This window comes from Tenacibaculum ascidiaceicola, assembly GCF_047470925.1.
GTDB lineage: Bacteria > Bacteroidota > Bacteroidia > Flavobacteriales > Flavobacteriaceae > Polaribacter > Polaribacter discolor.
This window is the reverse complement of the sequence record NZ_JAZKJP010000002.1, coordinates 230,686-288,356: the sequence shown is the minus strand read 5'-3', so window position 1 is coordinate 288,356 and position 57,671 is coordinate 230,686. Positions and strand designations below refer to the sequence as shown.

Here is a 57,671-nt window from a genome sequence, read left to right as displayed (position 1 = left end):
TTTATGATATGCTTCACCTACAAAAAGTATGACTAAATAGTTATTTTAATAAAAGCTGCCTATTTTCATAGACAGCTTTGTTATTTTGTTTTCAATGATTAATCTCCGTCGGCATCAACATAGTCTACGCTAACATTAAAAGCCTGTAGCATATCTACTTTTAAATACACTACTACTTTTTGTAGCTCATCAAATGATTTTGTCATTTGAGTATTATCGGTATTTATTTGTTGATAGAAATCATCGTTTAAAGTACTAACTTGTGTTTCAGCTGTATTAAACTGTGTGTTTATTAAGTTTACTAAATCACCTCTTTTTAAATACTCTAAATAACTTTTAAAACTAATTCCAGAGCCAGCTGTGTTAAAGTTATTTCCGTTGAAAAAATCTTGAACAGCAATTAATGCTTCTAATGCTAATGCTTTTGATACTACTCGATTGTAATATGCTTCAACTTTTTCTGGTAATGGTGTTGATGAAAAGTTTCCTGCTGGAATTCCAAACTTATTAGCTCTTAATCCTTTTTCATAATAAAAAATAAAATCGTTTACCAATTTATTTAATGATGAGCTAGCTGTATTAGCTGTAGAAGCTACAAACTCATCTCTATAACTTCCTTTCCAGTCGTTAAGAATTGTTGTTGTTAATCCACTCATTTGAGCAATCACATCAGTTATATACTTTTTGTAATTAGCTGCATTTGCATCCGTTGTGTATTTTTCTAAAATAGCAATATCATTTGCTGCTACACCGTACAATAAATAATCTAACGCTGGAAAACCTTGTGCGTCATGGTTGTTAGAACTATTTAAATCGTATGTTCCGTTACTTATATTACTTTCTACATCTGCAACTGTAAGCGGATAAATATTAAAAAAGTTTACAAAACCTAATTCTTCGGCCTTACCTATATTAAACATTTCTACATGTTGCCATGCTTTGTAAGCATTTAACCAAGCGGTACGTACCTCTGTTAAAGTTGTTGCATTAGGAGCATCTGTAAAAGAAGTGGCTTTTGTTCCTAACGTAGTTAACTGGCTATCAAACGCTTCAAAAGAAGGTATAATTATATTATCTGCTAAATGTGTTAGCATTGCTCCTCTATCAAAGCCATCTGATGGTGTTGGGTTATCTGAACTATCTGAACTACAAGCATAAACTACAACTGCAAGTAATAGGAAAGGTAAAAATTTTTTAATCATTTTTATTTCTATTTATTCTAAATAAAACTTTTGCAAATATAAAAAGTAGCCATGAAATCATAACTACTTTTTATAAGAATTCTTAAATTATTTGCTTCTTAGCTCCCTGCTTCTGTTACAGTGAAGTTAAATTTAGCAGCGATAGTTTCAGAAACAGTATCTAATGTTGCTGGTGTAGTATCTTCCCATAAACCATTTCCTGTTCCTAATAGGTCTTCTAATAAACCTTCTACCTCTGTTTTGGTAAAGTATGCTTCATTAGCATTATTTTTACGAGTAAATTGTAAACTGTAAATAAACCCTAAACCTTCTGAAATAGCATGAAATGCTGCCGCCTTATCAGTCGTCCATAAATTTTTACCTTGTTGTAAGTAATATACTCCTCTAATTGCAATTACATTTGAAATTTTTTCACGAATAATTTCTGCTTGCTCATTACGAACGTCATAATTTTTAGCAACAATAGCAGCTCTTCCTAACTTGAATGCATTGTAAATATCATCTGCTATACCAGCAAAATCATTATCTCCATTTACTTTTGCTAAATATTCGTTTAAGAACTTATCTGCTTCTAATACTGGTTCAGATGGGTTAGCTTCGTTACCATATAAGTAACCATAAGCCTCATCCCACTTATGCTCCATTGTTGTATAACTTTTTCCTTCCTCAACAACATCATTATCGTTATTAGTAACATTACTTCCTGCATCTAATACAGCTGTACCTAAGTAGTTATTTAACATTTGATCAACCATTAAACCTCCGATTAATGATTTTGCAAAAATTTGATTTAGCTCAACTCCTTTTCCGTTTATGTATCTAGTAGAACCTCCTCCATTTTGTTGAAGTTTACCTGCTGTTCCTGCTACTGCGTCAACATCCCAGTTTGGAAATACATCATCTACTTGCTCTTTTATCCAAGCATCAAATTGAGCTTTAATTGCATTAGCTTCTGTTGTATTTGCAGAAAAGAAATCGGTTGAAGCTGCTGTTTTACTACGTACACTTTTACCTGAGGCGTTTAATGTTGCATCGGTAAAATCTGCATCTCCTTCAGCATGTGCAAACATGTTATCTAAATCAGCTTCTGTTTTTGCCGTATTTTTTAATGCTGCAATTAATTCAGTAGCCATTTTAATTCGAGTCGTTTGACCTGAAAAACTTACTGTAGATTCATTATTTCTTTCAAACTTGTAAGTTGCTGGTGCTTTTACTGAATTTACTGGCTCGTCATCACTCGAACAAGAAGTAAACACTAAAGCTGATACAGCTATCATAGAAAGGATTACTCTTTTCATTTTATTTAGATTAAGTTTTAATTAATTTTGTTTGGCAAATTTATATAAGAAATTCAACCTCACAAATCTTATTAAGACTTATTTTAAATAATTTTTAGCTTTTATAAATATCTAACTAATAATCAATATTTTATAATTATATACTATTTGTTTTTAAGAAAATTAACAACTGCTTTACGTATATCATATGCTAATTCTTCTTTTTTTGGTGTGTAAATACTTAAAATCCCTTCACTTTTACTTGAAAGCATCGGAATATCAAGTCCTCTTAATAAATAATCTGAAAAAGCAACTGTATAAGTTTGGTTTTCTTGTAGTTTTCCATTTTTAAGCTCCCATACTCCATTTACTTTTTCAGCATTAAATCTTTGTAAATAGGCTCCTGTTCCTGAAGATTCTACACCAAAATCTAACACCTTTTTTAATAAGCTTCCTTTAATCTCAACTTTTAAAATTTCTCCTCCATATGGTAATACTCTAAAAATATCAACAGCATTTATGTCTCCTGATAATACATCATCTATTCGTACAGATCCTCCATTTACCAAAGCACAGTCTACATCATTATTATACGCTAAGCTCATTGATTCTGCAATAATTTTCCCCATATTGGTTTGTACAACTCTAATTGTACTTTCTCTTGCATCTAAAGGTTCAGCTGCCTTGTATATTATTTCATAAGGATTCGATACTACTTCTTGAATTTTATCTTCTAAGACTGCTTGCCATTTATCTACAACTTCTTTTACACTCGCATCAAAAGGAATTGATTTATTAATTTCTTTTAACTCAGATTTAAAGCTGACTTCTTTTGTTTTTGGGTTATATTCAAACCTATGGATATAGGCTGTTTTTGCGTTAGCATCTGCTTTTGCAATTGTTACCTCTCCTACTTTTGTGTAACTATTGGTGTGTTCGTGACCTCCCATAATTAATGGCACGTTTGGTAATAGTTTTGCTATTTCTTTATCCTGTGTAAGTGATGCATGAGTTAACCCTAATACGATGTCTACTTTATCTTTTATTTCGTTATAAGAGCGTTGTATTTCTTTATACATATCTCCATAATACACGTAACTTTTTGGGTTTGATGGAATACAAACACTTATAAACCCTACTTTTAAAGTAGTTCCATTTAAATTCTTAAATTCTTTTATGAAAAAATCTTTTAAAGTTTCTTTTTTACCATCAACGATTTTATGAAAATAAGAGTGTTTACCATCAACATTATGCAATACATTGGCTGATATCCAATCAAACTTACTCTCATTCAAACGATCTTGTAAATGTGTAAAACTTAAATCGAATTCGTGGTTTCCAAATGCAACAAGATCAAAGTTCATAGCATTCATAACCTCTACCATTTGTTTCCCTCTTACTCGCTCACCATTATACTTCATTGTTCCTAGTAAAGAAGGTGATAAAAAATCTCCTGCTAATACTAGCATGGTGTTTTTATCTTCTTTTAAAAGTTGTTTGTGAACTGTTTCTACTCTTGCCATTCCTCCATACATTCCTCCTTGAATTGGGGCAATTTCATACACATCGTTTAATTGTAGTAATGTAAAATAGGTTTTATCATTATCTTTTTTAAACTGATACGTTGTCTCTGGTGTAGTTGTATTGATTTTCTTTTTTGGAGAACCACAACTAACTAAAGTGCAAGTTATTAAAAGTAGTAATAGGGTTTTAAATTGCTTCATTTGGCTTTTTTTATAAGAAAACCAAATTTACGAATTCTAGTGAAGATATTGACGTGTGTTTTGTCTTATCATTTTTCGATATTCTACCAATTCTGGAAATTGATAAAAGAAGTTTATTTTTTTATGTGCTATAGTTCTAGGCTTCTTTATTTTAGGTCTTAACACAAAAGCTGTCCAGCTTTCAACAATATCTTCTTCTGGACTTTCAGCAGCGTAATCTGTAAGGAACTCTGTTCTATTATTTAAGTATAAATCATATAGTTTTTCTACACAGTTTGCTTCTGTATAACAATATTTTCGTTGAATAACATCCCAACGATTTAATAATGCCCCTTTCCAAAATATGTTAACAAACCTATTGATGTAACTATCTTTATAAGCTTCTCCTTCAAGAGTTAAATATAACTCTCCTTCTTCTTGTTGCCTTTTGTTTGTTGGCCTTATCTGAGTTCTATTTAATGTTAATAAATGCCCAAACTCGTGTACTAAAGTATATACTGACTCATGAAGTCTTCTCTTATCCTTAGTTTCAAAATTAACATCTCTAATATCAATTTCTAACTGCCATTTATCATTTTTTGAACTCAATGCTACTAAAGCTCCTGTTTTTTCATCTACCCCATCCGTCATTAAAACAATCCGCTTAATATATTTTTGGGTGAGCTCTTTCGGGAAAATCCTATTAAATTCACCCCAATAATAAGCAGCTAAATCATCACTTACCGACTGATTTTTAACTATTTTACTACCATTCACATTCCACACCCCTATTCTTTCACTATTTGTAGATTGAGAAAAGGCTGAAAAAAAGAAAAATAGAAAAATAATATTTAATTTCATCATCTTTTAAAAAACTTCTAGTGCTTTATTATAAGCACTTTCAAAACTCATTGGTTTAATATTAGTTGCTACTTTATTTGCTGTAAAATAAGACAATAACTTTTCAGTTGGCATATTACCTGTTAACTCATCTTTAGCCATTGGACAACCTCCATATCCTTTAATAGCTCCATCAAAACGTCGGCAACCTGCTTTAAAAGCACTGTCAACTTTTTCATGCCATTTAGTTGGTGTTGTATGTAAATGAGCTCCAAATTCTATTTGAGGATAACTAGGTATTAAATTTGAAAACAAGTAGTCTATATCTTCAGGTGTTGAGCTCCCAATTGTGTCTGACAAAGATAAGATTTTAACACCAAACGACGAAAGTTTTTCTGTCCATTCTCCTACTATTTCAACACTCCATGGATCTCCATAAGGATTTCCAAACCCCATTGATAAATAAGCTACTACCTCTTTATTGGTTCGATTTGCAATGGCTAATACCTCTTTTAAAGTATCAATAGATTGGTCTATTGTTTTGTGTGTATTACGCATTTGAAAATTCTCTGATATCGAAAAGGGATATCCTAAATAATCAATTTCTTCAAATTGTGACGCATCATTTGCTCCTCGCACATTTGCTACAATTGCTAATAGTTTACTTTTAGTAGTAGATAAATCTAACTTCGATAAAACTTCAGCTGTATCTTTCATTTGGGGAATTGCCTTTGGCGACACAAAACTTCCAAAATCAATTGTATCAAATCCCACTTTCAACAGTGAATTGATGTATTTTGCCTTTGTCTCTGTGGGAATAAAATGGCTTTTAATTCCTTGCATTGCATCCCTTGGACATTCAATAATTTTAACACTGTTAACCATTGTGTCAAATATACATATTTTGATTCATTTTTTCACCTAGCTTTACCTGTCTCTATTCGCCCTTTATAAAACACTATCCAATTAATTAATTATCAACAAAATACAAAGAAACAGAAATAAAAACTTGAAAGTTTTTTTTATTTTTTTTATTTTTTTTTCTGCAAACTGTCACAATTTAAAAGTTAATTTGTCTCTAGTATAGAATGATTTCATTGGAGTCGCAACAAACACATATCAACCAACTAATCGAACGCTGTAAAAAGAACGATAATTCTGCACAAATGCAGGTTTATCAGAGCTATTACAAAGCTATGTATAACACGTCGTATCGTATTTTAAAAGACGAGTTCGAAGCAGAAGATTTAATTCAAGAAGCATTTTTAACTGCTTTTACGAAATTAGATACTTTTAAAGGTGAAGTTACTTTTGGTGCGTGGTTAAAAAGAATTGTAATTAATAAAAGTTTAACCCAGTTAAAAAAAGTTACTAGATATGATGAAGTAAGGATGGATGTGATTCCTAGCTATGAAGTTGAAGATATAGAAATAGATTATAGCTCACTTGAAGTTAAAAGAGTTATAAACTGTTTACAGAGCTTAAAGGATAATTACAGAATTGTATTGACTTTAAACCTAATTGAAGGCTATGATTATGAAGAAATCGCTCAAATACTAAACTATACTAATGAAAATGTACGTACAACGGTATCTAGAGCAAAAAAGAAGTTAAAACAAGTATTAGCAAGTAATACTAATAAAACAGAAGTATATGGAGGATAAACTGCATCAATTTTTCAAAGAAAATGACTTTGATGTTTTTGAGCCTCATCAAGGGCATTTAAATCGCTTTCAACGAAAACTAGAAACACCGAAAAGATCTAAAAAACCATCTTATTTTTGGATGAGTATTGCAGCATCTGTGGTATTAGTTTTAGGCTTTTATCTAGGTAGTTACCAGCAAAAAAGCACCTACGATTTAGCTGATATTTCGCCTAAAATGGCTGAAGCTCAAAACTTTTTTGTAACAACTATAAATCAAGAATTAAAAGAGGTTGAACAATATAGAAATTTAGAAACTGAAACGGTTATTGAAGATTCTTTAAACGAAATTGAAGAACTAGAGGACCAATATAAAACCCTTGTAAAAGAATTATCTAAAAGAGAAAACAAGCATCAAATTATCAGAGAAATGATACAAAATTATCAACAAAGATTAGATGTATTAGAAAAGCTTCTTTTACGATTAGAATTACAACAAAACCCCGCTAAAATAGAAATATTAGAAGATGAAATTATATAAATTATTTTTCCTACTACTATTCATTCCTACTCTTTTAGTAGCCAATGATAAAAAACACGAAAAAAGCAAAAACATACGTAAAACTTTTGCTGTTAACAAAAACGCTACCTTATATATTAACAATAAATATGGTAATGTAAACGTGACTACTTGGAACGAAAACAGAATAGAGATTAATGTAAAAATAACTGTAAAAGGTAATGATTTGTCTAACGTTGAACGTAAATTAAAGGCGATTGATGTTCGATTTGAGTCTACTCCTAGTTTAGTAGAAGCTAGAACTATTATTGAAAAAACAAAATCTAGCTGGTCTTGGTGGGGTAGCAATAACACAAACTATAAGATTAATTACTTTGTTAAAATGCCAGTTACCAATAATGCCGATTTAAACAATAAGTACGGAAATATTGAATTAGACAAACTAGAAGGTAAATCCAATATTAATTGTGATTATGGTAAAATACAAATTGACCAATTACTAAATGAAACTAATAACATTAATTTAGATTACTGTGGTACTTCTGAAATTAATTTTATGAAATCAGGAAACCTAAGTGTTGATTACTCTAAACTAACTATTATAAAGTCAGAGAACTTAAAAGTAAATGCCGACTATTCTACCATGAAAATAGGTACAGCAAACAATGTTGACTTTAATAGTGATTACGGAAGTATTTCTGTAGATGATGCCTCAAATATTAATGGTAATTCTGATTATGCTAGTATAAAAATTGGAACTCTTAGAAAAAACTTAAAAATTGATACTGATTATGGTGGTGTCAGAGTTAGAAATATTGAAAAAGGTTTTGAAAGCATTGTTATTGATGGAAGTTATGCAGGTATTAAACTTGGTACTAGTAGCAACAACAACTTTAATTTTACTATTGATCTAGGTTATGCTGGGTTTGGATATCCTGATAACCATGTAAAAATGTTTAAAAGCATTAGTAAATCTTCTAAAAAGTATTACGAAGGAACTTTTGGTAAAGACAACTCTAACTCTTCTATTACTATAAAATCTAGATACGGAGGCGTTTCTTTAAAATTAAATGATTAACCAACAACTTACAAATTATACTACAATGAAAAAATTAGCGATCTTATTATTAACACTTTCTTTTAGCTTTCAAACACAAGCACAAAGCTGGTGGAGTTCTAAAAAAGTTAAAGGTAACGGAAAAATTATCACAGAAACTAGAAAGATTAGTTCTTTTAATAAAGTGAACGTTGGAGGTTCCTTTGATGTTTATTTAATAGACGGAACTGAAGGTAAAATAACTTTAGAAGGAGAAGAAAACATTTTAAAATATATTGAAACAGAGGTAAAAAAAGGAAAGTTAAATATTAACTTTAAAGAAAATACCAATATTAAAACCACTAAAAAGTTAATAGTTACTGTTCCTTTTGAAAATATTGAATCGGTTGCTTTAGGAGGTTCAGGAAATGTAATTGCAAAAAAACGTATTAAAGCTGATGAGGCATCTTTTGCTTTAGGAGGTTCAGGAAATATTGTTGCTAGTGTTGACGCTAATACTGTTAAAGCATCTATAGGTGGTTCTGGAAATATTAGACTTAAAGGAAAAACTGATAACTTAAAATGTGCTATTGGTGGTTCTGGAAACGTAAAAGGCTACGATTTAAAAACCAATTCTTTAAAAGCTAGCATTGCTGGTTCTGGTGATGTGTTAGCTACTGTTAGTAATAAAATAAAAGCTACAGTAGTGGGTTCTGGAAGTGTATATTACAAAGGAAATCCTTCACAAATAGACAGCAATTCTTTAGGTTCTGGAGACGTTATTGACAGAAACTAAACTTAAATAACAAAATAAAAAAAACCGCTGTATGTTTACAGCGGTTTTTATTTAAATTTATTTTCTTTATTGTAACGAAGCTAAACTCGCTTTAATTGTTTCAATTTTGGCTAATGTATCTGATTCTTTTTTACGTTCTAAAGTAATTACTTTTTCTGGTGCATTACTTACAAAACGCTCGTTAGATAACTTCTTTTGAATCCCTGTTAAGAATCCTTCTGCTCTTTTTAACTCTGCATTTAGCTTAGTTATTTCTGCTTCAACATCAATGGTATCTAACGAAATTGGAACAAAATATTCATTTGATTTCACACGGAAAGATGCTGCTCCATCTACTTTATCAGTAACGTAGTTTATTTCTGAAGCATTGGTTAACTTTTGAATTACTACATCAAACTCTTTAGTAAAGTTTTCATTATTTACCACTGATAGTTCAATAGCATCTTTAAACGAAATATTTTTATTTTTTCTAATCGTTCTTATTCCTGAAACTACGCCCGTAGCAAACTCAAAATTTGCAATTAATTCTTCATTTGTTTCTCCAACCGTTGGGTATTTAGCAATAATTAAAGCATCATCTGGAGTTCTTTCAGTAATATGTTGCCAAATTTCCTCTGTTAAGAAAGGCATAAATGGATGCAATATTTTTAAGTTATTCTCTAATACTTCTATTACAGCTTTATATGTTTTTGCATCAATCGGTTGTTGGTATCCTGGTTTTACAATTTCTAATAACCATGATGAAAAATCATCAGTAATTAACTTATAAATTGCCATTAACGCATCTGATAAACGATACTTACTAAAGTGATCTTCTATTTCTAACAACACTTTATTAAACTTAGCTTCATACCATGCTAATCCTATTTTAGCTGTCTCTGGTTGCGCTAAACTTTCATCTATCTCCCAACCTTTAATTAAACGGAAGGTATTCCAAATTTTATTTGCAAACCCTTTTCCTTGTTGACATAAATCTTCATCAAACAATAAATCGTTTCCAGCCGCTGCACTTAATAACAGCCCTACACGAACTCCGTCAGCTCCAAAATCTTCAATTAGCTTTAAAGCATCTGGTGAGTTCCCTAAGGATTTACTCATTTTTCTACGTTGTTTGTCACGCACTAACCCTGTTAGATATACGTTTTCAAACGGACGTTCATTTTTATACTCATATCCAGCAATAATCATACGTGCTACCCAGAAGAATAAAATATCTGGTCCGGTAACTAAATCGTTGGTTGGGTAATAATACTTGATTTCTTCATTCTCAGGATTACGGATTCCGTCGAAAACTGACATTGGCCATAACCAAGAAGAGAACCATGTATCTAATGCATCTGGATCTTGTTTTAAGTCAGAAGCAGTTAATGATGTATTTCCTGTTTTTTCTTGAGCTAGTTTTACAGCATCTTCAATATTTTCAGCTACTACAAAGTCTTCTTTTCCGTCTCCAAAATAGAAAGCAGGAATTTGTTGCCCCCACCATAACTGACGAGAAATATTCCAATCACGAATGTTTTCCATCCAGTGACGATATGTATTTTCAAACTTTTTAGGGAATAACTTCACCTCTCTATCTTCACCTAAAACAGCTTCAATAGCTGGCTTTACTAGCTCTTCCATTTTTAAGAACCATTGATCTGACAATCTTGGTTCAATCACTGCTTTAGTTCTCTCAGAAGTACCTACTTTATTGGTATGAACTTCAGTTTTTACTAAAAACCCATTTTCTTCTAATTCTTTGGTAATTTCTTTACGAACTACAAAACGATCTTTCCCTTCATAATGTAAACCAAAAGAATTTAAACTAGCATCTTCATTAAAGATATCTATTACCTCTAAGTTGTGCTTATCTCCTAAAGCTTTATCATTTTCATCGTGTGCAGGAGTTACTTTTAAACACCCTGTACCAAATTCAACATCTACATATTCATCTTCAATAATTGGGATTTCTCTATTACATAGAGGAACAATAGCTTTCTTACCTTTTAAATGAGTAAAACGTTCATCATTTGGGTTGATACAGATAGCAGTATCCCCTAAAATAGTTTCAGGACGTGTTGTTGCTATAATTACTTTTTCATCAGAATCAACGATATCATATTGTAAGTAATATAAGTTCCCTTGGCGCTCTTCATAAATAACTTCTTCATCAGAAAGTGTAGTTTTAGCCTCTGGATCCCAGTTTACCATACGATATCCTCGATAGATGTAACCTTTATTATATAAGTCAACAAATACTTTTATTACTGATTCTGACAAAGCAGGATCCATGGTAAAAGCAGTGCGTTCCCAATCACAAGAAGCTCCTAACTTTTTTAATTGATCTAAGATAATACCACCGTATTCGTTTTTCCATTCCCAAGCATGTGCTAAAAACTCTTCACGTGTTAAATCATTTTTATCAATACCTTGTTCTTTTAACTTCGCTACTACTTTCGCTTCTGTAGCAATTGAAGCATGATCGGTACCTGGAACCCAACATGCATTTTTTCCTTGCAAACGGGCACGACGAATTAACACATCTTGAATAGTATTATTTAACATATGCCCCATATGCAATACTCCTGTAACGTTTGGCGGCGGTATAACAATTGTATAGGGTTCGCGTTCATCTACTTCTGAATGAAAGTAATTGTGCTTCATCCAGTAATCGTACCATTTTCCTTCTACTTCTTTAGAATTATATTTTGATGGAATATTCATATGTTATGTGTATCTTTATGGTTAATAATTTAACATTTTTTAACCTTTGGCATTGTTTTTGAAATTCGATTAGCAAAAATACAACTATCTATGAGGTACAGAAAATTAGAGGTTGTTTTTTTAGAACTTAAAGAAATAATACTAAATTTGTAGCGGTTAATACCCTAAAAAATTAATTTTTAACATTATGAGAACAATTTTATCATTTATCGCTGTTTGCTTTATCACCCTAACAGTAAGCGCTCAAGAATTTAAATTTGAAACTGAAACTATTGACTATGGAAAGATAGCTCATGGGTCTGAAGGAAAACGCGTATTTGAATTCACAAACATTGGAGATGCTCCTATTATTATAAAGGATATCGTTTCTCCTTGTGGATGTACAGTACCTACTAAACCTGAAGAGCCAATTATGCCTGGTAAAAAAGGACAAATTGAAGTTTCTTATGACACTAAAAGATTAGGAGGTTTCTCTAAAACTTTAACTGTTATTTCAAATGCTAAAAACAAAAGAAAAAGAGTTAAAATTAAAGGATTCATTGTAAAAGATGCTACACCTGCTAAAGAGAAAAGTACAGTAAGCGATAGCTAAGAACTTATTACACATATAAAAAAATCTCAACCTAGGTTGAGATTTTTTTATATCCTTTGTTCAAGCTTAAACATAAACTTAAGCCTAACTCCTACCCTTTCTACCTCTATTCTTATTTTTTTTCCTGGTTTTGTATGAAACATATCTATGATTTCATTTAAATGATATTCATGAGCTGCCTTTCCATTAATTCTCTTTATTACATCCCCTACCTGTAGACCAGCTTTAAAAGCTGGTGAATTTTCTACTACTTTATCTATTTTATACTTAGGCTTAAAGCGATAAAAATAAGTGCTTACTAAAGAAATTACATTACTCTTTGGGGTTTGATTATCTGAACTATATGTATCTTTAATTTTAGTCAAGGCTTTTTCTTTTATTAACTCTTGTCCATCATATACTATATGTAAACCACTCATATTGTAATAAAATCCTTTATTTAATGAAGCACTTTTTTTAAGAACAACTCTTTTATTCGGATAATCAAGCCATACCTTAAAACGCTTTAAAATCCCTCCGCCAATACTACCATTTCTTTCTTTAAACTGCCTAGCATTAAAAGTTGATGAAGAATCTAAAAAAGAAACAGTTGGTTCTACTATATTAAACTTCCCTATAGAAATTTTTGGAACTCTACTTCTGTTCCCATAAATAGTGCCACTAAAACCTTCTCCAATTATATCTTTAAAAAACTTTTTAGGCGTTTTTAATTCTTCTTTTGTTCCTTCAAACAACCAAGCTGCATCACTCCCCCCTGTATCAATCAATAGTTTTACTGGTAACATTGTATTAGCTACAGTATCAACCTGTACATTAACATCTATATAAGGCTTATTTCTGTAAAATTGTAAAGGGAAACTTTCGCACCTATTACATACATTTAGATCATACGTTTTAGGGTTGTAAAAATCAATTCGTTTATTAACATAGTTAATCTTAACTATAACATCTTTCAATAAATCATACCCTATAATTCCATGGATGGTTGTCCCCATTTTAGCAGAAATATCAAATGCATCTTTCAAAATAACATATAACCCTTGGTTAGAACTAGCAATGTTTTTAATTCTAAATTTATTACCTCTAGAGAATAAGGCTTCTACTGGTTCCCCACTCCCCAAACCTCTTACAAACACTTTCTTTACATTATTTAAGCCAACACTATCCTTAGAAGTTAGATTAAATAAGATTGTTTTATTTACACCAGTATCTAAAATAAATGATAACTGATGTCCATTAATTTCTAAGGGAATGACTACTAAATTATTAATTAATTGAAATCTTAAAGACTGTCTATCAGTTTCTTCCCCTAAAAACTGAAAATTTTGTTGAGTAAAGGCAGACACGCTAAAAAAAAGCGCAAAAAAGTATAGTAATAATCTATTCAAAAGAACTTATTTTATGGTTATACTCTTAAAGATACAATCTTCATTTTAGAAATTCTGATTTTTATGATTTTTTTAACCGTTTTTTTTCCAATAAACATTCTGATACTCTCAAATATATTTCGCAATTTTGCTTTTCAAACAACTAATTTATATTAAAATGCCATCAATTTCTAGTAAAGGAAATGCTATGCCTCAATCACCAATTCGTAAATTGGTTCCTTTTGCTGAGGCTGCTAAAAAAAATGGAACAAAAGTTTATCATTTAAATATTGGTCAACCTGATATTAAAACACCACAAGTTGCTTTAGATGCTGTAAAAAACAATACTATCGAAGTATTGTCATACGCTAGATCTGAAGGTTCAGAAGAGTACAGAACTAAACTTGCTAATTACTATGCTAAAAATGATATTCATGTAACTGCAAACAATATTATTGCTACTACTGGAGGATCTGAAGCTTTGTTATTTAGTATTGGTAGTATTACTGACCCAGGAGACGAAATAATTATACCTGAGCCTTTTTATGCGAACTATAATGGTTTTTCTACTGCTTCAGGTGTAAAAGTAGTTCCTGTTATTTCTAAAATTGAAAATAATTTTGCCTTACCTGCAATTGAAGACTTTGAAAAGTTAATTACTCCAAAAACTAAGGCTATTTTAATCTGTAATCCGGGAAACCCAACTGGATACTTATACAGTAAAGAAGAAATTGAAAAGCTAAAACAAATTGTGTTAAAACACGATTTATTTTTAATTGCTGATGAAGTGTATCGTGAGTTTACTTACGATGGTGAAAAACATAACTCAGTTATGGCTTTTGAAGGATTAGAGCAAAATGCTATTATGATTGATTCTGTATCGAAACGTTATAGTATGTGTGGTGCAAGAATTGGTTGTATAGTTTCTAAAAACGAAGAGTTTATAAATACAGCTCTTAAGTTTGCACAAGCGCGTTTAAGCCCACCAACGTATGCTTTAATTGCTAGTGAAGCTGCTTTAGATACACCTCAAAGCTATTTTGATGAAGTTATTGAAGAGTATGAAGATCGTAGAAATACGTTAATCACTGAATTACAAAAAATAGACGGTGTAAAAGTTGCTAATCCTAAAGGTGCTTTTTACTGTGTTGTTGAATTTCCAGTTAAAGATACTGATGATTTTGCGCAATGGATTTTAGAAAAATTCAATGATAATAACGAAACAGTAATGGTAGCTCCTGCAAGTGGATTCTACTCTACCGAAGGTGAAGGAAAAAACCAAGTGCGTATTGCTTACGTTTTGAATAAAACTGACTTAAAACGTTCTGTTGAAATATTAAAAATCGCCTTAGAAAAATATAATAGTTAATTGAATATTCAAGAAAACATATCTTTAAAAGAATACAACACGTTTGATATTGATGTAAATGCCAAACGTTTTGTTTCTATTACTTCAGTATACCAATTACAACAACTTATAAAAGAGGAAAAAGACATTTTTTTAATTTCTGGCGGTAGTAACATGTTACTTACCAAAGATATTGAAACCTTAGTTGTACATATTAATTTTAAAGGAATTTCAATAGATCAACAAAACCATAACGATATCTACATAACTGTAAATGCTGGTGAGAATTGGCACGAGTTCGTATTATGGTGTGTTTCTCTAAATTATGGCGGCTTAGAAAACTTATCGCTTATTCCTGGAAATGTAGGTACTTGTCCTATTCAAAACATTGGAGCTTACGGAGTTGAAGTAAAAGATACTATAACTAAGGTAGAAGCTATTGAAATAAAAACAGGAAAACTCGTTTCTTTTTCTGCTGAAGAATGCCAGTTTGGATATCGAAATTCTATTTTTAAAAATAAAGCTAAAGGAAAGTATATATTAACTTCTGTTAGTTTTAAATTAACTAAAAACAATCATAAGCTTAATACTTCTTACGGAGCAATAGAGTCTGAATTATCTTCAAAAGGAATAACAAATCCAACCATTAAAGATATTTCTGATGCTGTTATTACTATCCGTCAATCTAAATTACCCGATCCAAAAGAAATTGGTAATAGCGGAAGTTTCTTTAAAAACCCAGTAATTTCTAAAGAACTTTTTGAAAAACTTCAAAAAAATTATCCAAGCATTCCTAGTTATGTGATTTCAGATACCGAAATTAAAGTCCCTGCTGGTTGGCTAATTGAACAAAGCGGCTTTAAAGGAAAGCGTTTCGGTAACTACGGAGTTCATGAAAAACAAGCCTTAGTTTTAGTAAATTATGGTGATGCCTCAGGGAAAGAAATTTATGAATTGGCACAAAAAATTCAACGTACTATTAAAGATACATTTGATATTAATCTTGAAATAGAAGTTAATATTATTCAATAAAAAAAGGAGCGTAGTAGTTACGCTCCTTTATATTTATACACCTCTTTTTTCTATTCTTTTTCAAACAAAGCTTTATAAATTAAACCTCCTACAATTGCTCCTGCAATAGGCGCTACCCAAAACAACCATACCTGCGACAAATAACCTCCGCCAGCAAATAATGCTTGACTCATAGAACGTGCTGGATTAACAGAAGTATTGGTTATAGGAATACTAATTAAATGAATTAAAGTTAGCCCTAAACCAATTGCAATTGGTGCAAAACCTTTAGGAGCGTTTTTATGAATACTTCCTAAAATAATTAGTAAGAAAAACATAGTTAACAAAAACTCTGCTATAAAAGCGGCTGTTAAATTATAACCACCAGGAGATAACTCTCCATAACCATTAGCTGCAAAGCCTCCAAGTGTTTCAAATCCGTCGTTATCTGTTACTATTAAATATAAAAAAGTAGCTGCTAATACAGCACCTACTAATTGTGATATAATATATGGTACTACTTCTTTAGCTGTATGATTTCCACCAACCCAAAGCCCAATAGTAACTGCAGGGTTAAAATGACCTCCAGAAATATGCCCTACAGCATACGCCATTGTTAATACTGTTAAACCAAATGCTAAGGCTACTCCTGCAAAACCAATTCCTAACTCAGGAAAACCAGCTGCAAAAATTGCACTACCACAACCTCCAAAAACTAACCAAAATGTTCCGAAGAATTCAGCAAAATATTTTTTCATATCCATATTTTTAAATTAATTGATTATATAATATAAGACACTCAAACAGATAAAAGTCACAACTTTATAAATCTCTCTTTATTCTATATAGAAAAACTGGAAGTTTGTATCTTTGCAATACAAAACAATACATCATGAAATTAATTTTTGTTACCATAGGATTATTAGCTTTAGCATTTGCTGGAATTGCCATTAAAATTTGGGCAAAAAAAGACGGAGAGTTTGCTGGGACTTGTGCTAGTCAAAACCCAATGTTAAACGAAAGCGGTGAAGCTTGTGGATTTTGTGGTAAAACCCCAGACCAGTTTGATACTTGTAATGAGCCTCAACATAACTAAGTAAACACCACTCAACTAACCTTTTACTTTCTTTACAATACATACTCCTACTCTACGCTCATTATGTAGCTACGTCTGTACAGATAGTGTATTAACTTATCTCTCTTGGAAAATCAACATAAGAAAGTTTTGTTTTCTTATTAGCATTCCTTGATATTTGTTTAGTATTGCTGCAAATTAGTATCTTTATATCAAATCAAATTTCGAAACCTAAGCATTGGAAATAAATCAAGAAAAAGTACTTAATCACATTCAACAAGCAAAAAAAGGAAATCAGATATCTTTTAATTATTTATTAGATACTTTTTGGGGAACTGTGTACGCTTTTCAACTAAAAAAAACTAAGAATGATAACGATGCTGAAGATATTACCATTCAAACTTTTTCTAAGGCTTTTGACCGAATTGAGACTTTTGATGAAAATTACCAGTTTAAAACTTGGTTAATTACAATTTCTAAAAATGTATATATTGATTCTCTTCGAAAGAAAAAATCTAGTATATATACACAAACAACAGAAGAGCAAGAAAAAGAGGTATATGCTGTTGCCGATGATGCTCCATCTCCTGAAGACAAAATTATTACTGAGCAAAATTTAGCAAAGCTTCTAAAAGACATCAAAAAACTGAAACCAAAATATCAAGAAGTTATCAATCTTCGGTATTTTCAAGAATTGAGTTACAAGGAAATTTCTGAGCAAATAGGAGAACCGATGAACAATGTAAAAGTAAAATTATTGCGTGCAAAAAAATTATTAGCTGAAATAATAAAGAAATCATAAATTGCAAAACCATAAAAATCAAAACTTTATGATTTTACAGTTTCATGCAACAGGAAAATATCTATATAAAAAAGAACTTTACAAAGAATTTCAACAAAAAAGAGAAGGAAAAAAACACATAAAAACTTTGTTTAAAAAGTTAGAATATAGTGACTTTTTAAACTTTTAAGCCCTCTTTTTTCATGAAAAAATCCCTCTTAAATTTACTTGGCCCTGGAATATTGTTTGCTGGAGCCGCCATAGGTGTTTCTCATTTAGTACAATCAACCAGAGCCGGTGCCGATTTTGGTTTTGGTTTACTTTGGGCACTTCTCCTAGTACATATTATTAAATACCCTTTTTTTCAGTTTGGCCCTCGGTATGCTACTGCAACGGGAGAAACACTATTAGATGGCTATCAAAAACTTGGTAAAGGTGTTTTAATAAGTTATTTTATTTTAAACCTTGCTACCATGTTTACCATTCAAGCAGCAGTTACCATTGTTACAGCTAGCTTAGCTTCTAACCTTTTTGGTATTTCTCTTGATTTAGTTACATGGTCAGTACTAATTATGCTCGTTAGTATTGTTTTTTTAGGTATTGGTAAATACAAGTTTTTAGATAATTTAATGAAGTACATTATTGCTATTTTAACTATTAGCACCATAGTAGCTGTAAACATTGCTTTACTTAAAACTAATAAAGGTTTTAGTTTTCAACAAATAGTACCAAGCGGAACTGCTCAAGTTACTTTTTTAATTGCCTTCTTAGGATGGATGCCTGCACCGTTAGATATTTCTATTTGGCACTCTTTATGGTCAGTGGAAAAAGACAAAACTACTTTTGTAAAAATAAAACCTAAGCAAGCTATTTTTGATTTTAATGTTGGATATATTGGAGCTTTATTTTTAGGGGTTTGTTTTGTTATGTTAGGAGCATTGGTTATGTATCAATCCGGTGAGTCATTCTCTAGTAAAGGAACTATTTTTGCTTCTCAATTAATTAATTTATACACTAAAAACTTAGGAGAGTTTTCTTCTGTGTTTATTGGAGTAGCAGCTTTTACTACTATGTTTAGCACTACCATTACAACTTTAGATGCTTCACCTAGAGCCATGGAAAAATCTTCTTTTTTACTTTTTTCAAAAAAAATAAAACTAGGGTATTGGTTTTGGTTGATATTGTTAACACTTGGAACTTCTGTTATTCTATATTACTTTTTAAGTGATATGGTTTTTCTTGTGAGAATAGCTACAGTTTTATCTTTTTTAACAGCTCCTTTTTATGCTATTCTCAACTATATATTAATTACTGGTAAACACACTCCCAAAAAATACAGACCAAGTATGGGGTTACGTATCTTGAGTCTTATAGGTATTGTTTTTTTGTTCGGATTTAGTATTTGGTTTTTACTTAGTTTATAAATCTTTTCTTCGTAAATTTGCAGTTCAATTTTTATGGAATGGCAAACGAAACTGTAGCAACACCAGAAAGAACGAAAAAACCAAAATGGTTACGTGTAAAATTACCTGTAGGAAAAAAATACACGGAACTAAGAGGACTAGTTGATAAATATAAACTGAACACCATTTGTACTAGCGGAAGTTGTCCTAATATGGGAGAATGCTGGGGAGAAGGTACTGCTACCTTTATGATTTTAGGTAACACCTGTACACGCTCTTGTGGATTTTGTGGTGTTAAAACAGGACGCCCAGATACTGTTGAATGGGATGAACCTGAAAAAGTAGCTCGTTCTATTAAATTAATGAATATTAAGCATGCTGTAATCACTTCGGTTGACCGTGATGACTTGAAAGATGGAGGTTCTATTATTTGGTCTGAAACAGTACAAGCTATTCGTAGAGCAAATCCTAATACCACTTTAGAAACTCTAATCCCTGACTTTCAAGGAAACGAAAAATTAATAGATCGAATCATTGAAGTAGCACCGGAAGTAGTTTCTCATAATATGGAAACAGTACGCCGTTTAACTCGTGAAGTCCGTATTCAAGCAAAATATGATCGTAGTTTAGGTGTTTTAAAATACCTAAAAGAAAACGGAATGCGTACTAAATCTGGAATTATGCTTGGTTTAGGAGAAACAGAAGATGAAGTAATACAAACTATGAAAGATTTACGCGGTGTTGGATTAGATGTTATTACTATCGGACAATATTTACAACCTAGTAAAAAACACTTACCTGTTAAGGAATTCATAACTCCTGAACAGTTCAAAAAATACGAAACATTAGGATTAGAAATGGGCTTTATGTATGTAGAAAGCGGTGCTTTAGTACGTTCTTCATATAAAGCACATAAACACGCTAGCTAACCTTAAATTAAAATATCCTTAACTTTTTAACGGTTTAACGTTAAAAAAATGTCAAATAATTAAAAATTAAATAAAGTATGCCTTTTTATTTATAATTTTGGCACAGATATTGGAAACAACAATACCGTAAGCAAGTAACATTGTTTTCATTGTGTAAATTATTTGAATTAGTTGATTAACAAAGAAGCCCGCTCAATTGAGCGGGCTTCCTGTTTTTGTATTTATAATAAAGCTACTTAAATAGCTCTAATAATATCATATTTAGTAATGATATGATGTTTACCGTTTTCTAAATCAACTAATACAGCTTGGTTCTCTTTATTAATTAATTTAGATACCTCATCAATGGAAGCTGATTTTTTAACTGTAGGATATGCTTTACCCATTACATCTTTAATAGGTTTTTCTGCTATGTTTTTATCTTCTAAATAACTATGTAATAATGCTGATTCATCTACAGAACCTACAAATCCATTTGCATCTCTTACTGGAATTTGTGATATTTTAAATGCACGCATTCTTTCAATAGCATGAGATACTAATTCTTCTGTTTGAACAGTTACTAACGGTTTATCTATATGATCTTTAATTAAATCTTCCGCAGTAGTAATTTCTTCTTCTAAAAAGCCTCTATCACGCATCCAATCGTCATTAAACATTTTTCCTACATAACGACTTCCATGATCGTGGAATAACACTACTACTACATCATCTGGTTTAAACTCATCTTTTAATTGTAACAATCCTTTGATTGCTGATCCAGCAGAATTACCTACAAAAATACCTTCTTCCTTAGCTATTCTACGGGTGTAAATAGCAGCATCTTTATCGGTTACTTTTGTAAATCCATCAATTAAAGAAAAATCAACATTCTTAGGTAAAATATCTTCACCAATACCTTCAGTGATATATGGGTAGATTTCATTCTCATCAAAAATACCTGTTTCGTGGTATTTTTTAAATACAGATCCATACGTATCTACTCCCCAAATTTTAATATTCGGATTCTTTTCTTTTAAAAACTTAGCTGTACCTGAAACAGTTCCTCCTGTTCCTACTCCAACTACAAAATGTGTTATTTTACCATCTGTTTGTTCCCAAATTTCTGGTCCAGTTTGCTCGTAATGTGCTTGTGCATTTGACGGATTGTCATATTGATTTACATACCAAGAGTTTGGTGTTTCTTCACCTAAACGTTTAGAAACAGAATAATATGAACGAGGGTCATCTGGTTCTACATTCGTAGGACAAACAACTACCTCTGCTCCTACTGCACGTAGAATATCCATTTTCTCTTTAGATTGCTTATCTGAGATTACAAAAATACATTTGTACCCTTTTACAATAGCTGCTAATGCTAATCCCATCCCTGTATTTCCTGAAGTACCTTCAATAATAGTACCTCCTGGCTTTAAACGACCATCTGCCTCGGCATCTTCAATCATTTTAAGTGCCATACGGTCTTTTACAGAGTTTCCTGGATTAAACGTTTCTACTTTAGCTAATACTAAAGCATCTACTTCTTTTGTTACTGAGTTTAACTGAACTAAAGGTGTGTTACCAATAGTTTCTAATATATTTTTTGCGTACTTCATATCTAATTAATGTTATGCAAAACTAAGCAAATCGAATGGATTTTGAAGGGCGGATTTTTGTGATGATGTATGAAGGAACAATTAGCATTAAAAAACACAATGCTAACGTACCTATATTCAACAATAAAATTGCTAAGAAATTAATATCTACAGGCATTGTTGATACATAATAAGTTTCAGGATCTAGACTTATTAGCTTCGTATATTTCTGAATTAAAAGAATGCTAAGCCCAATAAGATTTCCCCAGAACAATCCTTTTAAAATTAAGTAAGAAGCATTGTATAAAAATATTTTTCGGATACTCCAATTTACACTTCCTAATGCTTTTAAAATCCCGACCATTTGTACACGTTCTAAAATAAGCACTAACAATGCTGTTACCATATTTATTCCTGCAACTAATACCATGATTCCGATAATAAACCACACGTTATTATCTAGTAGTTTTAACCATTCAAAAATAGCAGGATAATTACTTACAATTGTAATACTATTTAATGTTGCACCAATGCTTGTATATACTTCATCTCCTTTTTCTTTTAGCTTATCATAATCATCAATCAATACTTCAAAACCACCTACCTCATTATCTTTCCAACGATTAATTTTTTGAACTTCCCTTAAATCACCCAACAACATAATCTTATCAAACTGTTCAAAACCTGTATTATATATTCCTACAATAACTGGCTTTCTAGACTTAAACTTCAAACTACTATTTTCGGCTCCAAACCAAGTTTGAATTGTATCGTTAACTTTAAAATGTAATCGGTTTGCTATGGATTCTGAAATTAGAATTTCTCTATTTCTATCTTGTGTAAAATCTGGTAGACGACCTTCAACTAAACATTCATTAAAAAAAGTAAAATCGTAATCAGCCGAAACTCCTTTGAAAATGATTCCTTCAAAATCAGTTGGAGTTCTTATAATTCCTCCTACATTGGCAAAAGGTTGTACTTTTTTTATGCCATCAATATTTTTAAATTCTGGATAAAACTCTTGGTTAATATCAATAGGAACTGTGGAAACATCTGAATTATTATTATCATAATTTACAATTTGAATATGCCCTTTAAAACCCGTCATTTTATCACGTACTTTCTTCTGAAATCCTGAGGTAATTGATACCGCTATCAACATAATAGCTACCCCAAGAGCAATGGCAATGGTAGCAATGGTTATGATAGGTGATGAAATACTGCTTTTATACTGTTTTCCAGCAATGATTCGTTTTGCTATGAATAGTTCGAAGTTCAAATGTTTTCTTTTTTACAAAACCAAAAGTAATTAATTCTTATGTAAAGAAAGAGAAGAATACCTAGGTTTTAATTCTTTAACTTTTATTATTCTTAAAAAACAGAATTCTGTACCTTTATGTTTTAATTTTTTATAGATGAAGCTTTCTTTTAATTACGTTTTTTTACTTTTTTTAGTATTCAGTTTTCAATTTTCTTCTTGTGCACAACAGCAAAAAAAATCTACTACTAAAGAAGCTATAAAACAAGAAGAACCAAAAACAATTAAAACGGGTGCTGATAGAACAGACCAATACCTTCCTCTTTTAAAAAATAAAAATATAGCCATTGTTGCAAATCAAACTTCCGTTTTACAAGTATTACAACGAGCTGAAGTTTCACCCAATATTATGGGATCTAAACATGTTACTCACCATTTAGTGGATTACCTCCATAACTACGAAGGGATTAACGTACAAAAAGTTTTTGCTCCTGAACATGGCTTTAGAGGAAAAGCGGATGCTGGTGAAGCGATAGCTGATGGAAAGGACATAAAAACGGGGATTCCAATTATTTCGTTGTACGGAAAAAACAAGAAACCTTCTCCTGAGCAACTCAAAGGAATTGATGTTGTAGTTTTTGACATTCAAGATGTGGGCGCGCGTTTTTACACCTATATTTCTACGTTACATTATGTGATGGAAGCTTGTGCCGAGGCAAATATTCCTGTGATTTTATTAGATAGACCTAATCCTAACGGACATTATATTGACGGACCTGTTTTAGAACCTGAACACAAAAGTTTTGTAGGTATGCATCCTGTTCCTATTGTATATGGAATGACGATTGGGGAATACGGACAAATGATTAACGGTGAACAATGGTTAGCTAACGACTTAAAATGTAATTTAACTATTATTCCGTTAGAAAATTACACACATCAGTCAACATATAGCTTACCTGTAAAACCATCTCCTAACTTACCAAACGATGTTTCGATAAACTTATACCCTAGTTTGTGTTTTTTTGAAGGAACCAACGTATCTGCTGGAAGGGGAACCAATAAACAGTTTCAAGTGTATGGTTCACCTTTTTTAGAAAAATCTGACTTTAGCTTTACGCCACAGCCCAACGAAGGAGCAAAGCATCCAAAACATAAAGAAAAGATGTGCTTTGGGGAAGATTTAAGCGCTTCAGAACGTTTAGCTAACTTAAACCTTAGCTGGTTATTAAAAGCTTATCAACAATCTCCTAAAAAAGATTTTTTCAATTCTTTTTTCATCAAATTAGCAGGTACTAAAAAGCTACAACAACAAATTGAACAAGGGCTTTCAGAAAAAGAAATTAAAGCAAGCTGGCAACAAGGTTTAAATGATTTTAAAAAAATACGTGAGCAGTATTTGTTGTATGATTAATTAGTTAAAAATTTAGTTTAACTAGTTATAATTTTCACAAAAATTAAACTAATATTGATAGTCTTACTTTTAACAATACTGGCTAAGAAATGAAACAATTAACCATCATAGTAATTTTATGTTCTTTAAATTTCTCTTGTAAAAAAAATATTGAAATAAATAAGGATGAAATATTTATAAAAGGAGGAATTAAAAGTGAATTGGTTATTATGAAAATAATAAATAATGACCATAATGATGATTATACTAATTTTCCATTCCATTATTACGTTAAAGAAAAAGCTAGACTAAAAATTAAGGGATATGGAATAACCTTTCAGTATGAAAATGGAGAAAAAAAATACTTTCTTAATCAAAAACCATTGAAACTAAACGATAGGTTAAATTTTCATAAAAAAAACAAATACTACCATTGGGAATTGGAGAAGCCATCTGACAAAAAAGAATATGAAATTTTTCCTTTCAATTTTGAAAAAAATCATTGGTACAAAATACGAGACATTAGTTTTAGAGGGGCTAATTGTTATTTTAGTTTTTTCATAAATGATAAAGGAGAATTTGTGTATGATGATATAGAGTATATTACACTAAGTCCAATATAATTTAACTCAAAAATTATTCTTTTATATAACTATAACCACTTCCAAATAAAAAATCTTGTTGTAGAAAGCCCTAAGTAATCATTTCTCTTCACACATCGATTGTCGGTATTCAATTCCCCAATTTGCCAATGTATCAATTAAAGGAGCTAGTGTTTTGCCATGTTCGGTAATAGTATATTCAACAGTGATTGGTTTTGTATTTTTAACCGTTCTGTTAACCAAACGATTCATTTCTAAATCTTGCAATTCTTTCGATAGCATTTTCGAACCAATTCCGTTTATTTCTCGTAATAAATCCATAAACCCTAGTTTATTGCCTTCTATCAGCGTTCCTAAAATATGGAACTTCCATTTTCCTGATAATATACTCATTGCATCACTTATAGCTTGCATTCTAACTTGACAAACAGTTGTATTGTTTATTACTGATTTTTTCACTGATGTAAACTCTATAATTTATTCTTTAAACACTAAGGTAGTTTCCTAGAGGAAAGTACTTTCCTTTAGGAAACTCATGCCAAATATACTAGTTATCTATCATAGTTTTGTTTTATAAAACAATTGTAAAACAAATAAGAACATGGTTAAAAATATTAATGTACTAATAGTATTTATTGCCTTGTTGAATCTTGCAGCTTGCAAAGAACAGTCAAAAACAAACAACATGAACGAGCAAACATCGAACGCAAATCCGCTTTTATGCGATCCACAAACAGGAATGTGTGAAGTAGCAAGTGATAGTAACGAAAATGCTACTATAAAAAAAGATCAACCTAAAGAAAAAAAGATAAAGGTAATTTACTTTACTGATCCTATCTGTTCTTCTTGTTGGGCTATAGAACCACAATTAAGAAAGTTAAAACTTGAATATGGGCAAAATCTTGAAATTGATTATAGAATGGGAGGTTTATTACCTGATTGGAGTTATAACAGTGGAGGAATAAGTAAACCTTCAGACGTTGCTCATCATTGGGATGAAGTTAGCGTTTATTACGATATGCCTATAGATGGTGATGTATGGTTAGAAGATCCTTTAGATTCTTCTTATCCTCCTTCAATTGCTTTTAAAGCTGCTCAGTTACAAGATAAAAACAAAGCTATTTTGTTTTTAAGGGAACTGCGAGAAATGGTATTCTTAAAAAAGAAAAACATTGCTAAATGGGAGCACATGGCTACTGCTGCTAAAAATGTGGGACTTGATGTTGATTCATTAAAAACTGACTACGAAGGAAAAGCTAAACTATTATTTGAAGAAGATTTAAAATTAGCAAGAGCTTATAGAGTAAGAGGTTTTCCTACAATGTATTTTGAAGATAATTCTGGTAACCAAGAAATCGTATACGGTTCTAAAGCGTATGCTTTCTACGAAATGGCTATTTTAAAAATTCAACCTACAATTTCTAAAAGTGAATATGCTAAGGACTGGAAAACTTTATTCGCTAAATACAATTCACTAACTGTTAGAGAGTATTCAGAATTATCTGGGATTCCTAGAATACAAAGTGAACAATTATTAAATGACCTCATGAAAAAGGGATATTTAGAAAAAATTGCTACTAAAAATGGAGCTATGTGGGAGGTTAAAAAAATATAACTCCTAGCACTAAACATAAGCAATAGCAACCGCCCCCCATATGAATGGTGTTTTATTTTAAAACTACATCATTAATTCCGCTATTGCTTATGTATAAAAACAAAAGCGAAATTTTATAGTTTTATCGTACAAGGCTTATAAAAAACCTTGCTCTTTCATCCAGTTATTAGAATAAATCTTATTCATATAACGAGAACCATGATCTGGTAAAATTACTACTACTACACTATTTTCATCAAAAAATCCATTATCGGCGTATTGTTGCGTAGCTTGTAAAGCTGCTCCTGAAGTATACCCTGCGAAAATTCCTTCTGCTTTTACTAACTCTCTGGCCTTTAAAGCAGCTTCTTTATCTGATACTTTTTCGTAAACGTCTACCACATCAAAATCTGTAGAAGTAGGTATTAAGTTCTTTCCTAATCCTTCTATCTTGTACGGACTGATTTCATTTGCATCAAACTCACCAGTTTCGTGATATTTTTTAATTACAGACCCCATTGCATCTACCCCAAGAATCTGTATATCTGGATTTTGCTCTTTTAAGTATCGTGCAGTTCCAGAAATTGTACCTCCTGTTCCGCTAGCAGCCACTACATGTGTTACTTTTCCATCGGTTTGTTCCCAAATTTCTGGTCCTGTACTCTTGTAATGTGCTTCAATATTCAACTCATTAAAATACTGGTTGATATAAATAGACCCTGGATTTTCTCTATGTAATCTTTTAGCTACTTCGTAATAAGAACGAGGATCGTCTGGAGTAACATTTGCAGGACATACATGCACTTCTGCCCCCATCGATTTTAGCATATCTATTTTATCTTGAGAAGACTTATCGCTTACTGCTAAAATACAACGATAACCTTTTACGATACTTATCATTGCCAATGAAAAACCTGTGTTACCAGAGGTTGTTTCTACAATAATATCTCCTTCTTTTACTATTCCTTTTTGTTCTGCCGTTTCTATGATATGCAACGCAATTCTATCTTTAGCAGAGTGCCCCGGATTAAAAGCTTCAACTTTTGCATAATATATACCCGGTAAATCTTGGGTAATTCGATGCAGTTGAATCATGGGGGTTTGACCTACTAAATCTATTATTGAATTGGTTATACCTTGATGTCTCTTCATTATAGTCTTTAAATAAGAAAAAGTGTCATTACGAAAATTAGACACGAAAAATCTGTTGAGATTGTTCGTTGCTTTCGCAATGACACTTACACTCAATCGAGCGCAAAAATATAATTATTTTTTTAACTTACCTTCTAACATTAAAAAGAACGTATATTCTTCTGCAGTTTCTTTTAATGCATCGAACCTTCCTGAAGCTCCTCCATGGCCTGTTTCCATATTAGTATGTAAGAATAACATATTGTTATCAGTTTTTAACTCACGTAACTTCGCAACCCATTTCGCTGGCTCCCAGTACTGTACTTGACTATCATGTAAACCTGTAGTTACCAACATATTTGGATATGCTTTTGCCTCTACTTGATCGTATGGAGAATACGACTTAATATAATCGTAATATTCTTTATCATTAGGATTTCCCCATTCGTCATATTCACCTGTAGTTAATGGAATACTATCATCTAACATCGTAGAAATTACATCTACAAATGGTACTGCAGCAATTATTCCATTATACAATTCAGGATTCATATTAATGATAGCTCCCATTAGTAGTCCTCCAGCAGAACCTCCCATAGCGTATAAATGCTCAGGTGATGTATATCCTTGATCAATTAAATACTTAGAACAGTCAATGAAATCGGTAAATGTGTTTTTCTTATTCAACATTTTACCATCTTCGTACCATTCACGTCCTAAATACTGACTTCCTCTAATATGCGCTAATGCATATACAAATCCACGATCTAATAAACTTAAACGTGTTGTTGAAAATCCGTCATTAATTGTATATCCGTAAGAACCGTACGCATATTGTAAAATTGGCGTATTTTTATCAAGCTTAGTATCTTTATGGTGTACGATTGATAACGCTACTTTTTTACCATCACGAGCAGGCACCCAAATACGCTTACTTACATAATTGTTTTTATCAAACTTTCCTCCTAAAACTTCTTGTTCTTTTTTAACCTCTTTTGATCTGTCTTTCATATTGAAATCAATCACAGAGCTTGGAGTTGTCATTGAGTTATACGAATAACGTATTACCTCAGTATCAAATTCTGGATTTCCATATACTCCTGCTGAGTAAGTTTCTTCATCAAAAGGCAAATAATAGTCTTCTCCTCCATCCCATCGTTTGATACGGATTTTATTTAATCCTTCATTTCTTTCTTCTAAAACTAAATAATCTTTAAAAATTGAGAAGTCTTCAAATAACGTATCTTCTCTATGTGGAATTACATCTACCCAATTCTCTTTTCCTGGCTTATCTACAGGAGTTTTCATTAACTTAAAGTTGGTTGCTCCATCTTTATTGGTTTTAATGTAAAAATGATCTCCGTAGTGTGCTACTTCATATTCTAAATCACGCTCACGAGGTTGAATTATTTGTAATTCTCCATCAGGATTATTAGCATCTAATACATGGTACTCAGTTGAAACTGTACTGTAAGAACCAATTATGATATACTTTTTTGATTTTGATTTGGTAACAAAAGCTCCAAAAGTATCATCTTTTTCCTCATATACTAATTCATCTAAAGATGCATCTGAACCTAAAGTGTGTTTATAAATCTTTGAAGAACGTAAGGTTACAGGGTCTTTTTTAGCATAAAACAATGTTTTATTATCATTAGCCCAAACCGAACCTCCAGTGGTATTCTCAATAATATCTTTGTAAATTTTACCAGTTTCTAAGTTTTTAATTCTGATAAAATATTGTCTACGACTTACCGTATCTGTTGCAAAAGCCACCATTTTGTTATCTGGTGAAACATTTAACCCTCCTAACTGAAAATAATCATATCCTTTTGCTTCTTTATTCACATTAAACATGATCTCCTCTTCAGCTTCTAAGGTTTCTTTTTTACGACTATAAATTGGGTATTGCTGTCCTTTTTCATAACGAGTAATGTAAAAGTATCCATCCTTTTTATATGGTACTGACTCATCATCCTCTTTAATACGCCCTTTCATTTCTTGAAATAACTCTTCTTGAAACTCTTTGGTTTCTTTCGTCATTTCTTCATAATAAGCGTTTTCTGCATTTAAATAATCGTATACTTTTTGGGTTTGTTCATCTTTAACTTTAGCATTCTTTTGCTCATCGGTTAAACGCATCCAAAAGTAATCATCGGTACGAACATCTCCATGCTTCTCTAACTTAGTCGGTTGCTTTTCAGCAACTGGGGCTTTGATATCTTTATTCATTTCTTGTTTTTTGCAAGAACCAAAAATAAGACTAAAAAACAAAGCCGGTAGCATTATTTTTTTCATTTTTTAAGTTGGTTTATATTTCCTGTGAAAATACTATTTTTGTTGTTAAACAAATCATAAAAACTGTACAACAATGTTTGGAGATATTTCTGGAATGATGGGTAAATTACAAGAAGCCCAACAAAAAGTAGAAGAGACAAAAAAGCGATTAGATACTGTTTTAATTGATGAAACAATTGCTGGAGGAAACGTAAAAGTTACAGTAACTGCTAATCGTGAAGTTAAAGCTATTACAGTAGATGAATCTTTGTTAGAAGACAAAGAAGAATTAGAAGACTATTTAATCTTAGCGCTAAACAAAGCATTAAAACGTGCTGGTGAAATTAACGAACAAGAATTGGCTGTTGCTGCTAAAAGCGGAATGCCAAATATTCCTGGAATGGATATGTTCAAATAATAACTTATGCCTTTACAATTAGAAGATTATATGTTACCCTGCTTAAACAAGAAATTTTTTGGTTTTGATTGTTTAGGATGTGGTATGCAACGTGCTTTAAGTTTAATTTTTCAAGGAGAATTTATTGCTGCCTTTAAAATGTATCCTGCTATATACTCTCTACTACTTTTGGTTATTGTTGTTGGTTTTAACTTCTTCTATAAAGTAAAAAACGCCCAAAAAATAATTAGTATATTGGCTATATTTAATTTACTTATTATAGTAATTAGCTATATCGTAAAAATGAATTTTTAACTTAAATTTTAGAAAAACTATGGAAAAACAAAAACTACCTAACTCAAGCACAGTTACTGTTTTAGGGGTATTATCAATTTTAGGTTCATGTTGTTTTGGAGGTGTTTTAGGGCTCATATTAGGTATTGTTGCTCTAATATTGGCTAAAAAAGCTAAAGAAACTTACGCTAGCAACCCTGAAGCTTACGATTTAGGCAGTATTAACACTGGAAGAATTATGGCTATTATTGGTATTATTTTAAGCTTATTAGTATTAGCTATTGTTGTTTTTATGGGATTCTACCTCGGATGGGATGCTATTGGAAACCCTGAGTTAATGAACGAAAGATTACAAGAACTACAATAATTCTACATCAATAAAAAAATAAAAGAGCGACCAAAACGGTCGCTTTTTTTTTATATCATTCCTTTAGCTTTAAACTCAAGGTATTTATTAATTACATTTACGGATAAATGTTGCGGCTTGGTTAAAATAGCATGCACAGCATTTTTCTCTAGTTCTTTTATCATCAAACGTTTTTCGTAAGCATATTTCTCTGCAATGGTTTTGTGATATACACTTTGTAAGTCTTCTGCATTTTCAGTGATTAAAGTATCTAATTCAGTGTTTTCAAAGAAAACTGTTACCAATAGGTGCTTCTTAGCTATCGCTTTTAAATAGGGTAATTGCCTTTTTAACGCCGATATATGTTCAAAATTAGTATATAAAATCAACAAACTACGTTGATTTATTTTTCGTTTAATGTTTGCATACAACAATGCAAAATTAGCATCTGAAAAGTCGGTAGTTATATTATACAACTCTTCGTTGATGACCGATAAATTAGTTTTCTTATTACTTGCTGCTACTATCTTTTCAACCTTTTTGGAAAAGGTAAGCATTCCTGCTTTATCATTTTTTAATAAAGCTATGTTTGAAAAAGCTAACGTTGAGTTAATTGCATAGTCTAGTAACTTTAATCCTTCAAAAGGCATTTTCATTACACGTCCTAAGTCTATTATAGAGTAAATAGGTTGCGATTTTTCATCTTGATATTGATTCACCATTAACTCTGCTCTTTTAGCCGTAGCTTTCCAGTTTATGGTACGTACATCGTCACCAGGAATATAGTTTTTTATCTGCTCAAACTCCATGGTATGCCCTATTCGTCGTATTTTCTTCATGCCAAACTCCGTTAAGTTATTGTTCATAGCCAAAAACTCATACTTCTTCATTTGTATATACGACGGATATACTTTCACACTTTCTTCCGCAGAAAACAAATAACGTTTAGAAAACATTTGTAAAAAAGAAGACACGAATACATTTACTTTTCCAAATTTGTACTCTCCTCTTTCAACAGGCCTTACATTGTATGTATAAGTAGACTTCTCTCCAGGTTTCAAAGACATTCCATGTTCAAAATCTCTTTTTTGAAATTGTGCTGGCAATTCATCAATCAACGAAATAAAAACTTGAAACGGATAATTATTTTCAAGTGTAATTGCTATTTCATTATCATCAGAGTTCGACAGCTTTTCTGATGCAATTCTTTTCGCTGAAAATCCATTTTTAAATCGATATAAAATAAGTACATCAACACACATCGCTATCACAAATAACCATACTAACATCCATGTTGCTGAATACAACGCAGGAAGCCAAAACGACACTAAAAACAATGCCGAAATTACGCTTATATAGATAAAAAAGCGATTGTGTACGTATAACGATTTAAAGAATTGAATCACTATCTTGGAACTTCTACAGATTGTACAATCATTTCAATCACCTTATCGGCAGTCATTCCTTCCATTTCGCGTTCAGGAGTTAACATAATTCTATGACGTAATACTGGATAAATACTCTTTTTTACATCTTCTGGAATTACAAAATCACGTCCGTTAATTGCCGCAAACGCTTTAGATGCCATCAATACTGCAATACTTGCTCTTGGCGAACCTCCTAAATACAAATGTGCATTGTTACGCGTGTTAGAAATGAGTTGCGCTATATATTTGATAATCTTTTCTTCTACCAATACCTCAAAAACCTTGTTTCTGTATTCTAATAATTCAGATTCAGTTAATACTGCTTCTACTTTAGTTTGCGGTAGCGCTCCTTTACGTTCGTTATGAGCAGTAATAATTTGTATTTCTTCATCTAAATTAGGGTACCCAACATTTATTTTAAACAAAAAACGGTCTAATTGAGCTTCTGGTAAAGCATAAGTTCCCTCTTGCTCTATTGGGTTTTGGGTTGCCAATACCATAAATGGTGGATTCATAACATAACGCTCACCATCCATCGTAATTTGTTTTTCTTCCATTACCTCAAACAACGCTGCTTGTGTTTTTGCAGGCGCTCTGTTAATCTCATCAATCAATACAATATTTGAGAAAATAGGTCCTTTTTTGAATTCAAAATCAGATGTTTTCATATTTAGTACCGAAGTTCCTAACACATCTGAAGGCATTAAATCTGGCGTAAATTGAATTCGGCTAAAATCAGTTGCAATGGTTTTTGCTAATAGTTTCGCTGTTACTGTTTTAGCAACTCCTGGCACACCTTCAATCAATACATGCCCATCTGCTAGTAAAGAAACCAACAGTAATTCCATAAACTCTTCTTGCCCTACAATTACTTTTCCTAACTGTTCTTTTATTTTAATAACAGCTTCTTTTAATTTCGACAAGTCTACTCTGCTTGAAAATAGTTCGTTTGTTACTTCTGCTGGATTATTTTCTGTATTCATCCTACTCTTTTTTATATGCTTTAAAATTTTCAATAGCTTTATTCAACGCTACCAAATCTTCTTCGGTTATACTTGATTTTGATTGTATTTGCTGTACCTTTTTGAATAAAGCAACTACTTTTTCTTCTGAATTACCACTTCTGTTAGCAAGGTTTTTATAAAAACGCTCATCTATTTTTAAAGTTGATAATCTGTATTTGATTCTGATATACTCCAAAAAATAGTTGATTTTATGTTCAGCTATATTTTTATGATCTGATTTTTCATAATACATATTGGCTATGGTACGTGTAAAAGCCAATGTTTGATTTTTTAATGGGGTAATTACAGGAATTAAGCGCTGATTACGTTTTCCTTTAAAAATAATAAAGAACAATACCCCTATCAATCCTATATAATATGCCCATTTTAACGATTTGGTTGACAGAATATAATGCATAGGTGAGGTTATTCTACTTTTTCCTGTTTTATAATAGGTATCCCATAAAATGGCACTTCTACTATTAGAGCCTCCCCCAGCCCCCGTTTCATTTTTTTGCTGATTATTTAAGTACGATAACACATTAGCTACATATTCATAATTGCTATCTAACAACATATTGTAATTGGTAAATGCTTGCGGAAAGGTGTGTAAATAAAAGTTTCCTTCTCCATACTTTACTTTGATAAAGTTTGGCTTTTTACTGATGATAGAATCATTTTCATTCCTTACTACCAACTCACCTAAAACAGTTGTATTAAGAGTATCTACTTCAGAAAAGTACAGCTTTGAAAAAGCTCTATCAAAATGATACTCTTTACCACCAAATATAGGATTACTCATTTTTTGATATGCTTTTTCTTCAAATGCCGAAGTAGTTAAATAACTTGTTTGAATCTGCAATGTATCTAAATGTATTCCATTTGTTGCTATAAATACATCATTCCCTCTATCTGTAAACTCTAAAAGCTGATTCAACTCATCTTTGTCAAAATTTACTTTATTATCAACAAAAAAGTACGTTCCATTATTCTTATCGTCTTTTAAATATATGTACGGATTTTGATAGACATCTTTTACTTCGCTTTTTGGAAATAAACTTGGCATTTCTTTATGCAGTACATATGTACCATACGGAATTTTATGTTTTGCTGCATAACTTGGATACCAATTGATTTCTTTAGGCTTTACAGACTCAACATAAAAAATACCGAGCACTATAAGCACCAACAAACCAATGTATATTTTTAATTTTTTATCCAAATTAGTATATTTTAGCTAGCGTGTTTTTAAAATTACTTTCCGCTTGTAAGAATTTTTCTTTATCTATTGAAAACTCACCATACCACACATAATCATACAAGTAAGTTAACTTTTTAAAATCGCTATGCATTTCCTTTTTTGACGATAGTTCTTTTATATAATCTTCATTCGTTTTTTCTTGTTGCCAAGAGATAAAATCTTTGTCAGACAGGTTTTTTAGCAATAGTAAATAGTAATAACGTATTGCTAACTGATAGCTCCCTTTTGAAATTGCTTTCTGAATTAACTTTGGTAAATCTTTATCTTTAATTAACTCCTCCTCTTCTGATAAGTGTACAATAGGTTTGTTTTTTTTACCATCAATAATATTACGTGCATTTACTTTTAAAAAGAATTTAATAATAAAGTACAACACTAATCCTGCAATTACATATGGTAACGCTTTTAAAACAACGCGTAAAAATCCTACTGCTGGAGTAATATCATCAAAAATATAAGAGAGAATTTTTATGATGGTTCGTTTTACCCAGTCCCATATCTTTTCTAAAATAGTAGGTTCTCTTTTTTCTACGATGTATATAAATTCATCTTTTTGCTTGTACTCTTCTATTTTTTGAGTATCAAACTTTTTTTGTTCAATAATAGCATCATCATACTGAACCTCTCTTTTTTCTTCCTGAGAAAAAACAGTGATTGAGCAAATAAAAAACGCTATGTAAAAAAGAAACTGCTTCAAAAGATTACTGTCCTATACTATCAATTCTTTCAATAGTTCCTGTAAGGTTCTTTCTTTCATTAATATCAAAATATAAAAGTACGTTGGTTATTAAAGTAATTGAATAAAACATTAGCTGACCTGCTATTGAAATAACATTTAAAATCAAGTAAATAGGATCTCCAAAAAATCCAAAAACTTGCGCTGGATCATCACTTCCTGAACCTATTCCTATACTTATTAATTGGTATATGGTTGCTGGTATTTGAAATACATACCCTAGAACACTTACTAAAATAGATACTACAAAAATCACCCCAAAAGTTTCCCAAAAATATCCACTTATAAAGTTGAAACATTTCCCTACTGCTCCAGAAGCTGTTTCATTTTCAAACACTAAAATTGAAGCACCTAAAGATAATGCTGGCCAAGTATAAAACATTGGTAATACACATAACATTGCACTGGCAAATAATATTAAACCTGCTAAAATACCAAACCCTGTAAACGACCAAAATTTAGCTTTTGTGTTGGTTACAACGTCTTCTTGCCTAACTACTCCCTTATTATCTATGTATGATTTAATATAATACATACCTGCTAAGTTTATGTAAACGATAGCTACTAAATAAGCTATCATCATAATAAATACTGACCCCATCATTCCAACAACTGCACTTGTTTCTTGGCTAATTAACGAAGACATTGACATCATGTAATAAATCATAGAAGCTACTGCTATAACAATAGGTATTGCAGCTACTTTTAAAATGGTTAAAAAAAACTGTTTTCCTTCTAATCTTATAAATTTAAAAGCATCTGAAATAATACTTCCTAAATCTCTTTCTTTTTTAAACTCTACGTATTCTTTATGCATGGGTTTGTTGATTTTTATAAACTTTAACTGGGTAAATGACGTAATAAAATATGATTAATGCTAATGAGGTAACAATAATTAAAATTGCTAACCAATCTGGCATTTCTGTATGACGGGTTACAAAACCTTCTAAAAATCCTGCTACAATAAAAAAAGGAATGGTACTTACCATTATTTTTAATCCGTCTTTCATGCTTCTTTTAAACGATTCTAATCTTGAATAGGTTTTAGGAAACAGTAATCCATTCCCCAATACCAAACCTGCACAGCCTGCAATAACAATTACTGATATTTCTATAGTTCCGTGAATCCAAATGGTTCTTGACGATTCCCAGAACAATCCTTTATCATAAAAGAAATACAAAAACGAACCTAACATTATTCCGTTTTGCATCATAATATATAAGGTTCCAACCGAAAAAAGCATTCCTAAAACGAAGGCATACATTGCAACTCGTATATTATTGATGGTAATACCAATAAACATATCCACTTCATTAGCCTTTTTATAAACAGCCATTGGGTCGCCATTTTCAATATTTTCCAAGGTCATGTTTACATAACCGTCTCCTAAAATAAGGCGGACAAAATCAATATCAGTTGCAGCTGAAAAAGCTCCACAAATTGAGAAAAAAGCAAATACTAAAAACGCAATCAATAATTGTTTTTGGTAGCTATAAAACATTAAAGGAAATTCCGTTTTAAAAAAACTAATAAATCTGTTTTTGCTTTCTTTTTTAGTTTTATAAATTTTTTGATGTGCTGCCGATGCTATCGAGTTTAAGTATATCACCGTATTTCCGTTCGGATAAAAGGTTTTGGCGTAACTTAAATCATCAGTCAACTCCACATATAAATCAGATAATTTATCTGGTGAAATAACTGTTTTGTTATACAGCGCATCTTCAAAAAGCTGCCACTTTTCTTTATTTTTATTTACAAAGGCAGCTTCTCTCATGTATTTAAAAAATTAAAGCATGTTTGTTGAGAAGTTTCTCTAATCATAGAATATTTTTATCTTCGCTAAACTAAAAAAAGTTGCATAAATATCAACAAAAAAAAGCGAAAAACTAGTTCATGGATAATTTTCAAATAGAAACAGCTCAAAACATTGCTATTAGTCAAAATGTAGCACACGTTACCACTCGTATCGGTTCTTATTTAATCGATGCCTTATTTATTGTTGGGTACTACATTATCATTGCTATTATAATAGGTATGTTAGATATACCTATGAGTATGGAATATATGAGTCTGTTTGTTTTATTAGGGCTTCCTGTATTCTTCTACAGCTTGCTTTTTGAAATTTTAATGAACGGACAAACACCTGGTAAATACTTCAACCAAATAAGAGTAGTTAAGTTAGATGGTTCTAAGCCTACTTTTGGAAGTTATTTAATTAGATGGTTGCTACGTTTTGTTGATTTCACCTTAGCTAGTGGTTCTGTTGCAGTTCTTACCATTTTATTAAACGGAAAAGGGCAACGTTTAGGAGATATTGCTGCAGGAACTACTGTAATATCTGAAAAGAAAAGAATTACTTTAAAAGATACTATTGCAAGCGATGTAGTCGATAACTACACACCTACCTACTCACAGGTTACTCTTTTAAGTGATAACGATATTCATACCATTACAAGGGTATATAGAGATGCCATGAAGAAAAGAAATCATAAAGTAATTTTAAAACTACATACAAAAGTTATTGAGTTAACAGGAATTACCACAGAGCAAAAACCTGCTCAATTTATAGATACTGTGATTAAAGATTATCATTATTACGCAAGGCAGTAAACCTAATCAAATTAATCTATGGGAGTATTTTTTGTGAAGTTATACTTTCATTCATCTTATAAAAACTTAATTATTATATCTTTGACATAAAAATTGATTTATATTCTTCTTAGTTTACTATTAATAATTTTTTACCAAGACTTAAAAGAAAGACAAGTATTTTTACTTGTTTTATTAACCGCTATAGTTGCTGGTTCATTAATCTATTTTAAAAACACCTTATTAAACATTTATCTTCTCAATATTTTGATAAACCTAATAATCTTATCAACTATATTAGTTATAATTTTTCTGTACTCTAAATTAAAACTTAAAAAATCATTTTTCTATTCTTTGGGGCTGGGAGATATACTGTTTTTCATTTTACTAAGTGTTAGTTTTCCTACAGTAACATTTTTGACTTTATTTTCCATATCGTTATTTTTTTCTCTCATTTTGTTTTTAACCTTAAAACCTAAACTAACTCAAAAAACAGTTCCTTTAGCTGGATTTCAAGCATTATTTCTATTTTTAATTTTATTTATAAATTTGGTGTTTGATATTGTTAACATCTATGCTTTCTAATGAAAAAGAAAAACTTTGATTTACCTACTGAATTATCACAGCTAATTCCCTCTGAACTGGCTTATGAATATAGAATAATCCCCATTAACACAGAGAAAAAAAGTACTACCTTTTTAACTGATTCTAATAAAACAGAAAATCTAAAATCTGAGCTTCAAATAGTTTTAGGAAAAAGTATAATTTTAGAAGAAGAATTAACTAGCAATATTGATAGCTACTTACAAAAAAACTACAGAAAACGAAATCGAAATAGCGCTGCTTCTTTACAATATTCAGAAGATTTTTTACTAAATATAATTCATGAAGCTAAAGAGATAGGCAGCAGTGATATACATTTTGAGTCATTTGAAAAACAAAAAAGAGTACGATTTAGAATTGATGGTAAGTTAATTGAAAAATATATTATTCCCGCCTCAGAATATCCCAAAATAATTAATCGCCTAAAAATTATGGCTAGCATGGATATTTCTGAAAAAAGGTTACCACAAGATGGACGCATCAACTTAACTACAAAGTCAGAAGATTTTGATATAAGAGTGTCTTCTTTACCAACGCTACAAGGAGAAAAACTTGTATTGCGTATTCTATCAAAAAATAATGTTGATATTCAGTTAAACAAGTTAGGTTTTACTATAGAAGAGTTAAAAACATATAAAAAAACAATAAAGAAACCTAATGGTATTATTTTAATTTCTGGTCCAACAGGCTCTGGTAAAACCACTACTCTTTATGCTACTTTAAAAGAATTAAACAAAGAAGACACCAATATTCTTACAATAGAAGACCCTGTAGAATACACATTAGAAGGGGTTAATCAAGTTCAATTAAAAGAAGATATAGGTTTAGATTTTTCAAGTACTTTAAAAACTTTTTTAAGGCAAGACCCAGATATAATCATGGTAGGAGAAATAAGAGATGTAGCTACTGCAAAGATGGCTATTAGAGCTGCTTTAACGGGCCATCTCGTACTATCAACAATACACACTAACTCTGCATGGGGAACTGTTTCTAGGTTAATAGATATGGGAGTACCTTCTTTTTTAATTGCAAGTACACTAAATATAAGCATCGCCCAGCGATTAGTTAGAAAACTTTGTGATAATTGCAAAAAAGAAGAACAAACATCAGTAGATTCTAAATTACATAACATTTTAAAATCTCATTTTATAGCTGTTGGTTGTGAAGAATGTTATCAAACAGGATATAAAGGGAGAAAAGCTATATACGAAATTATACCTGCTACAAAAGAAATAATTTCATTTATTAAAAAAGAAGAATTAGAAATAGATACTTATTTAAAAGCTAATAAAATTAAAACACTACAAAATAATGCTATCGAACTAGTAAAAAAAGGGGTTACTTCAATTGATGAAGTATATTCATTAATAATCTCGTAAAATGAAAAAACAACACAAAACGTATACTTTAATTATTGCTGTTATTATTGTTTGGGGAGTAATTGGGTTTCAAATTTTCGGTTACTTAAATCCTAAGGAAGAAATATTGTTACCTACAACTAACAAACAAAGCATTGCTAGAAAAAAAATAAAGAAAAAGCAAAACTACATTATTAAAAAACACACAAGAGATCCATTTTTAGGTAAAACACTAACAAAATCTACGAAAAAAGGGAGGAAGAAAAAAGTAGCTGAACCAGTAAATTTTCCTCCTATTATTTATCATGGAATAATTGAAAGCAATAAAAGAAAATCTTTTATAATATCCATAAACGGGAATCAAAACATTTTAAAAATAGGGGAATCCATTAGTGATATAAAATTACTTTCTGGTAATAAAAAAGAAGTAAAAATTCATTACAAAGGGAACAACAAAGTAATTCCACTCAGTTAATAATGCTTAATAGGTTAACAAAAATAAAAGCGGGTGCTTTACAGTATGTTTTGGTAATTTCAGTTATCATTGCTATTATATTACTAACCTTCATCCTGTTAATTAACTTACAAAACAAACTATCTGTAAAGCACCTTTTCTACAAACAAGCCATTTTAAACGTTAATTACGGATTTGATTACTTATCAAATAAAGATATAGAATATAATCAAATCTTAACAAAACAATTTTCAGATAACATTAAAGAATCTACATTTATTTTTAAAAAAAAATGGGGTCTTTTCGAAATAGGATCTATTACATCTAAAGTAGGACAAGAATATTTTCAAAAACTAGGCCTTTTAGGCTGGTGGCAAGATAAAAGAAAAGCTCTTTACCTTCAAGATAATAATACTCCGTTAGTTATGGTTGGAGATGCTAAAATAGTAGGCGATGTTTTTTTACCTAAAAGAGGTATCAAAACAGGAAATATTGGAGGTACTTCATTTTACAACAACAAACTAATTGAAGGAGTTAAACATACAAGCACTAATAAACTACCACAAATATCCAACTCTGCAGTAATAGAACAACTATTAAAACACTACTATTTAAATGACTCTATTCAAATCTTTGAGCTAGAAGAAAATCTTAATATCATACAATCATTTAATAAAAAAACATTTTTACACGAAACAACTTCCAGCATTTATCTTCAAAATATTTCTTTAAAAGGTAATATTATAGTGAGGTCTGATAGAAAAATAACAATTGCTGCTTCAGCTAAATTAAATGACATTATTCTTATTGCTCCTGAAATCGTCTTAGAAAAAAATGTAACAGGAAATTTTCAAGCTTTTGCTACCAAAACGATAACTGTTAATGAAAACTGTAAAATTAATTATCCATCCTCCTTGGTTCTTCTTTTAAAGAGTGATGAAGCTAAAAAAAATCAAAAAGAAAATAAAATAGAATTAAAACAAGGAGTCATCTTTAAAGGAGTGATGATATATAAAAAAGAAAATAGTGAACTACAACAAAGCAATTATAATCCTCAAATAATTATTAAAGAAGAAGCTATAGTTACAGGAGAAGTCTATTGTGAAGCTAACCTAGAACTACTTGGAGAAATAAAAGGGATAGTAATAACAAAAAACTTTATAACCAACCAACAAGGAAGTACTTATATAAATCACATATTAAACGGTAAGATTAACGCAAATAAACTCCCTACACAATATGTAGGACTGAACTTAAAGTCTAATAATCAAAATATAGCTAAATGGTTATATTAAAAAAAATAAAAGCATCGTCGTTGAATGAAGTAATAATAGCAACTATTGTTATTGTTTTAGTTTTTGGTATAGCTATAGCTATACTTAACAACATTATGCAAAATACAATTCGTAAGAATACTAAAGCGGCAAATTCAAAGCTAAGTGAAATAGTATATCAATATCAACATGCATTAATTAAACTTCCTTATAGCAATGATGAAGGAGATTGGTTAATTCATATTTCTAAACAAAACAATAATAATTTAAATGAAATTGAATTTGAAATAACCTCTAAAAAAACAAACACAACAGTTTCAAGAAAAATTATTGATTATGAAAAAAATTAAAGCTTTTACATTAACTGAGCTTCTTGTAGTAATGGTTGTATCAACTATAGTGATATCTTTAGCTTTTTTAGTATTAACAATGATTCAAAAACAAACACAAAGCATTAAAATCAACTTAAACAAAAAACAAACCATAGAAAATTTAGACAAGGTACTATGGAAAGATTTTAATGAAGCTAATACTATTTTTTTTAAGAAAGAACTTCTTTCTTTTGAAAAAGAGTTAGATACCATAACATATACTTTTCAGGAAAAAGTAATTATCAGAAAAAAAGATAGCTTTTTAATTCAAACTAATAATAAAGCTTTCTTTTTAGATGGTTTAAAAGTTATAAATGGGCCTATTGACGCCTTAAAATTAGAATTTGAAAACACTTACAATAATCAGAAATTATTTGTAAACAGAGTAAAAAGTGCTTCATTTTATATAAATTAAAGAATGGGATTTCAAATAGAAAACATTAAAGAATCTAAAGAAAAAACTTTTGATTTTGATAAGTTATTAAAAAAAGAAATAAACTTATTTGGAAAATCATTTTCTAACAAAAAGAAAGAAAATTTTTACACAGAGTTGTATGTACTTTTACAAGCTGGACTGGAATTAAAAGATGCATTAGAGTTAATTTCAAAAGAGCAAAAAAAAGAAACAGACGAACAGTTAATTGAATCTATTATTGAAAAACTTATTTCTGGAAAAAATTTTTCAGAAGCTTTACAAGAAAAAAAGCTTTTCTCTACTTATGAATATGTTTCAATTCAAATAGGAGAAAGAACAGGAACTCTAAATAAAGTTATAGAAGAATTAGGTAATTATTTCAAAAAGAAAAATGAGCAGAAAAGAACTGTTTTAAACGCTCTCTCCTATCCTATTATAATTCTTACAACTGCATTTTTAGCTGTAGGCTTTATGTTACAATTCGTAGTACCTATGTTTGCTGATATTTTTAAACAAAATAATGTTGAGCTTCCTTGGATTACTACTAAAATTATAATGATTTCAAACTTTTTCAAAAACTATTACTGGGTTCTATTTTTAGTAATTGTAATTACAGTAGTTTTAAGAAAGTTTTTCAAAAATACACTATGGTATCAAAGAATTAGTTCTAAAATAATTTTAAGACTACCTTTTATTGGTGAATTTGTAAAAAAAGTAAAGGTTGCTCAATTTACACAAGCACTCTCTTTACTTATAGGTGCTAAAGTTCCTTTATTAAATGGCATTCAACTTACACAGAAAATGATTAACTTCTATCCCTTGCAACAAGCCTTAAACAATATAGAAAATGACATCTTAGTAGGAAAAACATTATCAGAAAGCATAAAAAAACATTCTATTTTCGATTCAAAAATGATTTCTTTAACTAAAGTTGCAGAAGAAACAAACCAAAATCAGGTTATTTTTGAGCGATTGACAACCCAATATAATAAAGATGTAGAGTATAAATCAAAAATGTTAAGCACAGCTTTAGAACCATTAATTATTTTAATTTTAGGAATAGTTGTAGCTACAATACTTATAGCTATGTACATACCAATGTTTAAGTTAAGTACCGTTATAGGTTAATCCTTTACTATTTCCTTTAAATTTTTGTCTTGGTCTACTTCCCAAATATTAAAAACTCCATCACCGTCAAAATCACTAACAGCAGTTGCTCTAGCTTTAAATGAGTTATTTGTAGCTTCAATTATTTCATAGCTATAATAAGCTGTTCCTCCTTGGTTAATATTTTTAGGAATAATAAAGTCTACCTCATTAAAATCATTTGAATATTTTGAGTGTAAGTAGAAATAGCTTTTTTGCAATCCATACAAATGGTTTAGTTGAACTTTAGCTTCAATGCTTTTAGCTTTTGAAATTTGTGGCATTAAAGAAGGTAATGCTATTAAAATAAGAATTCCTATAATAACTAAAACAACTAAAAGTTCCTGTAAGTTATAAGCATCTACCTTTTTTGAAAATTTCAATTTCATCTCTGTTTTTTTGATTTTTGTCAAAAGTATTAAAAATGAAATAATTCTTTACATTTGCCTCTAAAATTTAAAGTTTTTATGAAAAAGAAAGTATTGATGCTTCTCTCTGCATTAGTTTTAACAAATTGTGAAGCCATATTCGTTGAGAATATTTCAGATAAAAAAATCACCATTGTCTCTCCTGCTAATAAAGTTAAGCTAGATGATCCAGAAATAGTTTTTTCATGGAATAAACTGGATGACGTAGACGTATATCACTTAAAAGTTATTACCCCAAACTTTAGTAACATTACCAAAACTGTACTAGATACAGTGATTGCAAAATCTTTATTCTCAAAAAAACTAAGCTCTGGTGATTATGAGTGGAGTATTATTGGAAAAAACTCCGAGTATCAAACACAAGAAACTAGAAGCTCTTTTACTATAAATTAATTATTAAATATTTTGAAAAAGAAATTACTCCTATTTTTTTTATTATCCAGTTCTATCCTTTTTTCACAACAAACAAATAATAGAATATCCAAACTGAAACATACGTTAGACAGTTTACAAACAAAAATCCCAGGACTTACTAAAAAAGTTGATTTTAGTGTTAACAATATTGAGCTTCCTGTCTTCATAAGGTCAGTAGCAAATACTCATAAAGTAAATGTAAGTATTGGTCCTGAGCTAAATAATTTTTCTTTATCTCATAATTTTTCGGATGCTACTGTTAGCAACATATTTTTGTATTTATGCAAAGAGTATTCTTTAACAATAGAACCTTTAGGAAATATTCTATCAATAAAAAAACACTCTCGTAAACCTATTTTTAAAACAAAAAATATACCTGTAGAATATGATTCAACTATTGATAAATTCTCTATTGAATTAAACAACGATACCTTGTCTGTTGCTTTTAAAAAAATAACCGATGTAACAGGTAAAAACTTAGTGTATTCTGTTGGTTTAGGGAATAAACGGATATCTGGTTATATTCAAGGAAAAACTTTTGAAAGTGCAATAGATAAATTAGCTTTTTCGAACAATTTGTTAGTTACAAAAACAAAAGACGATTATTACTTATTTGAAGATATTTCTACAACACCTAATGCGGTGAATACGAGGTCAAAACAAAGACCAAGAAGATATCGAAGTTCTAACTTTTTTTATCAAGTAAACGATACGATAAATAAAATTATAAGTGTTGATTTTGAAAACACTGATATAGCTTCAATTATTAAAAATATTGGTTATGATTTAAATGTTGGAATTTTCACAAACACTTCACTAACAGCGATAGGAAAAGCTTCTATAAAAACAGACAGTATAACCTATGACAGGTTGTTATATAAGTTATTAGAAGACACACCTTACACATATAAAAAAGAAGAAAATTTATACTTTTTAGGAAAAAGAGAGCAGGCTTCTTTAAGGAGTGTGGTAACAGTACCTTTATTACATAGGTCTATTGAAATTATGACTGCTCCTATGAGCAATAGAAATCAATTTGGTTATAATTCATCATCCTTTAATCAGAATGTAAACAATAATAGTTATAACCAGAATTATAACAGGAATAATTTTAATCACCAACAGCAAAATATAAGCACGAGAAATAATAGTAGATCTTTTAATGATTATAATAATAAAGCAGAAGCTTTGGTTAATGTACTTCCTAAAGAAATAATAAATGATTTAGAAGTAAAAACAGATATTGAAAGAAATAGTTTTATAGTAAGTGGAGATGCTCAAAAAATAGAGAAGTTTAAATCTTTTATTAAGGAAATTGATAAGCCTGTACCTGTTATTCTAATAGAAGTAATGATTTTAGAAGTAAATAAATCTGCAACAGTAGATGCTGGTGTTGAATTCGGTATAGGGAAGAAACCAGTTAATGATATGGGGCAATTATTCCCTTCTGCGGATGTAACATTAGGAGCAACTACTATTAATAAAATCATAGGAGGATTTAATGGTTTTGGTTCACTAAATGTAGGTAAAGTAGTTCCTAATTTTTATGCAAAGATCAATGCTATGGAAGCAAACGGAAATATTAAAATTCGTTCCACTCCTAAATTATCAACCTTAAATGGACACAAAGCTGTTTTATCTAACGGAGAACGTTCTTATTACGCTATTACAAGGAGAGACATTATAGGTTCTCAAAACCCTCAAACAACTGAAATTAAAAATTATGTTCCTATTGACGCTGATTTATCTATAGCTATAAAACCCTTGGTAGCTGGAGATAATCAAATTACAATGAGTATTAATGTAGTCCAGTCAAGTTTTAACGGAAAGAGAATAGACAAAGAGGCTCCTCCAGGAATGAACTCTAGAGAGTTTACATCTATAATTAGAGTAAAAGATCAAGATGTAGTAATATTGGGAGGGTTGGAAGAAAACTTAAAAAATGATTCAGGCTCCGGAGTCCCTTTATTGTCCAGAATACCAGTAATAAAATGGTTATTTAGTAAAAGAAAACGCATTGATTCTAAAAAAAAGTTATCTGTTTTAATTAAACCTACAATCATTAAATAATGCTTAAAGATTGGCTTTTATATAATAATAGATTTTGTGCAGTAGAACACTCTTTTAATCACCAAGGAGAAGAAAATTTTCATTTTCTACAATTAAAGAAAAAAGGTAAAGAACTTATATTAGATAGAAAAAAAACTTTTTCTACTCATGAAGAACTTATTGATTTCCTCAAAGAATCTAAACTACGACAAGTTGTTTTGATTTTTAATAACCAACAAGTTTTATCGAAGAAAGTAACAAAGACTGGAGAAAATATAAATATATTTCAGTTAGCCTACCCTAATTTAAATAGTTCAGAATTCTATTATCAGTATGAAAAAATTAATGATAATATATTTTTAGCAGTAACAAGAAAGTCATACATTGATAATTTAATTGAGCTATATTCTTCTAATCAAATTTCGGTTTTAGACTTCTCTTTAGGAAACCTATCAGTTTTTGAAATTGCTAATTTATTTCAGACAACGGAAATTACTACATCCAATTCAAAAATACTTCTTGAACACGAAAAAATAATTAATATCACCCCTAAACATTTCAATAATAAAATCTATGTTGTTAATGGTTTAAACATTGACAGCAATAGTCTTTTATCTTTAGGTATTATTATAAACTTTTATTTAAAGACTAATTTTTACCATAGTAAAATTCATTTCGATAGCTTTAAAAATAAAGTGATTTTTAATAAAGGCTATAAAACAGCTCTGAGTTTTTGCCTTGTAATATTATTTATTAATTTTTTGTTTTTTAGTTCATATTATAAAAAAGTTACAGGACTAAGTAGTTACATAGAAATCAACAATAGTACTAAGGAAAATCTAAAACTTTTGGGCGATGAAGTGATAGAGAAAGAAAAATTATTAAACCAAATTCAAAATTACTCCTCAATAAGCATTGCTAAATATATAGATGAAATTGTTTATACAACACCCAATACAATATTACTGACAGAATTCAATTATCAACCCTTTTTAAGTACCATTAAAGAGGAAAAAGAAATAAAAAACGAGTTAAAAACAATAAGAATCAGTGGGAGTTTCAAATCCAATTCTGATATTAGTAATTGGGTAGATATAATAGAGAAACTTACCTGGGTTAAAGAAATTTCTAAATTAAAAATAGAAAACACCAAACAAATTTCTAAATTTCATTTTTCAATAATTATAAAAAATGAGTTATAAAAAGAAAAATATCATGCTACTTTTTTCTTTCATCGCTCTATTGAGCTTTATATATGTATTTAGCATTTCTAAAACATTAGGCTACAAAAAAAAGCTAATTAAATTACAGCAAGAAAGAGAAATAATTGACAATAGTACTATTGAATTAAAACTACTTAAAGAAAAGTCGATATACTTAGATTCTATTTTAAAACAAGAAAACATATCTGTTACAAACTCTTTTCAACAAATTATTTTAAAAAAAATAAATGAGTTTAAAAAAGAAAACAAAATTGAGCTAATTGAATTCAGTAGCTCTATAAATGTATTAGACAGCAATACAAATATTCAACTATACCCTTTAATCATAAAAGGGAACTTTAATGAGTTGCTATCGTTTTTAAACTATATAGAACAACAAGGCTTGGGAGAAATTAAAAACATTAATTTTCTTAAAAAGAAAGATTATAAAACTAGAAAAAACTTTCTGATTTTAAAACTTTACATAAAAAAAATTGTTGCAAAAAACTAAAAATCATACTTTTACAAACGAAAACAAAACAAACAAATTGCTAATTTAATTACTATCAAATTTTATGAAAAAAGCTATGTTAAGCATTGTTATGATGCTGCTTTGTGTATGGGGATATGCACAAGAATTACCTAAAATTGTTCCGCCTTCGCCAACTGCATATGAGCTAGGAAAATATGGGGATATACCAGTAAACAGTTTTTCAGGAACTATTCAACATAATATTCCATTAATAACTTATAAAACAAATAATCTAGTAGTTCCTATATCTATATCGTATAATTCCAACGGTATAAAAGTAGACCAACTTACAAGCAATGTAGGTTTAGGTTGGAGTTTAAATATAGGAGGTGTTATATCTAGAGTAGTAAAAGGTAAACCAGATGAAAACAGAACGGTTTCAATTCCTCAAAATATAATAGGAAATTATGAAAGTGATGAAGCTATATCCTATTTTTATAATTTAGGAAATAATGAAGCTTTAGACTCTCAAATAGATGTATTTAATTTTAATTTTTTAGGAAGATCAGGAAAATTTGTTTTAAACCAACAAAAAGAACCTATGTTACTAAATTCTAGCGAGCTAAAAATAGAAAGAATTCAAGATGGTTTTTTAATAATAGATGGAACTGGTGTAAAATACTATTTTACTTCTACAGAAAGCTCAAAATATAGATCGCGAGGTAATGGACAGGATATTTGGAGTCAAGACAATATTACAGCATGGTACTTAACAAAAATAGTACACCCTAAAGGTGATGAAATTTATTTTCAATATAATACAAATAATTACTCATACGATATAGGAAAATCTCAATCTTTAAAAGGTACCTATCCTTTTGCTCAAACTGGTTGTAATGGGATTGTTACCCAACATTATACTGCTTCACCTATATCTACAAATGAGGTTTCTATTTCAGGGAAGAGAATTATTCAAATTTATAGTAATAATTCATTAAACGGTAAAGTAAAAGTTGATTATAATACTAGCAGTCCTGTCTTAAGCAATTATTATCTCGTTGATAAAGTTACTCTTGCAAATAATCAGGAACACGAGATAGAAAAAGTTTCTTTTAATTATTTATCTACTTCAAATAACCGTAACTTTTTAGCTAATTTAATCTTTAAAGATGTAAATAAGAAATATGAATTTAACTACATAGATCCAAATAGCTTTCCTCAAAGATTATCTTTTAGTCAAGATCATTGGGGGTATTATAATGGAAAAAGCAATACATATTTTTTTCCTAATCCAACAAACTTACCTAATATTGGAAGTCCTTTAGTTGATCAAAACATTGGAGCTAATAAAGATATTGATATAAATTCAGCTAAAAAAGGAATGTTAAAAGAAATTATACATCCAACAAAAGGAAGCACTTTTTTTGAATATGAAAGTAACAACTATTATGGTTCAAAAAGGATTTTACCTCCCTTAGAATCAGTTTACTTAATAGGTGATACTCAATCCTCAGATTTTAATGGTAAAACAGTATCAACTATCATAACTGATGTTAATTTTACTCAAACAGTACGCTTTAACAGTAGTGTTAGTTTTAATGATTATGATGGAAATTGTGTTGAAATCCCTCATTATACTAGAGCTACAGTAAAAGCTGAGAACATAACAAACCCTGGAATGGATGAGGTTTTTTCTTCTGACGGCTATTCAATTGGAAATAGTTTCCAAATAGAGCCTGAAAATCGTTATTCTAACCTTAAGATTACCTTAACTGAAGGTAACGACTATAAAATCACTCTTACAGTAGCAAAACCATGTATTTTAGCTTCCGTAGGGTTTAACTATTATAAAGGTCCTTCTGAAATAGTTAATACGAATATCCCACAAGGAGGTGTAAGAATTAAAAGTATAAAAAATAAAGAAAGAACTTTTTCTACTCCTCAAATAAAAAGATACTATTACGGTAAAAAAGAAACTCTAAATCAATCGTCAGGAGTTAAAGGTATAAATCCTTGGTATGTTTTTACATCTATTAATAGGCAAAGTTGTGAAGACCCTAACTCTTCTTCTGGACAATTTCTTTGTCTTTATAAAGATATAATATATAAATCATTGGCTTCTTCAAGTGTAAGGCAATTTTATCAATCATCAACAGCTTTTACTACAAATTATAAAAACATAACTATCAGTTATGGAGGTGATAATTTTGAAAATGGAGGAGAAGAACTTGAATATTATACAAGAAATGATCAATTTGGAAACCCAATTTATGGAAATCATATACAAGGAAGTGTAAAAAACAATTGGGGATGGGATAATGGATTATTAAAAAGACAAACAAGTTTTAGAAAAAATGGAGAACTATTTTTAAAAGTAAGAGAAAAAGAAAATACTTATACTAGAGATAACAATATTAACAACGTTGTTTATGGTTTCACCGTAAGAAAAAACTTTGACTTGCTTTGTACTTATGCCCAACCAGATATAAGAAATCTTGATAATTTAGATATCATGGAAAATAGTTTTCGTACAAATTGGCATTACTTAGACCAAACGACCGAAAAGCAATACGACAACAATGGTTCAAACCCAATAATTACGACAACAAATTATTATTACGACAATCCTGACCACTTACAACAAACACGTGTAGAAACCACTAACAGCCAAGGTGAGGTTATAAAAACAGAAACAAAATATGCGCATGATGTAAACGATACAAGGTTGATAAGCGAATATCGTATTGCAGAGCCTATAAATGTGGAAACTACAAAAGAAGTTAATACTAATACAATAAAATTAAGCAACCAAAACACTGTTTATAAAGACTTTGCAGGATTATACTTGCCTGAGGTTATCCAAACCTCTAAAGATTCACAAACGTTAGAAGACCGAGTAGTATATCATAGTTATGATGACAAAGGCAATCCAACCGAAGTAAGCAAAAAAGACGGAACTAAAATCTATTATGTTTGGGGCTATCAGCAAACCCAACCCATAGCTAAAATTGAAGGATATACCGATACAGCATTAGCAAACATCACTAGTTTAGTTAATACTGCTGTATCTGCTTCTAATAACGATACAGATGTAGCCTCAGAAAACAATTTACGATTAGCTTTAAATGCTATCCGAAACAACACTAACATGGCAAATAGCCAAGTAACCACTTTTACGTACGACCCTTTAATCGGAGTTACTAGTATTACAGACCCAAGAGGACAGACAATATACTATGAATACGATGGTTTTAACCGATTAGAATTTATAAAAGATGCCGACGGGAATCTTTTAAAAGAACATAAATACAATTATAAAAACTAATCAGCTATGAAAAGAACACAATTAAATTATTTATTAGGCGTGGTATTTATTTTGTTTACTGCTTTTAATACTAGTGCACAGGAGAAAAAGAAAAACGAAAATAGTAAAAATAAAAAAGAGCAATCAACTGATATAAAATTACTTAAACTCCCTCCTGATGACTCTGACGAACCTAAACTATATTGGTACAGAGATGATGATGGTGATGGATATGGTAATCCCAATGAACGAATTCTATCTTCTACAAAACCATATAGGTATACAGGGAATAGAGATGATTGTAATGATAACAACCCCAATATTCATCCTGGAGCTCTTGAAATATGCGATGGGATTGATAACGATTGTGATGGTCTAATAGATGAAGCACCTAAACCAGCCACACCATCAACACCAACAATCACAAAAAATTGTGGAAACACAGTATTAACAAGAGGAACTCCACCGAGTGGGATTACTTGGTACTGGCAAAGTAATAGTTCTGGAACCAGTACCTCTAATTCAAGTACAAGCATTACTAGAACTAGTGGAACAATATATTATCTTAGAGGAAAGAATAATACTACAGGATGCTGGGGAACTTCACGAAGTGTAAGTTATACGGTTAATTATATACCTAGTACACCTTCAACACCAACAATCACTAAAAACTGTGGAAATACAGTACTAACCAAAGGAAGTTCTCCTAGTGGAATCACTTGGTATTGGCAAAGCAGTAGCTCTGGAACCAGTACTGGTAATTCTAGTACTAGTATTACCAGAACTAGCGGAACAATCTATTATCTAAGAGCAAGAAACAATACCTCTGGATGTTGGAGTAGCGTAAGAAGTGTAAGTTATAGTATTAATTCTCCATCAACATGGTATGCAGATACAGATGGGGATAGTTATGGTGATGCGAATACCACAACTAGTGCTTGTCAAGCTCCTAATGGATACGTAAGTAATAATGATGATTATGATGACAGTACTAATTTAATTACCAATATTGCGCCAAAGAATTACTATCGAGATATAGATAATGATGGTTATGGAAATTTATCTGTAAAAGTATATCAAAGTAGCGCACCAACCGGCTATGTTACCAACTCTTTAGATTGTAATGATAGTAATGCTGCGCTTCACCCCAACACTAAATGGTATGCTGATACAGATGGAGATGGTTTTGGAGACCCTAATTCAGTTAAAACTCAATGCTCTCAACCTAGTGGCTATGTATTAAGTAAAGAAGATAATTGCCCTACTATAAAAGGTACTTATTTTGGTTGTGACGAAACCCAGATAAACTATAGTGAACCAAATTTGAGTGATGAAAATTATGTGTTCACTAGAGAGTATCAAGAAGCCAAGACTACGCCTAGTATGATTGCTAAAAATAGCGATGTAATAGAGAATATCACATATTTTGATGGCTTGGGCAGAGCCAAGCAACAAATAGCTATTAGAGGAGGAGTTAAACAAAGTTCTTCAGCTGCTCTTAATTTATTAGCCTCAGATTGGTTAGAAGGTATGGGAAGCACTTCTTTTTATAACCAAAATGGCTCTACAGCTGAAAACCAAAGAGTATTAGGAGCTAATCCAAGAGGAACAAAAGAGGTATTATGGTTATGTGGAAATGATGTAACAAGTAATGCTGATGGAGGATGGAATACCGATTATATTAACATAGACAATACAAAATCATATCGCTACACAGTTTGGGTAAAACGAACTGGAAGTCAAAATGGTACCACCTATCACGGAACACAAAATGTAAATAACTTAAGCGGTACAGCTAATAACAACCCTTATTTTTGGTATGGTGACTTACCGCAGCTAGATACTTGGTATTTATTAGTCGGAATTATACACCCTGCTGGATACACTGGTCCAGATAAGGGAATTAGTGGAGTGTATGATATTAACGGAACAAGAGTAATTGATGGAACTGAATTTGTATGGGATAGCAGTACTACCACATCTCGTTTTAGAAGTTACTTATACTACTCTACAGATGTTACTACCAATCAATATTTCTGGAATCCAGTTCTGGAAACTGTAGATGGTACAGAGTTGAGTATTGATGCAATAGTAGGAGTCACTAGTACAAAAGCAAATGACATTGTTACCCATATAGAGTACGATGAATTTGGTCGTCAAACTAAAGAATACCTACCTTATGCTGTTGAAAGTGCTAATGGAGCAATTATAACAGGAGATATTGCCTCGGCTACAAAAAGTTTTTATAAAGTAAAGCATAGTGAGGATTTTGCAGGCGTAAACTTACCTGATGTAAACGCTTATTCAGAAAAACAGTTTGATGCTTCTCCACTCAATAGAGTACTAAAACAAGCAGCTCCAGGGAAAGCATGGAAATTAGGTAACGGACACGAAATTGAATTTGATTATAGTACTAATACTACTGCTGAAGTAAAAAGCTACTATGTAACTACTTCTTTTGCTAATAACACCTATACTCCTACTCTAGGGCTTAGTACAGTGAATAATGGGTATTATGAAGCTAGAGAGCTTTTTAAAACTGTTACCAAAGATGAAAACCATGATGGTAGCTCAAGTAAATTACATACAACTGAAGAGTTTAAAAACAAACAAGGACAAGTAATTTTAAAACGGACCTATGCTTTAGTATCTGGTGTTGAAACAGCTCATGATACGTATTATGTATATGATGATTTTGGAAACTTAACCTATGTATTACCTCCAAAAGCAGAAGCACAAACAGACAAACCTACTACAACAGAGTTGAACGAGTTGTGTTATCAATATAAATACGACTATAGAAACCGTTTGGTAGAAAAGAAAATACCAGGTAAAGGATGGGAATATATTGTTTATGATAAATTAGATAGACCAGTGCTTACTCAAGATGCTAAATTAAAAGCTCAAAACAAATGGTTATTTACCAAATACGATGCTTTAGCAAGAGTAATCTATACAGGTATGTATACACATGGTTCAGTTATTACCCGAGAAGCTATGCAAACCTATTTTGATACTCAAAATACTTCAAGAGAGAAATACTATGAAGAAAAATTAACTAGTACAGGAACACTGGGGATTTATTATAGTAGTGACGATTACCCTAACACTAATTTAGAAGTGCTAACGGTAAATTATTATGATAGTTATGTATTTGATAGAGCTGGGACAAATACTTCTGTAAGTGGCATATATGGGGTAAACTCAACAGGAAATCTAAAAAGTTTAGCTACGGGGAGTAAAGTCAAAGTTTTAGGTACAAACAATTGGATTACCACAGTTACCTATTACGATAAAAAGGCAAGACCTATTTATGTGTACTCTAAAAATGATGAATTAGAGACTACTGATATTATAGAAAATAAGCTAGATTTTTCTGGTAAAATGTTAGAAACCAAAACCACACATAAAAAATCAGGTAAAGCTGACATTGTAACTATAGATAGCTTTGAGTATGACCATGTAGGAAGAATGACTAAACAAGAACAAACAATAGGAAATAATACAGAAACTATTGTAGCTAATGAGTATGACGAGTTAGGGCAACTAAAAACCAAAAAGGTTGGCGGTACTTTACAAGAGGTAGATTATACCTACAACGTACGTGGTTGGTTAAAAAACATTAACCAAGATGGTAAAAATGACAACGATTTATTTAACTTTACTATCAACTACAACAAGCCTCAAAACGGCGCTACGCCCCTGTTTAACGGGAATATATCCGAAACTTCTTGGAATACCTTAAACACCGATACGAGTACTAGAGGATATAAATATAGCTATGACCCACTTAATAGATTAGTCAGTGCAACAGGAACTCCAAACTCGAATTATAATGTATCGGGAATTACGTATGATAAGAATGGAAACATTTTAAGTCTAAACCGAAATGGGTATCAAGGAGGTTCTGTATTTACCGATATGGATAAACTAGTGTACTCATATGGTAACAGTAATCAATTAAATTATGTTACTGATAGTGGTAACAATAATTACGGTTTTAAAGACGATAATAAATCTGGTAATGATTACTATTATGATGCAAATGGTAGCCTGATAAAAGACTTAAATAAAGGCATTACAAGTGTTAATTATAATTATATGGGAATGCCTACGGAAGTTAAATTAAACAACTCCGATACTCAAAAGGTACGTTTCATATATGCAGCAGACAGGAGAAAAGTAAGAAAGATTAAAAATGAAAATGGTTCTGAAACTATAACAGATTATGCAGGAAACTTCATTTACGAAAACAATACTTTAAAACAGTTCTCTCATCCTGAAGGTTATGTAAAAAATGATAATGGAACATTTAGCTACGTATATAATTATACCGACCACTTAGGCTCTGTAAGATTATCATATACAGATGCTAATAATGATGGTGTTATTACACCTAGTACAGAAATACTACAGGAAAGTAACCCTTACCCTTTTGGATTAAAACAAAAAGGATATAATGGCAATATCATAGGGTCTGAAAATAATTATAAGACATATTTAGGTCAAGAGATAAATAAAGATTTAGGCTTAAATTGGTTATCATTCCGTTATAGAAACTATAATCCTGAAATAGGTAGGTTCTTTGGAGTAGACCCAGTAAGTGAAGACTATCTATCAATATCTACTTATCAATTTGCTCATAATAGTCCTGTTTGGAAGATTGAGTTGGAAGGCTTAGAAGGTGCGCCAACAGCGGGTGGAGATATTGTGAATCATGAACCTGTAAATAGAGCTCCTATACCAATAGGTGATAGTACTTCTCATAATTATGGAACAGCGCAGAATTGGGTAACGATATCATCAAGTGTTGCACCCTCTAATGATATAAGGTCAGGTCAATTTAATGATAGTGATTTTGGTGGTATTATTAATCCTGCTAGTGATGCTATGTATGATAGCGACCCTTCTGGGGCTGTAGTACAAGATGTAACATTTATTGCTCTTTCTTTCGTTGGAGCAAATGCTATAGATGATGCCATCGCAACAGCTAATGACCCCAATGCTTCTGCTTTAGATGTTGCACAAGCTACAGTTAATGCTCTATCAGTAGGTAAAGGGGGCAATAAGAAAACAGGTAAAATATATAAAGTTCCTGGAAAATCCACTAGTTCAGGAAAACCATATATTGGAAGAACTAAACAAAGTAGTCCAGCTAAAAGAGGTAGAAACGCAAAAGATGGTAGAGACAGAAGTAAAGCAAAGGTTATAGATACCTACGACCCTTCTAAACCTGGTCAAGGAGCATATAAGGAACAAAAAGCTATTGATAATAATGGAGGTGTAACAAAGCTTGATAATAAAAGAAATGAAAGAACTCCAAAGAAAATGAAAGAACTTGAAAAAAAATATGGTAATGAATAAAATTAATAATTTTTGGAATTGGTTTTCTACTAATGAAGAAAATCTTTCTCCCGAAAAGATTACCAATGAATTAATTTCAGAATTAGATAATAAAATATTATCTCTGGGAGATTTTAGTTGGGAAATAAGAGAAGGAAAAAATAAAAGTAATTTATTAGTAATATCTCCAGGAGGTGATGTTGATTTATTAAAAAACAGTCTTGAAATAATAAAAGAATCACCTGATTCTTCTAATTGGGAGTTTTTACATTATAAACCTGCTAAGGACTGGGATTTTAAACTTTCTTTATACAACAATAAAGGAGATGAAGAAATAATTGATGTAAAAGACTGGGAATATGTTTTATTAAGGTTTGAGGATAGCACTTATGATATTATTTTTAAAACAAATTCTTCTAAAACTGCTAAAAGAGATGATATAAATTTAATAGGAGATATTGTTTTAGAAAGCATTTTAGGTGAAGAGTTAAGCTTAAACCTAATTAAGAATATTGATTTTGTAAATGAATTTGATAAAAAATACATAGAACAAAAAACAAGTATTACTAATTTAAGAAAACATTTTTTTAAACTAGAAAACATAGAAGCGTAATAAATAACACTTTTACTAAATGAATATATAAAAAGATGGACTTAGGTTCATCTTTTTATTTTTTAGGAAGATTAGCTAATAAATACTTACCTGAAAATACATATTTTGGTTT

At 30.6% G+C, this 57,671-nt stretch carries 51 protein-coding genes; 31 read left to right on the top strand and 20 right to left on the bottom strand.

Annotation, left to right across the window (positions count from 1 at the left end):
- Nucleotides 1–98: 98 nt before the first annotated feature.
- From VBY68_RS01680 to VBY68_RS01660, 5 genes are all read right to left on the bottom strand, one after another.
- Nucleotides 99–1,202: an imelysin family protein gene (locus VBY68_RS01680; RefSeq protein WP_415268665.1), complete on the bottom strand. Its 1,104-nt coding sequence runs from the start codon at nucleotides 1,200–1,202 to the stop codon at nucleotides 99–101.
- Between the two features lie 98 nt (nucleotides 1,203–1,300).
- The gene (locus VBY68_RS01675) at nucleotides 1,301–2,500 is read right to left on the bottom strand and encodes a DUF4856 domain-containing protein (protein ID WP_415268664.1); all 1,200 of its coding nucleotides are present in this window, start codon (nucleotides 2,498–2,500) and stop codon (nucleotides 1,301–1,303) included.
- A 143-nt stretch (nucleotides 2,501–2,643) separates the two neighbouring features.
- The gene (locus VBY68_RS01670) at nucleotides 2,644–4,203 is read right to left on the bottom strand and encodes a bifunctional metallophosphatase/5'-nucleotidase (protein WP_415268663.1); all 1,560 of its coding nucleotides are present in this window, start codon (nucleotides 4,201–4,203) and stop codon (nucleotides 2,644–2,646) included.
- A 36-nt stretch (nucleotides 4,204–4,239) separates the two neighbouring features.
- Nucleotides 4,240–5,046 (bottom strand): hypothetical protein, encoded by an 807-nt coding sequence (locus VBY68_RS01665; RefSeq protein ID WP_099216586.1) that lies wholly within the window; start codon nucleotides 5,044–5,046, stop codon nucleotides 4,240–4,242.
- A 3-nt stretch (nucleotides 5,047–5,049) separates the two neighbouring features.
- A complete protein-coding gene (locus VBY68_RS01660; protein ID WP_099216585.1) occupies nucleotides 5,050–5,907 on the bottom strand; it encodes a hydroxymethylglutaryl-CoA lyase in 858 nt (285 codons plus the stop codon).
- 212 nt (nucleotides 5,908–6,119) lie between these two features.
- Here VBY68_RS01660 and VBY68_RS01655 point away from each other — a divergent pair, with 212 nt between their 5' ends.
- From VBY68_RS01655 to VBY68_RS01640, 4 genes are read left to right on the top strand one after another with little or no spacing between them, the layout of a single operon-like run.
- Nucleotides 6,120–6,686 carry an RNA polymerase sigma factor gene (locus tag VBY68_RS01655; RefSeq protein ID WP_394342567.1) on the top strand — a complete coding sequence of 189 codons (567 nt, stop codon included), beginning with the start codon at nucleotides 6,120–6,122 and terminating at the stop codon, nucleotides 6,684–6,686.
- On the top strand, nucleotides 6,676–7,206 hold the full coding sequence (locus VBY68_RS01650; RefSeq protein WP_273694405.1) for a hypothetical protein: 531 nt from the start codon (nucleotides 6,676–6,678) through the stop codon (nucleotides 7,204–7,206). Before VBY68_RS01655 ends, VBY68_RS01650 begins: the two co-directional genes overlap by 11 nt.
- Nucleotides 7,193–8,263: a hypothetical protein gene (locus VBY68_RS01645; RefSeq protein WP_121147405.1), complete on the top strand. Its 1,071-nt coding sequence runs from the start codon at nucleotides 7,193–7,195 to the stop codon at nucleotides 8,261–8,263. Before VBY68_RS01650 ends, VBY68_RS01645 begins: the two co-directional genes overlap by 14 nt.
- Nucleotides 8,264–8,288: 25 nt before the next feature.
- Nucleotides 8,289–9,017 carry a head GIN domain-containing protein gene (locus tag VBY68_RS01640; RefSeq protein WP_415268662.1) on the top strand — a complete coding sequence of 243 codons (729 nt, stop codon included), beginning with the start codon at nucleotides 8,289–8,291 and terminating at the stop codon, nucleotides 9,015–9,017.
- 66 nt (nucleotides 9,018–9,083) lie between these two features.
- Here the strand turns inward: VBY68_RS01640 and VBY68_RS01635 are convergent, their stop codons facing one another.
- A complete protein-coding gene (locus VBY68_RS01635; RefSeq protein WP_415268661.1) occupies nucleotides 9,084–11,723 on the bottom strand; it encodes a valine--tRNA ligase in 2,640 nt (879 codons plus the stop codon).
- Nucleotides 11,724–11,910: 187 nt separating this feature from the next.
- Here VBY68_RS01635 and VBY68_RS01630 point away from each other — a divergent pair, with 187 nt between their 5' ends.
- Complete coding sequence (locus tag VBY68_RS01630; protein ID WP_121147408.1) at nucleotides 11,911–12,315, top strand: DUF1573 domain-containing protein; 405 nt, start codon at nucleotides 11,911–11,913, stop codon at nucleotides 12,313–12,315.
- 47 nt (nucleotides 12,316–12,362) lie between these two features.
- Here the strand turns inward: VBY68_RS01630 and VBY68_RS01625 are convergent, their stop codons facing one another.
- Nucleotides 12,363–13,703: an aspartyl protease family protein gene (locus VBY68_RS01625; protein ID WP_415268660.1), complete on the bottom strand. Its 1,341-nt coding sequence runs from the start codon at nucleotides 13,701–13,703 to the stop codon at nucleotides 12,363–12,365.
- A gap of 157 nt (nucleotides 13,704–13,860) precedes the next feature.
- Here VBY68_RS01625 and VBY68_RS01620 point away from each other — a divergent pair, with 157 nt between their 5' ends.
- Nucleotides 13,861–15,051: a pyridoxal phosphate-dependent aminotransferase gene (locus VBY68_RS01620; protein WP_415268659.1), complete on the top strand. Its 1,191-nt coding sequence runs from the start codon at nucleotides 13,861–13,863 to the stop codon at nucleotides 15,049–15,051.
- A complete protein-coding gene (gene murB, locus VBY68_RS01615) occupies nucleotides 15,052–16,062 on the top strand; it encodes a UDP-N-acetylmuramate dehydrogenase (protein WP_415268658.1) in 1,011 nt (336 codons plus the stop codon). It begins immediately after the preceding gene.
- Between the two features lie 50 nt (nucleotides 16,063–16,112).
- Here murB and aqpZ read toward each other — a convergent pair whose 3' ends face one another.
- Nucleotides 16,113–16,799: an aquaporin Z gene (gene aqpZ, locus VBY68_RS01610; RefSeq protein WP_273695342.1), complete on the bottom strand. Its 687-nt coding sequence runs from the start codon at nucleotides 16,797–16,799 to the stop codon at nucleotides 16,113–16,115.
- Between the two features lie 134 nt (nucleotides 16,800–16,933).
- Between aqpZ and VBY68_RS01605 the strand changes: the two genes are divergently transcribed.
- From VBY68_RS01605 to lipA, 4 genes are all read left to right on the top strand, one after another.
- Nucleotides 16,934–17,137: a membrane or secreted protein gene (locus VBY68_RS01605; protein WP_099216576.1), complete on the top strand. Its 204-nt coding sequence runs from the start codon at nucleotides 16,934–16,936 to the stop codon at nucleotides 17,135–17,137.
- A 217-nt stretch (nucleotides 17,138–17,354) separates the two neighbouring features.
- A complete protein-coding gene (locus VBY68_RS01600; RefSeq protein ID WP_415268657.1) occupies nucleotides 17,355–17,918 on the top strand; it encodes an RNA polymerase sigma factor in 564 nt (187 codons plus the stop codon).
- A gap of 182 nt (nucleotides 17,919–18,100) precedes the next feature.
- Nucleotides 18,101–19,321, top strand: a complete 1,221-nt coding sequence (locus tag VBY68_RS01595) for an Nramp family divalent metal transporter (protein WP_099216574.1) — start codon at nucleotides 18,101–18,103, stop codon at nucleotides 19,319–19,321.
- A gap of 38 nt (nucleotides 19,322–19,359) precedes the next feature.
- Complete coding sequence (gene lipA, locus VBY68_RS01590) at nucleotides 19,360–20,229, top strand: lipoyl synthase (protein WP_099216573.1); 870 nt, start codon at nucleotides 19,360–19,362, stop codon at nucleotides 20,227–20,229.
- A 236-nt stretch (nucleotides 20,230–20,465) separates the two neighbouring features.
- On the opposite strand, the gene VBY68_RS01585 is transcribed toward lipA, so the two are convergent.
- Nucleotides 20,466–21,824, bottom strand: coding sequence for a pyridoxal-phosphate dependent enzyme (locus tag VBY68_RS01585; RefSeq protein ID WP_121147415.1), 1,359 nt, complete (start codon nucleotides 21,822–21,824; stop codon nucleotides 20,466–20,468).
- Between the two features lie 22 nt (nucleotides 21,825–21,846).
- Nucleotides 21,847–23,082, bottom strand: a complete 1,236-nt coding sequence (locus VBY68_RS01580) for an ABC transporter permease (RefSeq protein WP_415268656.1) — start codon at nucleotides 23,080–23,082, stop codon at nucleotides 21,847–21,849.
- A gap of 136 nt (nucleotides 23,083–23,218) precedes the next feature.
- On the opposite strand from VBY68_RS01580, the gene VBY68_RS01575 reads away from it, so the two are divergent.
- The gene (locus tag VBY68_RS01575) at nucleotides 23,219–24,475 is read left to right on the top strand and encodes an exo-beta-N-acetylmuramidase NamZ family protein (RefSeq protein ID WP_415268655.1); all 1,257 of its coding nucleotides are present in this window, start codon (nucleotides 23,219–23,221) and stop codon (nucleotides 24,473–24,475) included.
- Between the two features lie 89 nt (nucleotides 24,476–24,564).
- Nucleotides 24,565–25,077 carry a hypothetical protein gene (locus tag VBY68_RS01570; protein ID WP_415268654.1) on the top strand — a complete coding sequence of 171 codons (513 nt, stop codon included), beginning with the start codon at nucleotides 24,565–24,567 and terminating at the stop codon, nucleotides 25,075–25,077.
- Between the two features lie 78 nt (nucleotides 25,078–25,155).
- Here the strand turns inward: VBY68_RS01570 and VBY68_RS01565 are convergent, their stop codons facing one another.
- The gene (locus VBY68_RS01565) at nucleotides 25,156–25,515 is read right to left on the bottom strand and encodes a winged helix-turn-helix transcriptional regulator (protein ID WP_415268653.1); all 360 of its coding nucleotides are present in this window, start codon (nucleotides 25,513–25,515) and stop codon (nucleotides 25,156–25,158) included.
- 226 nt (nucleotides 25,516–25,741) lie between these two features.
- Between VBY68_RS01565 and VBY68_RS01560 the strand changes: the two genes are divergently transcribed.
- Nucleotides 25,742–26,671: a DsbA family protein gene (locus VBY68_RS01560; protein ID WP_415268698.1), complete on the top strand. Its 930-nt coding sequence runs from the start codon at nucleotides 25,742–25,744 to the stop codon at nucleotides 26,669–26,671.
- A gap of 135 nt (nucleotides 26,672–26,806) precedes the next feature.
- Here VBY68_RS01560 and VBY68_RS01555 read toward each other — a convergent pair whose 3' ends face one another.
- Both VBY68_RS01555 and VBY68_RS01550 read right to left on the bottom strand, forming a co-directional pair.
- The gene (locus VBY68_RS01555; protein WP_124589958.1) at nucleotides 26,807–27,802 is read right to left on the bottom strand and encodes a PLP-dependent cysteine synthase family protein; all 996 of its coding nucleotides are present in this window, start codon (nucleotides 27,800–27,802) and stop codon (nucleotides 26,807–26,809) included.
- A gap of 114 nt (nucleotides 27,803–27,916) precedes the next feature.
- Nucleotides 27,917–30,013 carry a S9 family peptidase gene (locus VBY68_RS01550; protein WP_415268652.1) on the bottom strand — a complete coding sequence of 699 codons (2,097 nt, stop codon included), beginning with the start codon at nucleotides 30,011–30,013 and terminating at the stop codon, nucleotides 27,917–27,919.
- 139 nt (nucleotides 30,014–30,152) lie between these two features.
- Between VBY68_RS01550 and VBY68_RS01545 the strand changes: the two genes are divergently transcribed.
- From VBY68_RS01545 to VBY68_RS01535, 3 genes are read left to right on the top strand one after another with little or no spacing between them, the layout of a single operon-like run.
- Nucleotides 30,153–30,476, top strand: a complete 324-nt coding sequence (locus tag VBY68_RS01545; RefSeq protein ID WP_121147422.1) for a YbaB/EbfC family nucleoid-associated protein — start codon at nucleotides 30,153–30,155, stop codon at nucleotides 30,474–30,476.
- A gap of 6 nt (nucleotides 30,477–30,482) precedes the next feature.
- Nucleotides 30,483–30,770, top strand: a complete 288-nt coding sequence (locus VBY68_RS01540) for a DUF2752 domain-containing protein (protein WP_415268651.1) — start codon at nucleotides 30,483–30,485, stop codon at nucleotides 30,768–30,770.
- Between the two features lie 19 nt (nucleotides 30,771–30,789).
- Entirely contained in the window at nucleotides 30,790–31,116 is a 327-nt protein-coding gene (locus VBY68_RS01535) for a CCC motif membrane protein (RefSeq protein ID WP_415268650.1), read from the top strand.
- 50 nt (nucleotides 31,117–31,166) lie between these two features.
- Here the strand turns inward: VBY68_RS01535 and VBY68_RS01530 are convergent, their stop codons facing one another.
- From VBY68_RS01530 to VBY68_RS01505, 6 genes are read right to left on the bottom strand one after another with little or no spacing between them, the layout of a single operon-like run.
- Nucleotides 31,167–32,498 (bottom strand): DUF58 domain-containing protein, encoded by a 1,332-nt coding sequence (locus tag VBY68_RS01530; protein WP_415268697.1) that lies wholly within the window; start codon nucleotides 32,496–32,498, stop codon nucleotides 31,167–31,169.
- A 2-nt stretch (nucleotides 32,499–32,500) separates the two neighbouring features.
- Entirely contained in the window at nucleotides 32,501–33,505 is a 1,005-nt protein-coding gene (locus VBY68_RS01525; protein ID WP_415268649.1) for an AAA family ATPase, read from the bottom strand.
- Between the two features lies 1 nt (nucleotide 33,506).
- On the bottom strand, nucleotides 33,507–34,748 hold the full coding sequence (locus VBY68_RS01520) for a DUF4350 domain-containing protein (RefSeq protein ID WP_415268648.1): 1,242 nt from the start codon (nucleotides 34,746–34,748) through the stop codon (nucleotides 33,507–33,509).
- A gap of 1 nt (nucleotide 34,749) precedes the next feature.
- On the bottom strand, nucleotides 34,750–35,484 hold the full coding sequence (locus VBY68_RS01515) for a DUF4129 domain-containing protein (protein ID WP_415268647.1): 735 nt from the start codon (nucleotides 35,482–35,484) through the stop codon (nucleotides 34,750–34,752).
- Between the two features lie 4 nt (nucleotides 35,485–35,488).
- Nucleotides 35,489–36,340, bottom strand: coding sequence for a hypothetical protein (locus VBY68_RS01510; RefSeq protein WP_415268646.1), 852 nt, complete (start codon nucleotides 36,338–36,340; stop codon nucleotides 35,489–35,491).
- Nucleotides 36,333–37,298: a stage II sporulation protein M gene (locus tag VBY68_RS01505; RefSeq protein WP_415268645.1), complete on the bottom strand. Its 966-nt coding sequence runs from the start codon at nucleotides 37,296–37,298 to the stop codon at nucleotides 36,333–36,335. The genes VBY68_RS01510 and VBY68_RS01505 overlap by 8 nt, the downstream gene beginning before the upstream one ends.
- 119 nt (nucleotides 37,299–37,417) lie before the next feature.
- Between VBY68_RS01505 and VBY68_RS01500 the strand changes: the two genes are divergently transcribed.
- From VBY68_RS01500 to VBY68_RS01470, 7 genes are all read left to right on the top strand, one after another.
- Complete coding sequence (locus VBY68_RS01500) at nucleotides 37,418–38,134, top strand: RDD family protein (RefSeq protein ID WP_099216078.1); 717 nt, start codon at nucleotides 37,418–37,420, stop codon at nucleotides 38,132–38,134.
- A 563-nt stretch (nucleotides 38,135–38,697) separates the two neighbouring features.
- On the top strand, nucleotides 38,698–40,095 hold the full coding sequence (locus VBY68_RS01495; RefSeq protein ID WP_415268644.1) for a GspE/PulE family protein: 1,398 nt from the start codon (nucleotides 38,698–38,700) through the stop codon (nucleotides 40,093–40,095).
- Between the two features lies 1 nt (nucleotide 40,096).
- A complete protein-coding gene (locus VBY68_RS01490; protein WP_415268643.1) occupies nucleotides 40,097–40,549 on the top strand; it encodes a hypothetical protein in 453 nt (150 codons plus the stop codon).
- Between the two features lie 2 nt (nucleotides 40,550–40,551).
- Nucleotides 40,552–41,823, top strand: coding sequence for a hypothetical protein (locus tag VBY68_RS01485; protein WP_415268642.1), 1,272 nt, complete (start codon nucleotides 40,552–40,554; stop codon nucleotides 41,821–41,823).
- Nucleotides 41,811–42,152 (top strand): hypothetical protein, encoded by a 342-nt coding sequence (locus VBY68_RS01480; protein WP_415268641.1) that lies wholly within the window; start codon nucleotides 41,811–41,813, stop codon nucleotides 42,150–42,152. The genes VBY68_RS01485 and VBY68_RS01480 overlap by 13 nt, the downstream gene beginning before the upstream one ends.
- On the top strand, nucleotides 42,139–42,588 hold the full coding sequence (locus VBY68_RS01475) for a PulJ/GspJ family protein (RefSeq protein ID WP_415268640.1): 450 nt from the start codon (nucleotides 42,139–42,141) through the stop codon (nucleotides 42,586–42,588). Before VBY68_RS01480 ends, VBY68_RS01475 begins: the two co-directional genes overlap by 14 nt.
- Before the next feature lie 3 nt (nucleotides 42,589–42,591).
- Nucleotides 42,592–43,716, top strand: coding sequence for a type II secretion system F family protein (locus VBY68_RS01470; RefSeq protein WP_415268639.1), 1,125 nt, complete (start codon nucleotides 42,592–42,594; stop codon nucleotides 43,714–43,716).
- Here the strand turns inward: VBY68_RS01470 and VBY68_RS01465 are convergent.
- Nucleotides 43,713–44,123, bottom strand: a complete 411-nt coding sequence (locus tag VBY68_RS01465; protein WP_121147434.1) for a type IV pilin protein — start codon at nucleotides 44,121–44,123, stop codon at nucleotides 43,713–43,715. The genes VBY68_RS01470 and VBY68_RS01465 overlap by 4 nt on opposite strands.
- A gap of 78 nt (nucleotides 44,124–44,201) precedes the next feature.
- Between VBY68_RS01465 and VBY68_RS01460 the strand changes: the two genes are divergently transcribed.
- The 7 genes from VBY68_RS01460 to VBY68_RS01430 all read left to right on the top strand — a co-directional run bounded on the left by VBY68_RS01460 (nucleotide 44,202) and on the right by VBY68_RS01430 (nucleotide 57,559).
- Nucleotides 44,202–44,555 carry a hypothetical protein gene (locus VBY68_RS01460; RefSeq protein ID WP_121147435.1) on the top strand — a complete coding sequence of 118 codons (354 nt, stop codon included), beginning with the start codon at nucleotides 44,202–44,204 and terminating at the stop codon, nucleotides 44,553–44,555.
- 12 nt (nucleotides 44,556–44,567) lie between these two features.
- Nucleotides 44,568–46,646 (top strand): type II secretion system protein GspD, encoded by a 2,079-nt coding sequence (locus VBY68_RS01455; RefSeq protein WP_415268638.1) that lies wholly within the window; start codon nucleotides 44,568–44,570, stop codon nucleotides 46,644–46,646.
- Nucleotides 46,646–47,827, top strand: a complete 1,182-nt coding sequence (locus VBY68_RS01450) for a hypothetical protein (RefSeq protein ID WP_415268637.1) — start codon at nucleotides 46,646–46,648, stop codon at nucleotides 47,825–47,827. Before VBY68_RS01455 ends, VBY68_RS01450 begins: the two co-directional genes overlap by 1 nt.
- 13 nt (nucleotides 47,828–47,840) lie before the next feature.
- Nucleotides 47,841–48,338: a hypothetical protein gene (locus tag VBY68_RS01445; RefSeq protein WP_415268636.1), complete on the top strand. Its 498-nt coding sequence runs from the start codon at nucleotides 47,841–47,843 to the stop codon at nucleotides 48,336–48,338.
- Nucleotides 48,339–48,402: 64 nt separating this feature from the next.
- Nucleotides 48,403–51,624 (top strand): RHS repeat domain-containing protein, encoded by a 3,222-nt coding sequence (locus VBY68_RS01440; RefSeq protein ID WP_415268635.1) that lies wholly within the window; start codon nucleotides 48,403–48,405, stop codon nucleotides 51,622–51,624.
- 6 nt (nucleotides 51,625–51,630) lie between these two features.
- Nucleotides 51,631–56,967: a DUF6443 domain-containing protein gene (locus VBY68_RS01435; RefSeq protein WP_415268634.1), complete on the top strand. Its 5,337-nt coding sequence runs from the start codon at nucleotides 51,631–51,633 to the stop codon at nucleotides 56,965–56,967.
- Nucleotides 56,960–57,559 (top strand): hypothetical protein, encoded by a 600-nt coding sequence (locus tag VBY68_RS01430; RefSeq protein WP_415268633.1) that lies wholly within the window; start codon nucleotides 56,960–56,962, stop codon nucleotides 57,557–57,559. Before VBY68_RS01435 ends, VBY68_RS01430 begins: the two co-directional genes overlap by 8 nt.
- Nucleotides 57,560–57,671: the final 112 nt, after the last annotated feature.

What these genes read in the sequence shown, in the direction of transcription:
- VBY68_RS01430 (WP_415268633.1), top strand. Translation starts at nt 56,960, where the DNA reads ATGAATAAAATTAATAATTTTTGGAATTGGTTTTCTACTAATGAAGAA.
- VBY68_RS01570 (WP_415268654.1), top strand. Translation starts at nt 24,565, where the DNA reads ATGAAACAATTAACCATCATAGTAATTTTATGTTCTTTAAATTTCTCT.
- VBY68_RS01675 (WP_415268664.1), bottom strand. Translation starts at nt 2,500, where the DNA reads ATGAAAAGAGTAATCCTTTCTATGATAGCTGTATCAGCTTTAGTGTTT.
- VBY68_RS01460 (WP_121147435.1), top strand. Translation starts at nt 44,202, where the DNA reads ATGAAAAAGAAAGTATTGATGCTTCTCTCTGCATTAGTTTTAACAAAT.
- VBY68_RS01555 (WP_124589958.1), bottom strand. Translation starts at nt 27,802, where the DNA reads ATGAAGAGACATCAAGGTATAACCAATTCAATAATAGATTTAGTAGGT.
- VBY68_RS01510 (WP_415268646.1), bottom strand. Translation starts at nt 36,340, where the DNA reads ATGCATAAAGAATACGTAGAGTTTAAAAAAGAAAGAGATTTAGGAAGT.
- VBY68_RS01550 (WP_415268652.1), bottom strand. Translation starts at nt 30,013, where the DNA reads ATGAATAAAGATATCAAAGCCCCAGTTGCTGAAAAGCAACCGACTAAG.
- VBY68_RS01640 (WP_415268662.1), top strand. Translation starts at nt 8,289, where the DNA reads ATGAAAAAATTAGCGATCTTATTATTAACACTTTCTTTTAGCTTTCAA.
- VBY68_RS01650 (WP_273694405.1), top strand. Translation starts at nt 6,676, where the DNA reads ATGGAGGATAAACTGCATCAATTTTTCAAAGAAAATGACTTTGATGTT.
- VBY68_RS01630 (WP_121147408.1), top strand. Translation starts at nt 11,911, where the DNA reads ATGAGAACAATTTTATCATTTATCGCTGTTTGCTTTATCACCCTAACA.
- VBY68_RS01670 (WP_415268663.1), bottom strand. Translation starts at nt 4,203, where the DNA reads ATGAAGCAATTTAAAACCCTATTACTACTTTTAATAACTTGCACTTTA.
- VBY68_RS01595 (WP_099216574.1), top strand. Translation starts at nt 18,101, where the DNA reads ATGAAAAAATCCCTCTTAAATTTACTTGGCCCTGGAATATTGTTTGCT.
- VBY68_RS01665 (WP_099216586.1), bottom strand. Translation starts at nt 5,046, where the DNA reads ATGATGAAATTAAATATTATTTTTCTATTTTTCTTTTTTTCAGCCTTT.
- VBY68_RS01450 (WP_415268637.1), top strand. Translation starts at nt 46,646, where the DNA reads ATGCTTAAAGATTGGCTTTTATATAATAATAGATTTTGTGCAGTAGAA.
- VBY68_RS01635 (WP_415268661.1), bottom strand. Translation starts at nt 11,723, where the DNA reads ATGAATATTCCATCAAAATATAATTCTAAAGAAGTAGAAGGAAAATGG.
- VBY68_RS01645 (WP_121147405.1), top strand. Translation starts at nt 7,193, where the DNA reads ATGAAATTATATAAATTATTTTTCCTACTACTATTCATTCCTACTCTT.
- VBY68_RS01560 (WP_415268698.1), top strand. Translation starts at nt 25,742, where the DNA reads ATGAACGAGCAAACATCGAACGCAAATCCGCTTTTATGCGATCCACAA.
- VBY68_RS01475 (WP_415268640.1), top strand. Translation starts at nt 42,139, where the DNA reads ATGAAAAAAATTAAAGCTTTTACATTAACTGAGCTTCTTGTAGTAATG.
- VBY68_RS01480 (WP_415268641.1), top strand. Translation starts at nt 41,811, where the DNA reads ATGGTTATATTAAAAAAAATAAAAGCATCGTCGTTGAATGAAGTAATA.
- VBY68_RS01680 (WP_415268665.1), bottom strand. Translation starts at nt 1,202, where the DNA reads ATGATTAAAAAATTTTTACCTTTCCTATTACTTGCAGTTGTAGTTTAT.
- VBY68_RS01490 (WP_415268643.1), top strand. Translation starts at nt 40,097, where the DNA reads ATGAAAAAACAACACAAAACGTATACTTTAATTATTGCTGTTATTATT.
- VBY68_RS01620 (WP_415268659.1), top strand. Translation starts at nt 13,861, where the DNA reads ATGCCATCAATTTCTAGTAAAGGAAATGCTATGCCTCAATCACCAATT.
- VBY68_RS01605 (WP_099216576.1), top strand. Translation starts at nt 16,934, where the DNA reads ATGAAATTAATTTTTGTTACCATAGGATTATTAGCTTTAGCATTTGCT.
- VBY68_RS01485 (WP_415268642.1), top strand. Translation starts at nt 40,552, where the DNA reads ATGCTTAATAGGTTAACAAAAATAAAAGCGGGTGCTTTACAGTATGTT.
- VBY68_RS01575 (WP_415268655.1), top strand. Translation starts at nt 23,219, where the DNA reads ATGAAGCTTTCTTTTAATTACGTTTTTTTACTTTTTTTAGTATTCAGT.
- VBY68_RS01505 (WP_415268645.1), bottom strand. Translation starts at nt 37,298, where the DNA reads ATGAGAGAAGCTGCCTTTGTAAATAAAAATAAAGAAAAGTGGCAGCTT.
- VBY68_RS01465 (WP_121147434.1), bottom strand. Translation starts at nt 44,123, where the DNA reads ATGAAATTGAAATTTTCAAAAAAGGTAGATGCTTATAACTTACAGGAA.
- VBY68_RS01445 (WP_415268636.1), top strand. Translation starts at nt 47,841, where the DNA reads ATGCTACTTTTTTCTTTCATCGCTCTATTGAGCTTTATATATGTATTT.
- VBY68_RS01540 (WP_415268651.1), top strand. Translation starts at nt 30,483, where the DNA reads ATGCCTTTACAATTAGAAGATTATATGTTACCCTGCTTAAACAAGAAA.
- lipA (WP_099216573.1), top strand. Translation starts at nt 19,360, where the DNA reads ATGGCAAACGAAACTGTAGCAACACCAGAAAGAACGAAAAAACCAAAA.
- VBY68_RS01660 (WP_099216585.1), bottom strand. Translation starts at nt 5,907, where the DNA reads ATGGTTAACAGTGTTAAAATTATTGAATGTCCAAGGGATGCAATGCAA.
- VBY68_RS01440 (WP_415268635.1), top strand. Translation starts at nt 48,403, where the DNA reads ATGAAAAAAGCTATGTTAAGCATTGTTATGATGCTGCTTTGTGTATGG.
- VBY68_RS01545 (WP_121147422.1), top strand. Translation starts at nt 30,153, where the DNA reads ATGTTTGGAGATATTTCTGGAATGATGGGTAAATTACAAGAAGCCCAA.
- VBY68_RS01500 (WP_099216078.1), top strand. Translation starts at nt 37,418, where the DNA reads ATGGATAATTTTCAAATAGAAACAGCTCAAAACATTGCTATTAGTCAA.
- VBY68_RS01525 (WP_415268649.1), bottom strand. Translation starts at nt 33,505, where the DNA reads ATGAATACAGAAAATAATCCAGCAGAAGTAACAAACGAACTATTTTCA.
- VBY68_RS01470 (WP_415268639.1), top strand. Translation starts at nt 42,592, where the DNA reads ATGGGATTTCAAATAGAAAACATTAAAGAATCTAAAGAAAAAACTTTT.
- VBY68_RS01495 (WP_415268644.1), top strand. Translation starts at nt 38,698, where the DNA reads ATGAAAAAGAAAAACTTTGATTTACCTACTGAATTATCACAGCTAATT.
- aqpZ (WP_273695342.1), bottom strand. Translation starts at nt 16,799, where the DNA reads ATGAAAAAATATTTTGCTGAATTCTTCGGAACATTTTGGTTAGTTTTT.
- VBY68_RS01535 (WP_415268650.1), top strand. Translation starts at nt 30,790, where the DNA reads ATGGAAAAACAAAAACTACCTAACTCAAGCACAGTTACTGTTTTAGGG.
- VBY68_RS01585 (WP_121147415.1), bottom strand. Translation starts at nt 21,824, where the DNA reads ATGAAGTACGCAAAAAATATATTAGAAACTATTGGTAACACACCTTTA.
- VBY68_RS01435 (WP_415268634.1), top strand. Translation starts at nt 51,631, where the DNA reads ATGAAAAGAACACAATTAAATTATTTATTAGGCGTGGTATTTATTTTG.